Origin of the sequence: Photorhabdus luminescens subsp. luminescens (genome assembly GCF_001083805.1) — a bacterium.
GTDB lineage: Bacteria > Pseudomonadota > Gammaproteobacteria > Enterobacterales > Enterobacteriaceae > Photorhabdus > Photorhabdus luminescens.
Map to the genome: position 1 here is coordinate 288,357 of NZ_JXSK01000003.1, position 53,071 is coordinate 341,427.

General features: G+C 45.1%; 76 protein-coding genes and 1 tRNA gene (1 of these 77 running past the window's edge). 44 read left to right on the forward strand and 33 right to left on the reverse strand.

All coding sequences use genetic code 11. From position 1 onward, the window contains the following. Positions 1-836, forward strand: the 3' portion of a protein-coding gene (locus TI10_RS09420) for a tyrosine-type recombinase/integrase (protein ID WP_049583365.1). The gene continues 430 nt to the left of window position 1, outside the view; only the last 836 of its 1,266 coding nucleotides appear in the window; its start codon lies beyond the left edge, outside the window; the stop codon is at positions 834-836. Positions 837-971: 135 nt separating this feature from the next. Here the strand turns inward: TI10_RS09420 and TI10_RS09430 are convergent, their stop codons facing one another. The 19 genes from TI10_RS09430 to TI10_RS09520 form a co-directional block, all read right to left on the reverse strand. Further along, complete coding sequence (locus tag TI10_RS09430) at positions 972-1,295, reverse strand: hypothetical protein (protein WP_049583059.1); 324 nt, start codon at positions 1,293-1,295, stop codon at positions 972-974. Positions 1,296-1,304: 9 nt separating this feature from the next. Beyond that, positions 1,305-1,529 carry a hypothetical protein gene (locus TI10_RS09435; RefSeq protein WP_049583060.1) on the reverse strand — a complete coding sequence of 75 codons (225 nt, stop codon included), beginning with the start codon at positions 1,527-1,529 and terminating at the stop codon, positions 1,305-1,307. After that, positions 1,519-1,824, reverse strand: a complete 306-nt coding sequence (locus tag TI10_RS09440; RefSeq protein WP_049583061.1) for a DUF551 domain-containing protein — start codon at positions 1,822-1,824, stop codon at positions 1,519-1,521. The genes TI10_RS09435 and TI10_RS09440 overlap by 11 nt, the downstream gene beginning before the upstream one ends. After that, the gene (locus TI10_RS09445) at positions 1,808-2,083 is read right to left on the reverse strand and encodes a hypothetical protein (protein ID WP_049583062.1); all 276 of its coding nucleotides are present in this window, start codon (positions 2,081-2,083) and stop codon (positions 1,808-1,810) included. The genes TI10_RS09440 and TI10_RS09445 overlap by 17 nt, the downstream gene beginning before the upstream one ends. Then, positions 2,080-2,301 carry a hypothetical protein gene (locus TI10_RS09450; RefSeq protein WP_049583063.1) on the reverse strand — a complete coding sequence of 74 codons (222 nt, stop codon included), beginning with the start codon at positions 2,299-2,301 and terminating at the stop codon, positions 2,080-2,082. Before TI10_RS09450 ends, TI10_RS09445 begins: the two co-directional genes overlap by 4 nt. Continuing rightward, on the reverse strand, positions 2,298-2,873 hold the full coding sequence (locus tag TI10_RS23160; protein WP_053093436.1) for a beta clamp domain-containing protein: 576 nt from the start codon (positions 2,871-2,873) through the stop codon (positions 2,298-2,300). The genes TI10_RS09450 and TI10_RS23160 overlap by 4 nt, the downstream gene beginning before the upstream one ends. Positions 2,874-2,885: 12 nt before the next feature. Beyond that, a complete protein-coding gene (locus TI10_RS09460; protein WP_049583065.1) occupies positions 2,886-3,485 on the reverse strand; it encodes a hypothetical protein in 600 nt (199 codons plus the stop codon). Between the two features lie 145 nt (positions 3,486-3,630). Continuing rightward, positions 3,631-3,819, reverse strand: a complete 189-nt coding sequence (locus tag TI10_RS09465; protein WP_049583066.1) for a hypothetical protein — start codon at positions 3,817-3,819, stop codon at positions 3,631-3,633. Between the two features lie 211 nt (positions 3,820-4,030). Continuing rightward, positions 4,031-4,765 carry a Rha family transcriptional regulator gene (locus tag TI10_RS23635; protein ID WP_162202250.1) on the reverse strand — a complete coding sequence of 245 codons (735 nt, stop codon included), beginning with the start codon at positions 4,763-4,765 and terminating at the stop codon, positions 4,031-4,033. A gap of 2 nt (positions 4,766-4,767) precedes the next feature. Then, positions 4,768-5,052 carry a hypothetical protein gene (locus TI10_RS09480; RefSeq protein ID WP_049583068.1) on the reverse strand — a complete coding sequence of 95 codons (285 nt, stop codon included), beginning with the start codon at positions 5,050-5,052 and terminating at the stop codon, positions 4,768-4,770. Beyond that, positions 5,052-5,339 carry an ANR family transcriptional regulator gene (locus tag TI10_RS09485; RefSeq protein ID WP_049583069.1) on the reverse strand — a complete coding sequence of 96 codons (288 nt, stop codon included), beginning with the start codon at positions 5,337-5,339 and terminating at the stop codon, positions 5,052-5,054. Before TI10_RS09485 ends, TI10_RS09480 begins: the two co-directional genes overlap by 1 nt. A gap of 13 nt (positions 5,340-5,352) precedes the next feature. Further along, complete coding sequence (locus tag TI10_RS09490; RefSeq protein WP_049583070.1) at positions 5,353-5,715, reverse strand: hypothetical protein; 363 nt, start codon at positions 5,713-5,715, stop codon at positions 5,353-5,355. 111 nt (positions 5,716-5,826) lie between these two features. Then, a complete protein-coding gene (locus TI10_RS24950; protein WP_155416471.1) occupies positions 5,827-5,988 on the reverse strand; it encodes a hypothetical protein in 162 nt (53 codons plus the stop codon). Between the two features lie 11 nt (positions 5,989-5,999). Next, positions 6,000-6,452, reverse strand: a complete 453-nt coding sequence (locus tag TI10_RS09495; protein WP_049583071.1) for a hypothetical protein — start codon at positions 6,450-6,452, stop codon at positions 6,000-6,002. 3 nt (positions 6,453-6,455) lie between these two features. Further along, entirely contained in the window at positions 6,456-6,887 is a 432-nt protein-coding gene (locus TI10_RS09500; RefSeq protein ID WP_049583072.1) for a hypothetical protein, read from the reverse strand. Next, positions 6,875-7,189, reverse strand: a complete 315-nt coding sequence (locus TI10_RS09505; RefSeq protein ID WP_049583073.1) for a hypothetical protein — start codon at positions 7,187-7,189, stop codon at positions 6,875-6,877. Before TI10_RS09505 ends, TI10_RS09500 begins: the two co-directional genes overlap by 13 nt. Before the next feature lie 3 nt (positions 7,190-7,192). Beyond that, positions 7,193-7,387, reverse strand: a complete 195-nt coding sequence (locus TI10_RS09510) for a hypothetical protein (RefSeq protein WP_049583074.1) — start codon at positions 7,385-7,387, stop codon at positions 7,193-7,195. Then, entirely contained in the window at positions 7,384-7,581 is a 198-nt protein-coding gene (locus TI10_RS09515) for a hypothetical protein (protein WP_049583075.1), read from the reverse strand. Before TI10_RS09515 ends, TI10_RS09510 begins: the two co-directional genes overlap by 4 nt. A gap of 351 nt (positions 7,582-7,932) precedes the next feature. Continuing rightward, positions 7,933-8,634 carry a helix-turn-helix domain-containing protein gene (locus TI10_RS09520; RefSeq protein ID WP_049583077.1) on the reverse strand — a complete coding sequence of 234 codons (702 nt, stop codon included), beginning with the start codon at positions 8,632-8,634 and terminating at the stop codon, positions 7,933-7,935. Positions 8,635-8,749: 115 nt separating this feature from the next. On the opposite strand from TI10_RS09520, the gene TI10_RS09525 reads away from it, so the two are divergent. The 8 genes from TI10_RS09525 to TI10_RS09560 all read left to right on the forward strand — a co-directional run bounded on the left by TI10_RS09525 (position 8,750) and on the right by TI10_RS09560 (position 14,709). Then, entirely contained in the window at positions 8,750-9,004 is a 255-nt protein-coding gene (locus TI10_RS09525; RefSeq protein WP_053093437.1) for a hypothetical protein, read from the forward strand. Next, positions 8,994-9,311 carry a hypothetical protein gene (locus tag TI10_RS09530; RefSeq protein WP_049583078.1) on the forward strand — a complete coding sequence of 106 codons (318 nt, stop codon included), beginning with the start codon at positions 8,994-8,996 and terminating at the stop codon, positions 9,309-9,311. The genes TI10_RS09525 and TI10_RS09530 overlap by 11 nt, the downstream gene beginning before the upstream one ends. A 261-nt stretch (positions 9,312-9,572) precedes the next feature. Continuing rightward, positions 9,573-10,316 (forward strand): hypothetical protein, encoded by a 744-nt coding sequence (locus tag TI10_RS09535; protein WP_244161557.1) that lies wholly within the window; start codon positions 9,573-9,575, stop codon positions 10,314-10,316. Between the two features lie 37 nt (positions 10,317-10,353). Continuing rightward, a complete protein-coding gene (locus TI10_RS09540) occupies positions 10,354-10,554 on the forward strand; it encodes a hypothetical protein (protein WP_049583080.1) in 201 nt (66 codons plus the stop codon). A gap of 9 nt (positions 10,555-10,563) precedes the next feature. Continuing rightward, entirely contained in the window at positions 10,564-12,111 is a 1,548-nt protein-coding gene (locus TI10_RS09545; protein WP_049583081.1) for a DEAD/DEAH box helicase, read from the forward strand. Then, entirely contained in the window at positions 12,108-13,082 is a 975-nt protein-coding gene (locus TI10_RS09550) for a DUF7146 domain-containing protein (RefSeq protein WP_049583082.1), read from the forward strand. The genes TI10_RS09545 and TI10_RS09550 overlap by 4 nt, the downstream gene beginning before the upstream one ends. Before the next feature lie 5 nt (positions 13,083-13,087). Continuing rightward, positions 13,088-13,948, forward strand: a complete 861-nt coding sequence (locus TI10_RS09555; protein WP_049583370.1) for a hypothetical protein — start codon at positions 13,088-13,090, stop codon at positions 13,946-13,948. After that, a complete protein-coding gene (locus TI10_RS09560) occupies positions 13,945-14,709 on the forward strand; it encodes an antitermination protein (RefSeq protein ID WP_049583083.1) in 765 nt (254 codons plus the stop codon). The genes TI10_RS09555 and TI10_RS09560 overlap by 4 nt, the downstream gene beginning before the upstream one ends. A 216-nt stretch (positions 14,710-14,925) precedes the next feature. Here the strand turns inward: TI10_RS09560 and TI10_RS09565 are convergent, their stop codons facing one another. The 3 genes from TI10_RS09565 to TI10_RS09575 form a co-directional block, all read right to left on the reverse strand. After that, positions 14,926-15,285, reverse strand: a complete 360-nt coding sequence (locus TI10_RS09565; RefSeq protein ID WP_046396441.1) for a helix-turn-helix domain-containing protein — start codon at positions 15,283-15,285, stop codon at positions 14,926-14,928. A gap of 65 nt (positions 15,286-15,350) precedes the next feature. Beyond that, entirely contained in the window at positions 15,351-15,611 is a 261-nt protein-coding gene (locus tag TI10_RS09570) for a type II toxin-antitoxin system RelE family toxin (RefSeq protein ID WP_049583084.1), read from the reverse strand. A 192-nt stretch (positions 15,612-15,803) separates the two neighbouring features. Next, on the reverse strand, positions 15,804-16,475 hold the full coding sequence (locus TI10_RS09575) for a DUF4145 domain-containing protein (protein ID WP_049583085.1): 672 nt from the start codon (positions 16,473-16,475) through the stop codon (positions 15,804-15,806). Here TI10_RS09575 and TI10_RS24955 point away from each other — a divergent pair. The 6 genes from TI10_RS24955 (at position 16,474) to TI10_RS24960 (ending at position 18,941) form a co-directional block, all read left to right on the forward strand. Then, positions 16,474-16,650, forward strand: a complete 177-nt coding sequence (locus tag TI10_RS24955) for a hypothetical protein (protein WP_155416472.1) — start codon at positions 16,474-16,476, stop codon at positions 16,648-16,650. The genes TI10_RS09575 and TI10_RS24955 overlap by 2 nt on opposite strands. A 110-nt stretch (positions 16,651-16,760) precedes the next feature. Beyond that, positions 16,761-17,096, forward strand: a complete 336-nt coding sequence (locus TI10_RS09580; RefSeq protein WP_049583086.1) for a phage holin, lambda family — start codon at positions 16,761-16,763, stop codon at positions 17,094-17,096. Next, a complete protein-coding gene (locus TI10_RS09585) occupies positions 17,083-17,508 on the forward strand; it encodes a lysozyme (RefSeq protein WP_049583087.1) in 426 nt (141 codons plus the stop codon). Before TI10_RS09580 ends, TI10_RS09585 begins: the two co-directional genes overlap by 14 nt. Before the next feature lie 97 nt (positions 17,509-17,605). Then, positions 17,606-18,055, forward strand: a complete 450-nt coding sequence (locus TI10_RS24420; protein ID WP_049583372.1) for a lysis protein — start codon at positions 17,606-17,608, stop codon at positions 18,053-18,055. A gap of 168 nt (positions 18,056-18,223) precedes the next feature. After that, positions 18,224-18,814, forward strand: coding sequence for a Rha family transcriptional regulator (locus TI10_RS09595; RefSeq protein WP_244161558.1), 591 nt, complete (start codon positions 18,224-18,226; stop codon positions 18,812-18,814). Further along, positions 18,792-18,941, forward strand: a complete 150-nt coding sequence (locus TI10_RS24960) for a hypothetical protein (protein ID WP_155416473.1) — start codon at positions 18,792-18,794, stop codon at positions 18,939-18,941. The genes TI10_RS09595 and TI10_RS24960 overlap by 23 nt, the downstream gene beginning before the upstream one ends. 205 nt (positions 18,942-19,146) lie before the next feature. Here TI10_RS24960 and TI10_RS09600 read toward each other — a convergent pair whose 3' ends face one another. Then, positions 19,147-19,647, reverse strand: a complete 501-nt coding sequence (locus TI10_RS09600) for a hypothetical protein (protein ID WP_049583088.1) — start codon at positions 19,645-19,647, stop codon at positions 19,147-19,149. A 324-nt stretch (positions 19,648-19,971) separates the two neighbouring features. Between TI10_RS09600 and TI10_RS23645 the strand changes: the two genes are divergently transcribed. The 29 genes from TI10_RS23645 to TI10_RS09745 all read left to right on the forward strand — a co-directional run bounded on the left by TI10_RS23645 (position 19,972) and on the right by TI10_RS09745 (position 42,410). Next, positions 19,972-20,634 carry a terminase small subunit gene (locus tag TI10_RS23645; protein ID WP_074525087.1) on the forward strand — a complete coding sequence of 221 codons (663 nt, stop codon included), beginning with the start codon at positions 19,972-19,974 and terminating at the stop codon, positions 20,632-20,634. Next, positions 20,588-22,108 (forward strand): phage terminase large subunit, encoded by a 1,521-nt coding sequence (gene terL / locus TI10_RS09615; RefSeq protein WP_080985015.1) that lies wholly within the window; start codon positions 20,588-20,590, stop codon positions 22,106-22,108. The genes TI10_RS23645 and terL overlap by 47 nt, the downstream gene beginning before the upstream one ends. Positions 22,109-22,325: 217 nt before the next feature. After that, positions 22,326-23,789 (forward strand): DUF1073 domain-containing protein, encoded by a 1,464-nt coding sequence (locus tag TI10_RS09620; protein WP_049583089.1) that lies wholly within the window; start codon positions 22,326-22,328, stop codon positions 23,787-23,789. A gap of 76 nt (positions 23,790-23,865) precedes the next feature. Further along, positions 23,866-24,399, forward strand: coding sequence for a phage head morphogenesis protein (locus TI10_RS09625; RefSeq protein WP_175445370.1), 534 nt, complete (start codon positions 23,866-23,868; stop codon positions 24,397-24,399). A 13-nt stretch (positions 24,400-24,412) separates the two neighbouring features. Further along, positions 24,413-24,523, forward strand: a tRNA-OTHER gene (locus TI10_RS24965). 59 nt (positions 24,524-24,582) lie between these two features. Next, a complete protein-coding gene (locus TI10_RS09630; RefSeq protein WP_049583090.1) occupies positions 24,583-25,839 on the forward strand; it encodes a DUF2213 domain-containing protein in 1,257 nt (418 codons plus the stop codon). Positions 25,840-25,849: 10 nt separating this feature from the next. Then, positions 25,850-26,350, forward strand: a complete 501-nt coding sequence (locus tag TI10_RS09635; protein WP_049583091.1) for a structural cement protein Gp24 — start codon at positions 25,850-25,852, stop codon at positions 26,348-26,350. 10 nt (positions 26,351-26,360) lie between these two features. Next, positions 26,361-27,308, forward strand: coding sequence for a DUF2184 domain-containing protein (locus TI10_RS09640; protein WP_049583092.1), 948 nt, complete (start codon positions 26,361-26,363; stop codon positions 27,306-27,308). Between the two features lie 37 nt (positions 27,309-27,345). Beyond that, positions 27,346-27,762, forward strand: a complete 417-nt coding sequence (locus TI10_RS09645; RefSeq protein WP_074525088.1) for an STY1053 family phage-associated protein — start codon at positions 27,346-27,348, stop codon at positions 27,760-27,762. Next, entirely contained in the window at positions 27,731-28,141 is a 411-nt protein-coding gene (locus TI10_RS09650; RefSeq protein ID WP_049583094.1) for a DUF4054 domain-containing protein, read from the forward strand. The genes TI10_RS09645 and TI10_RS09650 overlap by 32 nt, the downstream gene beginning before the upstream one ends. Further along, the gene (locus tag TI10_RS09655; protein ID WP_049583095.1) at positions 28,138-28,656 is read left to right on the forward strand and encodes a hypothetical protein; all 519 of its coding nucleotides are present in this window, start codon (positions 28,138-28,140) and stop codon (positions 28,654-28,656) included. The genes TI10_RS09650 and TI10_RS09655 overlap by 4 nt, the downstream gene beginning before the upstream one ends. Further along, entirely contained in the window at positions 28,643-29,029 is a 387-nt protein-coding gene (locus TI10_RS09660) for a hypothetical protein (RefSeq protein ID WP_049583096.1), read from the forward strand. The genes TI10_RS09655 and TI10_RS09660 overlap by 14 nt, the downstream gene beginning before the upstream one ends. Next, positions 29,007-29,567: a phage neck terminator protein gene (locus TI10_RS09665; protein WP_049583097.1), complete on the forward strand. Its 561-nt coding sequence runs from the start codon at positions 29,007-29,009 to the stop codon at positions 29,565-29,567. The genes TI10_RS09660 and TI10_RS09665 overlap by 23 nt, the downstream gene beginning before the upstream one ends. A 3-nt stretch (positions 29,568-29,570) precedes the next feature. Continuing rightward, a complete protein-coding gene (locus TI10_RS09670; protein ID WP_175445369.1) occupies positions 29,571-31,034 on the forward strand; it encodes a DUF3383 domain-containing protein in 1,464 nt (487 codons plus the stop codon). A 9-nt stretch (positions 31,035-31,043) separates the two neighbouring features. Further along, positions 31,044-31,484, forward strand: coding sequence for a DUF3277 family protein (locus TI10_RS09675; protein ID WP_049583099.1), 441 nt, complete (start codon positions 31,044-31,046; stop codon positions 31,482-31,484). Beyond that, a complete protein-coding gene (locus TI10_RS09680) occupies positions 31,484-31,909 on the forward strand; it encodes a phage tail assembly chaperone (protein ID WP_049583100.1) in 426 nt (141 codons plus the stop codon). The genes TI10_RS09675 and TI10_RS09680 overlap by 1 nt, the downstream gene beginning before the upstream one ends. A 35-nt stretch (positions 31,910-31,944) precedes the next feature. Next, positions 31,945-32,097, forward strand: coding sequence for a DUF6889 family protein (locus TI10_RS09685; RefSeq protein WP_049583101.1), 153 nt, complete (start codon positions 31,945-31,947; stop codon positions 32,095-32,097). Further along, positions 32,087-34,090 carry a hypothetical protein gene (locus TI10_RS09690; protein ID WP_049583102.1) on the forward strand — a complete coding sequence of 668 codons (2,004 nt, stop codon included), beginning with the start codon at positions 32,087-32,089 and terminating at the stop codon, positions 34,088-34,090. The genes TI10_RS09685 and TI10_RS09690 overlap by 11 nt, the downstream gene beginning before the upstream one ends. Next, positions 34,090-34,713, forward strand: a complete 624-nt coding sequence (locus TI10_RS09695; RefSeq protein ID WP_049583103.1) for a phage baseplate protein — start codon at positions 34,090-34,092, stop codon at positions 34,711-34,713. The genes TI10_RS09690 and TI10_RS09695 overlap by 1 nt, the downstream gene beginning before the upstream one ends. Beyond that, a complete protein-coding gene (locus TI10_RS09700; RefSeq protein ID WP_049583104.1) occupies positions 34,703-35,005 on the forward strand; it encodes a phage baseplate plug family protein in 303 nt (100 codons plus the stop codon). Before TI10_RS09695 ends, TI10_RS09700 begins: the two co-directional genes overlap by 11 nt. Before the next feature lie 9 nt (positions 35,006-35,014). After that, complete coding sequence (locus TI10_RS09705; protein WP_049583105.1) at positions 35,015-36,109, forward strand: baseplate hub protein; 1,095 nt, start codon at positions 35,015-35,017, stop codon at positions 36,107-36,109. A 28-nt stretch (positions 36,110-36,137) separates the two neighbouring features. Then, positions 36,138-36,479, forward strand: coding sequence for a hypothetical protein (locus TI10_RS09710; protein ID WP_049583106.1), 342 nt, complete (start codon positions 36,138-36,140; stop codon positions 36,477-36,479). A gap of 459 nt (positions 36,480-36,938) precedes the next feature. Further along, the gene (locus TI10_RS09715; RefSeq protein WP_049583107.1) at positions 36,939-37,508 is read left to right on the forward strand and encodes a DUF2335 domain-containing protein; all 570 of its coding nucleotides are present in this window, start codon (positions 36,939-36,941) and stop codon (positions 37,506-37,508) included. A gap of 81 nt (positions 37,509-37,589) precedes the next feature. After that, positions 37,590-38,348, forward strand: coding sequence for a phage baseplate assembly protein V (locus TI10_RS09720; RefSeq protein ID WP_049583108.1), 759 nt, complete (start codon positions 37,590-37,592; stop codon positions 38,346-38,348). Further along, complete coding sequence (locus TI10_RS09725) at positions 38,345-38,698, forward strand: hypothetical protein (RefSeq protein WP_049583109.1); 354 nt, start codon at positions 38,345-38,347, stop codon at positions 38,696-38,698. The genes TI10_RS09720 and TI10_RS09725 overlap by 4 nt, the downstream gene beginning before the upstream one ends. Beyond that, a complete protein-coding gene (locus TI10_RS09730) occupies positions 38,698-39,882 on the forward strand; it encodes a baseplate J/gp47 family protein (RefSeq protein ID WP_049583110.1) in 1,185 nt (394 codons plus the stop codon). The genes TI10_RS09725 and TI10_RS09730 overlap by 1 nt, the downstream gene beginning before the upstream one ends. 2 nt (positions 39,883-39,884) lie before the next feature. Next, positions 39,885-40,541 (forward strand): DUF2612 domain-containing protein, encoded by a 657-nt coding sequence (locus tag TI10_RS09735; protein ID WP_049583111.1) that lies wholly within the window; start codon positions 39,885-39,887, stop codon positions 40,539-40,541. Between the two features lie 10 nt (positions 40,542-40,551). Further along, positions 40,552-41,784 carry a phage tail protein gene (locus tag TI10_RS25905; protein ID WP_049583112.1) on the forward strand — a complete coding sequence of 411 codons (1,233 nt, stop codon included), beginning with the start codon at positions 40,552-40,554 and terminating at the stop codon, positions 41,782-41,784. Continuing rightward, the gene (locus TI10_RS09745; RefSeq protein WP_049583113.1) at positions 41,784-42,410 is read left to right on the forward strand and encodes a tail fiber assembly protein; all 627 of its coding nucleotides are present in this window, start codon (positions 41,784-41,786) and stop codon (positions 42,408-42,410) included. Before TI10_RS25905 ends, TI10_RS09745 begins: the two co-directional genes overlap by 1 nt. 261 nt (positions 42,411-42,671) lie before the next feature. Here TI10_RS09745 and TI10_RS09750 read toward each other — a convergent pair whose 3' ends face one another. The 10 genes from TI10_RS09750 to TI10_RS09795 are packed head-to-tail and all read right to left on the reverse strand — an operon-like array spanning position 42,672 to position 53,007. Next, entirely contained in the window at positions 42,672-43,583 is a 912-nt protein-coding gene (locus tag TI10_RS09750) for a condensation domain-containing protein (protein ID WP_049583114.1), read from the reverse strand. Then, positions 43,580-44,464, reverse strand: a complete 885-nt coding sequence (locus tag TI10_RS09755) for a phosphopantetheine-binding protein (RefSeq protein ID WP_075262244.1) — start codon at positions 44,462-44,464, stop codon at positions 43,580-43,582. Before TI10_RS09755 ends, TI10_RS09750 begins: the two co-directional genes overlap by 4 nt. Then, positions 44,409-45,494 carry an AMP-binding protein gene (locus tag TI10_RS09760; protein WP_049583116.1) on the reverse strand — a complete coding sequence of 362 codons (1,086 nt, stop codon included), beginning with the start codon at positions 45,492-45,494 and terminating at the stop codon, positions 44,409-44,411. The genes TI10_RS09755 and TI10_RS09760 overlap by 56 nt, the downstream gene beginning before the upstream one ends. Positions 45,495-45,503: 9 nt before the next feature. After that, a complete protein-coding gene (locus TI10_RS09765) occupies positions 45,504-46,739 on the reverse strand; it encodes a cytochrome P450 (RefSeq protein WP_049583117.1) in 1,236 nt (411 codons plus the stop codon). Next, entirely contained in the window at positions 46,736-48,259 is a 1,524-nt protein-coding gene (locus tag TI10_RS09770) for an MbtH family NRPS accessory protein (RefSeq protein WP_049583118.1), read from the reverse strand. Before TI10_RS09770 ends, TI10_RS09765 begins: the two co-directional genes overlap by 4 nt. Beyond that, positions 48,252-49,022 (reverse strand): thioesterase II family protein, encoded by a 771-nt coding sequence (locus tag TI10_RS09775; RefSeq protein WP_049583119.1) that lies wholly within the window; start codon positions 49,020-49,022, stop codon positions 48,252-48,254. Before TI10_RS09775 ends, TI10_RS09770 begins: the two co-directional genes overlap by 8 nt. Further along, positions 49,019-49,198 carry an MbtH family NRPS accessory protein gene (locus TI10_RS09780; protein WP_049583120.1) on the reverse strand — a complete coding sequence of 60 codons (180 nt, stop codon included), beginning with the start codon at positions 49,196-49,198 and terminating at the stop codon, positions 49,019-49,021. The genes TI10_RS09775 and TI10_RS09780 overlap by 4 nt, the downstream gene beginning before the upstream one ends. After that, positions 49,195-50,841 carry an ATP-binding cassette domain-containing protein gene (locus tag TI10_RS09785; protein WP_049583121.1) on the reverse strand — a complete coding sequence of 549 codons (1,647 nt, stop codon included), beginning with the start codon at positions 50,839-50,841 and terminating at the stop codon, positions 49,195-49,197. The genes TI10_RS09780 and TI10_RS09785 overlap by 4 nt, the downstream gene beginning before the upstream one ends. After that, positions 50,838-52,592: an ABC transporter ATP-binding protein gene (locus TI10_RS09790; protein ID WP_049583122.1), complete on the reverse strand. Its 1,755-nt coding sequence runs from the start codon at positions 52,590-52,592 to the stop codon at positions 50,838-50,840. Before TI10_RS09790 ends, TI10_RS09785 begins: the two co-directional genes overlap by 4 nt. A gap of 1 nt (position 52,593) precedes the next feature. Then, positions 52,594-53,007, reverse strand: coding sequence for a condensation domain-containing protein (locus tag TI10_RS09795; RefSeq protein WP_049583123.1), 414 nt, complete (start codon positions 53,005-53,007; stop codon positions 52,594-52,596). Between the last annotated feature and the right edge of the window lie 64 nt (positions 53,008-53,071).

Here is a 53,071-nt window from a genome sequence, read left to right on the forward strand (position 1 = left end):
TTCATGTCTGGCTTACTTTAATTGAAGACGTAGCCAAACAGCTTCCATCAATTGGAACGCGTATATTGACCTATTCTAAAACCGCTCACCGATGGGCTGTTCGGCGAGGAATGACACATACAACCCCTTTGTCTGATGTAGCATCAAGTGACCTAAGAGGGAAGGTTGTTGATATCGATACAGACATTGATATCGATGTTGACACGGGAGAAAGGGCATTAAGTGAAGAGGAACTGGTGATTCTTTTTCGTATTATCAATTCCCCTAAATATAACCCGCGCAACGCATTAATAATAAAATTATGTCTGTTATTTGGGTGTCGTATTGGTGAATTACTGAAAGCTAAAGTTAATGATTTTGATTATGAGAAAAATATCTGGACTGTCCCTCCCGTAAACCATAAAACAGGGAGAAAATCCAAAAAACCTATTGTCAGACCGATTATTCCCGAAGCTAAAGAATTAATTGAACAGGCAAAGAAATTAAATCACGGGAGTGAATATTTGTTTACTGTATTTGATGGCAAACCCTTCAATAAAGGATCACATGCGAACATCATTGATGTTCTCAATAAAAAGATGGCACCTCACTTTGATCCTTACACTTCCTGGTCAATCCACGACTTACGCCGGACAATGCGCACCGGGGTTTCTGAATTAACGCCGCCTCACGTCGCTGAAACGATGATAGGTCATAAACTGCCGGGAGTGTGGCAGGTGTACGATAAGCACACCTACCTGAATGAACAGAGAGAGGCATATTCTCGCTGGTGGGAAAAGCTGACTAAAATTGTTTCCCGTTCTCCCAGTCAAGAATATCCTGCCACAAAAAATTAAGTTGGTCGGATTTAAACTTGGGCCTCGGGAAGCCTTCCCGCTTTTGCTTCCCGTTGCTCGCCCATAACCTTATCGTGTGTGGTGTTACACCGTACCGATCAGCGAGTTCTTTTGTTTTGATGTATGGCGATTGATTCATTTTTCATTTCCTCTTTGATAACCGTTCTCCAAAATTATTCGTGCCACTGTTGCCGGAGTTGTTTTGTCTGACCAGACCAAATCATCAATCAAGAAATTCAGTTCAGCAGCAAGTACGGCTTCTAAGTCTTTGGGCCAATACTCATACACAATATCGCTGTAATAAGAATCCTCGATGACTTTAAGTGTCACCAACACTATTTCTTCTGATGTTCTGGCGGCTTTTCTGTAACCGGCATTCCAGACAGCATCAGTGATATAGGATGGATCACCCCAGGCCGAGGCTATTACCTGAGTTAAGTGGAATGAATTATTGATCATACTTTTTCCTCACTGAACTAAAAATGTGATAGTTTGCACAACGTCAACAGAGTACGTTCCTTCATCTTCGCCACCGATGAGTATTGTGAAGTTCAAGGGCCATTCATGATCACATCCGCCGTGGGAATGCCAAAAATCTTCTGCCGCATCTTCAGCGATACTGTCCGGGGCAAAATATGGCGTGTGGCTTTTATACCTGCCTTTGACTCCCTCAACTGTGTATTCAAAGTACATTACTCACCTCCTCTGGTGATTCAGGTAATTCCATCCAGTGAGTTACATTAGATCTGTTTTCTTCAAAATCCCCGACACGGTGATTAAACCGATCGCAAGTAACAAATCCTTGGGCATCAGTTACTAAAAGGGTGTTGCTCCCAATCCTCTCACCAGGTAGCGCATCCTCAATCGATATCCACTCAGGGGTTACTCTGTCACCCAGTGAGATAATTACTGGCCTGCCGCCGAGAATGTTGGTATTGATGGAAAAAGTTGGTTCTTTGCCATCGGCATATTCAACAACAAATGTCATTTTTCCCACTTGTGAACTCCTTTTTTATTTCTTTATTACGTGATTTGCGGTGTTTCCTGGCTTTCTTCACTGGCGTTAACTTTACTCTGGCTACTTGCGGCGCTGGTGGCAGAGGAGGGCAAACGCCCTCGTGAATGTAAAAATTACGTTTCATGCGATGAATGGTACGCTGTGTATAGTCCCTGCCATCGTCGATATGGAATGCCGTTCTGACCAGTTCATCATCGGTATCTGTTATCGGGTGATGTTCTTCCGTCACTGCTCGCTCTCCCTGAAAAGGATTTTGTATGCCCGCAATACGTGCGTTGTTTTGCCTGTGATGACGGTTTTCTTTAATAGAAAGCCGACAGACGAAGCGCGAACAGATGTCATAAACAGGGCGGCATCGACACAACGGTTATGTTTGCGGCGTTCAGTTATAAAGCTGGTCACAATGATTTTTGAAACCATACCTTCATCAAGATATTTGATTTTCATAATTCCCACCCCCTCATTTCCCGCTCTATTACTTCGAAAATATCCTCTGGGCAGGGCATGACTATAAAAACAGGGTTGCCGTAATACTTGTTCGTCAGCGGGCAGAACCGAAAGCGGCAAGCTGTCTTCATGCCGGATGGCTCCATTATCATCGTTCCCACCCCATCAAACATCTGAGAGGGGTAGGACAGATACTCGGTGCGAAAGAACGGCATAACATCCTGCTTCTCTGTTGGGATGATTTTGTCAAAATCAGGAAAACGACCATTCAGTATTTTCAGATTATTAAAGCCAAACAGGCGACCATCTTCATCGTAGTGAAATGCCTTGCTACCTCCCTCTAAGTCTATCTTTGTGTTTTCAGCGGCTTCTGGAATATCGCCATCAAACCGAATAATCAGGTCAATCTCAGTGTCAATGTTGTGCTCCATACGAACGGCAACATGCCCGTTAGCAGCCTCAATATATTTAGGTGATATATGTACCCCGGTTAATCCGGGGTATTTTTCCGCCCGTTCTTCTTTGGCCACACAGACCAGTGCGGCACGTAATAAATTGGTATCAATAATCATGTGAGTCTCCTGTCAATGAAAGACGGGCATAGAGTCAAACTCGCCAGACTCTGCCGATTTGATTAATTCATCATGCAAGATAGAAAGCCCCTCGCGCCCTTTCTCAGATAGCCAATTGCCGTTCTCTGGCTGCATATTGATAAAATCCATGTACATTCTGACCGCCATATCCGCCCCGTCTTCGCTACCGGACCGCTCAAAGGCGAACCCCTCAATATGGGTTGCTAACATCACGCGCTCTACTAATGGGTAGACCGTGATTGCAGATACACCATTAACGTAAATCGCCGCGGTATCGGTGCCGCCTTTGTCGTTATCAACTTCACGAGTACCGTTTCTGTCTATTTGCTCTCGCACAAACGAGGCTGACACAATCCACCGCCACAACATCAACCGTTGATCGCTGGTCGGCGCATGGAAGCCTGCTTTCCAGCCCTGAGAAATAGCTGCTATCAATTCAAAGCCCAGTAATAAATCATGGTCATATTGACCCGCGTCCAACGATACCAATGCCTCCGCATAGCTCATGGTTTTGCTGTTCGCTGCCTCAGTGATGACAATGACGCCATATTTGCCGTAATCAAATGATGTTTCGGGGTGATATTTGTTCATTATTTATCTTCCCATTCTATAACCTGAAACAGTCCCATTTTGGGGTGATACCCTTTCGTTTTTCATTTCTGTTTCCTTATATTTGGCGTAAACACGTTAAGCCTATTTATGCCAATTGATTGTGAATAATTAAATGTCATATTATTTAATGAAGGTAATGCCGAATACCTCTAGCTAATTCATTTTCCATCGAACAGAGTAATTTATTCCTTAGCTGGATAATGACTTCTTTTTCCTCATTTACAATGTCCAAACTTTCTCCTGTTGTATATTCAACATGGCATTTATTTAAGTCTTCATCAAACGAGATAATAATTTCTAATCGTGCCGCCATTATTCACCCCTCCTTTTATCAGAAGATAAAAAACGGTGCCAATTCCATATCCAGAACTTAAATACCATCACATTGTATGAAGCAAGCTGTTTATATGTTTTTAATCCAAGTTCAGATAGTACGCGCTTTCTGACTTGATATACCCATAAGTTGCGGTAATGAAAAAAAACTATGACCGGTAAAAGCAGTATAAGAAATAAAGCTTCCATGATTAATCCTCCCATCCGATAACCTGAAATAAGCCCATTTTTGGGTGATACCATTTGGATTTACGTTGTTCGGCTTCACCCATCATCAGACGGAAAGCGTTCATGAAGTCCTCTTTAAATACGATTTTCATCGGACGAGGTTGTCCGTCTGGTGTCATGATAGTAATGCTGTCCGTTGGTACGTTGTACTGTTCAGCTAAGGTACGGCACTTGGCATTGGTCAATCCTGATTCAGTCGCAGCCAGAGAGAACCCAATCCAGCCCGTGGGAATAGCGCCTTGCTTGATTTGCTCAATGGTTTCATGAACCTGTTCAACTTTTTCTTCAACCTGGTTAAGGCGGCGTTCCTGTTCCACTTGCGCTAAGGCGTAAGCGAGGTTAAGTTCAGCCTGGGATTTTGGTTTTGTGGCGCCAGACTCCAGAGCAAACCAGCGATCAATGATGGCGGCCCGACGTCTTACGTCATATCCGGTGATCAGGATTTCGGTATTCCGGCGATCAAGGAGAATTTCACTGATAAAGCCACGCTCATCAATAACAACAGTAATCCCCGAAGTAAACATAACTTGTTGATTTCTATGATTCCTCAAAAATGAGGAATCAAATTCAATGCTATAAACGGCTTTCAGAATTTCCCGGATGTCACGAATAACGTTATCGTGACGCTTGTCTGTTAGCTCAGCAATTTCACGGCTGCTCATCATTGGCTGATTGCTGGTGGTGGTTACATTGGTCATTTTCATACCCCTTGCTTTTTCATTGCCTTAAGTAAGGCTTTCTTGAATTTCTTTTCTTGGCACAGGTCCAGGTACATAATCATTAGCGTTTTGTTTAACCAGATTTCATCAGTGTCGGGATCACGCCTGACACTATCGGGATAAATTGCGAGGTACTCTTTCACTGCATCCAGTGACAGGAACTCTTCCGGTGTTAATTTGCGTGCCTGTCTGCGATTGTGGGTTACTCTGGATTCCCGACTGACAGAAGTCACACCGGCTGTATGGGGTTTGTTTTGACAGCCCATTACAATCCCTCCACTTTATTAATGTGAGCCTTTAGAGCATCAGCGAGTTGTTTCGCTTCTCTCTCTTTTTTGCGACGTTGTTTGTTATCTGCTTGCCATTGTTCATAACGCTCTTGTAATGAATGACGTTTTAAATTCAGTTCAACGCGATATTCAGCCCATTCACGGTTAACTTGGTGCTTTGCATGTTCAGCGACTTTATTCCAGAGAGCTGCCGCAATTTCATATTTTTCATCTTTCTCACTTTGAATAGCTCTCTGTGAGAAATTAAAATGGGTAATATTCACTGTGAGTCCTTATTTACTGAAAGGTATATTCTGGTGAAAATCCACCGTGTTTAGCCCTTTCTGCAATTAACTTAATAAGCGCACTCATAAAGTCATCGCCTTCCTTTGTTAACTTCCAGTGTTTTGACAGATAATCGGTATAGCTATTTAAAATATAGTTATCAGCTTTCTCTCGCTTATATTCGTCATAAACAGGCGCTTCAAAAAACACATGTAAAGCTTTCTTTAATATCTCCTCTGATAATTCAACAGTACACATAGAACCATCATGAAGACTAACAGCAATGCAATGACTGTTGGTCTTTTTCACCATTGCATCGAGTTTTGCCGCGATTAAACGATTTCTGTAACGTTCAATTAATGTTTGATTACTCATAAATACAATCCTGTTTTTAGGCTGAGACCATCCTCAGCCATTAAGCTGTAATTAAAAGTTAACTGATTATTGCATTGTTAATTCAGCATGCACGGTTGTTATTTTTAGATGTTATTTTTTTACCCCCGTCAATCTGAATTCAACATTAACTTCATCAAATATACCTTTTAATAATTCGACTTCGCATTTTGCTTCATTGTCATTATCGGCTTCAACCCAGAGTGTTGTCGCTTGACTGTTAATTGAGAGATAGATAATTTCAACTTCGTACATTTTTACAACTCCTAAGATATGGCTTGCCTATTTTTGGCAGCGGCATTAATAAATTCTTTTTTTAATCGTTCGGCTTCAACGAAAGCGCCAATGTATTTTCTGCGCAATACCTCTATTTCCTTTCTACGCTTAAGCAATAATCTTATTCGCCTGACCGCTCTTTTATGACACTGGATATACTCAGGTAGTAATTCTCCTACTGTCCAGTTCACTACATTGTTTTCGCCAATTATTGGTCGGGCTGGGTAGTTGGTATCTCGTCCGGCCCGGCTAAATACTTTCTGCGTCATAATATGCGCCAATTTATTAATGGCATTACTACGACTAAAGCGTCTGTAAGAACGTCCATGACGACTAACAACATAGACGGGTAGCTCATGTATGCTGAATGCATCATCAATACCATTATCACTAATAAGCTCATCGGTATCAAAGCGGGAATAATCGATTTTCTCCAGTTTCATAATTTAAGCTCCTTCCAATATTCTTATTTCTTGTGCAAGATCGTTTGCTAGTTTGTGAGCAAGATCTGTTAATGTTGCTGTGCCTGTATCGGCTTTATCAGTAACAGCTTTACTGACGGGCACCATTAATGCTTCAAGGTGTTCAGATTTATCTAATAAATCTTTAAACTTTATTTTGCTGACATTAATTTGATTGTTTGTTATTTCAGGTTCCTTTTTGCCTTTAATCTTTTTTATCTGTTTCTCCATTGCTTCTATTTCTTTTAGCAGTCCAAAAACCAGATCTTGTATTGCACCGATGGCATAAGATTCATCACATTCTTTCTTATATGATTCTTGCCATATGTGGAGAAGGGCCTCTATCTGCTTTGTCTTTACCTCTGTATGTGAGAAAGAGGTCTCTAAATCAAACATAGCGGTCTCTAAATCAAACATAATCGCCTCTCTTTATTTATTGTTGTTATGCTCGCAATGTCAATTAAATTGGTAAGTTGTTTAATTACTTCCAATAGTAAAAGACTGTCCGGCCTGCCTTTGTTTTTCGATGAGGTATCAAGTTCATCGTAAATATCTTTAAGCTTAACTAATTCATTAAAGAAATTATCATTGTCAGCAAGATTTGGCTGGCTATTAACCACGGCAACAAATTGATCATGGAGTGCAATGTAGCTTTCCCAAATAATTTTAGCTGGAGTTACATTGACAGCCCGTGGTGAAAACAATGTTGTATTAAGCATGTTTCACCTCGTTTTTAGTGCTTCACTGGCAACTGAATGAATAACATCTATAATTTCACGGCTCAGCATTTCCTCTTCTTTATTTCTGGTCAGGTAACCTGCTGCCGCTGCTAATGCTTCTATTTTTCCGAGTGCATCTTCTGCCGCCAAATTAATGTAAGGACGATTGCGCAACTCTTCTGTAGTTTTGCTATTCACTCTTCACCTCCGCTATTTAAAGCCTCTTTAAGGGAGCGATTAATTTCATGGTTAATATCACACGCAAGAGCAATTAGATCGGTTAGGGTACTTGAACACTCTTCTTTAGCAGCAATATCTATAATGACTTCATAGAGCGATATAGCTAAACCAGGGCGGTATTTTGCATCGTCTAAAGTAATTGGTTTACGCATTGCGTACCTCGTTATTATTAATTTGACCTATCCATATGATGGAATATCCAGCTAATAATTTTTATAGCCAATTTTTATCTTGCTGATAATTTCTATCCGCACATTTAACTTTAACAAGTGATTTCTGTTCAAAGTTAGAATGTTTTGTCTCTGCAAAAATAAAAATTTTCATAATTTACTCTTACTCTTAGGTAGACCGCCGTAGCTTTTTCTATCATGAGATATTTAATGATACTTTGGTTTCCACAATGAATGTAACTATAGTATCTTTTTGTGTCAAGTGTTTTTGATACTTTAGATTCCATTAGAAGTAAAAAAAACCGGCTTTCGCCGGCTACTATTGTTTTTTAACTAAAAAATATCCCATCTAGCATCTACCACAACACCAATAATTTCTATGCTGTTGTCCATCTTTATCATGTGATAGCTTGGATTTAAAGGCTTGAGATATTCCCTTCCTATATCTACAACATATTTTTTGAATGTTACTTCGTTGGTTTTTTTCACTTCAGCTATAACATAGCACCCTGGGTATGGATCTTTTTCTGGATTAATTAATATGCTCATACCTTCAGGGAAAGTAATGCCGGAAGGGGAAGTCATGGAGTCTCCTTTAACGTCTAGCCAATACCCCTTTTCTCCCGCATATTTTATTGAGTCGTGCCAGTTTTCTATATCAAACACACTGTAATCATCACCACTACGAGCAAAGGAACCAGCTTGCACCCAGTTGATTTTTGGGTATTTATATCTGTATTCTGGTTGCCTTGCTGAGTATATATTTTCTCGTGATAAATCGGCGTTATTTATAGTTGAGTGTATTGTTGGCTCACCTAAATCATACTGAAAGTCTTTTCCTGTTTGTAACCAAATTGGATCTACTTTTAACACTTTAGCTATTTTAAATAACGTATTTGCATTAAATGTTTTTGTTAAACCTTGTTCAGCTTTACTTATTGCTACCCTTGTTACTTTTGCTTTTTCTGCCAACTCCTGTTGGGTTAACTTGGCTTTCTTTCTGCTTTTAATCAATCTCTCTGCAAAATCGTTCATATACCCCCCCCTTCTGTCATAAATCGATGGAAACTAAAGTAGCATTTTAATTTGATACTTTGGAGTCTACATGATAGATTAATTTGATACTATAGTTACATTTCGGGTGGTTGAGATGACATTATATGAAATATTAAAAAATATTTATAAAACAAATGCAGCTATCGGTCACGCATTCCCAAAAAAAGGTAAGCCCAGAAGCAGTCAAGGTGTTGGTAAATGGAAAAAACGCGGTGTACCGGATGATGTAGCAATCCTATGTCATATCAATCCTGATGTCCCGTATATACATGAACCGCTGAAAAATAACTTCGTGCATTTTGATCTGCCTAAAGTATTTCCGCTATCGGAAGATGAACATGTTTCCTAACGTTCAAGTATCAATGCCATCTCAATATTTTCCTGATGACGGCAAGTGGATACAGGAGATGTTACTGAATCTTGATCCGGCTACACGGGCAAAAATCACGGTTAAGTATGCCGAGGTTTATCAAATCGCATGGGATGAAGAACCGGTTTCATATCGGAAAGATAACGCAGCGAGGCGGGCGGCAAACATCAGGCTCAGGGAGTTTGTCAGGAAATATGCAAGAGCGAGTCAGGGTTATACCGAGAAGCCGCTTAGGGCACCGAAAGCACGGCCAGAGAACCAGCCCCAATCGGAGGTGGCAGGATGATCACAGTGGTATCAGGCAGTACGGAAAAGGCTGTGTCTTCTGGCTGTGGGATCGGTGGTGAGGGGATCACTAGGGCTAGCCATGAAAAAACAGCCAAATGAGAATGATTATCAAAGTGGGTAAAAAACCTCAAAAAAACCCAAAAAAGTGGCAGTCAGGAAAAAGTATTAAATAAGTACCCCCTTATTTTTTTTAGGACAAATGAGAATGATTATCAAAAACGAAAAAGCAGAAAAGATCATCCAAAAACATCGTGCTCTTGTGAGCTGGAAGCCTGCACGGGCCATTGCTGAATTAGTCGCTGCTGGCATGTCAGAGTCTGAGGCCGCCGCGATGGTCAAGGCCAATGCGCCAGCCCGGAAAACACATAAACCCCACAAACCTCATAAGCCCCACAACAGCCATGCAAAGCCAGTGGATCTGGAAGCGCTGAGCACTCACTACCTCGTGGTGGGTGATTATGACCTGCTGAGTCTCAAGCATCAGGACGCATTGATTGCCGCTATCCGAAACGGAAAAGGCAAAAGCTCATGGCATGATGAACCAATGGCGGTAACGCTGTTCGGGTTAGTTAAAGCCTATCCGATTATCACGACAGCCGAGGTGAATAAATTCCTCTGCCGTGACGCATTTATCGACAGCATTCCGTTGTTCATTGACGGGGAGATGTTTGAGGGTGAAGTCATGCCATCAGCGAATAACGACAGCGTGAAGGGGGTATTTCGCGCCGTTAAGCAACTGAAAAAAATCACTGACCATCTGGTGGATACCGGCGAATTAACCTTCAAAAAATACCTTGACCGGGTACCGACTGACGAAGACGTCAAACGTGCGGTGGGTATCGTTGCGCCTGTCATCGTTAATCCCTATTTCCACCAAATTGACTATGAGCGCCAATACAACGATATGCCTGCACGTGAGCATGCTGAGGACAGTAAGCGGATTATCAATGAATGGAAAAAAGAACTGAAAATCAAAGGAAGCAAGAAACCGGTGGAACTTTAGCGAGCCATACACCGGTTCTTGCAAAGGAGACGAAATAATGAACATCACATCTCAAAGAGATTATGTCACTAATACCGACTTATTCGCAACCTTATGCGGCACTCAGCAATTGATTGATGTTGCTATCACGCTGATTAGGGAGGGTCGAAATCTTGAGGCCGAAAGCCTATTGCGAAGGGTGAATACGGCTTCTTCGTCTGCTATCGAACACCACAAGACGGCATTATTGCGTAAATAAGGGGTATTCATGTTGACGATAACACCCAATACGACCCAGAGCCGCGCTTTGTCCATGTTGCGTCAGAACTGGAAACAACACAGTACCTTCATGGTGTATGCGCCCACAGGCAGCGGTAAAACAGGCTTATCGGCATTCATCACAGACGGATTTGTTTCTCGCGGTATGCGGGTGATGTTTGTCGCGCCTTACCTGACTCTGGTTCGTCAGACTGCCACCCGGTTTATTCAGTACGGACTGCCGGAAGAAGAAATTGGCTACGTGTGGCGGGATTACCAGCCTCACGACCCGGACAGACTGATTCAAATTGCCTCGGCTGACACGTTAATCCGCCGTGACTTCCCGGACAACATCGATCTGTTGATCATTGACGAAGCCCATTTACGCCGTAAAAAGTTGCTTGAAGTCATTCAGTATCTGGCAGAGAACACCGGTGTAAAAGTGATTGGCCTGTCAGGAACGCCGTTTTCCCCCTTTCTGGGAAACTACTATCAACAGCTCTTGAAACCCACAACAATGAAAGAGCTTATCGCTAAAGGCGAACTCAGTTCCTATGAATTTTATGCCCCCACCAAGCCGGACCTGAAAGGCGTAAAAGTAACTTCCAGTGATGACTTTGGGCAGGATTACAAAGAGGACCAGCTAGCCGAAATCATGGGGGATTCAACGCTGGTGGGCGATATCGTCAAAAATTGGCTGGTGAATGGTAATGATGAACCCACGATTTGCTTTTGCGTCAACGTGGCCCACGCCAATTTTATCACGGTTGAATTTAACAAAGCCGGTGTCAATGCCGAGGTCATCATTGCTGAGACACCCCCGGAAGAAAGACAAATCATCATCCATCGGTTTGAACAGGGCGCAACAAAGATCCTGGTGAGTGTTAGTACGCTGATAGCGGGATTTGACAGTGACGTCCGGTGCATTATCTACGCCCGCCCGACTAAATCAGAGATTAGATGGACCCAATGCCTTGGCAGAGGCTTAAGGACTGCGCCCGGTAAAGAAACCTGTCTTATCTTCGATCACTCCGGCACGGTTCACCGCCTCGGTTACCCGGATGATATCGAATATGACGAGCTGCCATCCAAAAACGACGGGATGAAAGAGGCCTCTCGTCGCACTGACAGCGACAAAGCTGAAAAACTCCCGAAAGAATGCCCCAATTGCCACTTTATGAAGCCGGCAGGCGTCTATGTTTGCCCCAAGTGTGGATTTAAGCCCTTAAGCGGTGAAGATGTGGAAGTGGATCGCTCGCGTGGGCTGAAAAAACTTAGTGGTAAGGACCGAGTTTACAGCAAGGCAGAACGTCAAAGCTGGTGGTCCCAAATCAAGTATTACCAGCGCCAGCGAGCCAACCAAGGGAAGCCCATTTCTGATGGCTGGTGTGCCCATACCTTTAGAGACAAATTCAGTGAGTACCCCAATGGCTTAAACGACCACCCGGTAGAGATCACGCCAGAAGTGAACAACTTCATCAAATGGAAACTGATTGCTTATGCAAAAAGCCAGGAGAAAAAACAACTCAGTTCAGCCACGCAGGGAGGTAGTTTATGAAAACAACGGATGCCGTTATCGGAAAATGGTCGATAGTTTTTGAGCATTACGGTTTGCCCCCCATCACAGGGAAAAAGCACTACAAAGGCAAGTGTCCTATTTGCGGACAGAAAGGTAAGTATCGTTGTGATGATCAAGATGGACGAGGAACTTTTATTTGTGTCTGTAATACCGGTGACGGCTGGAAATTACTTTCACTGACGCAAAAAAAAGACTTCGGAACGCTCGCAAAAGAAGTGGATGAAATTATTGGCAATACGTATGCCTATCAGCCCGAAAGCGCTCAAGACTCCATCAATAAAGATGACCGGTCACTATTTCGTGACAGGGTGATTAGGAAGTATGCCACGCTGGTGAATCTGCGCGGAACGTCAGCCGAAAGTTATTTACGCAACCGGGGGATTCACTGTTTACCCGTCGAACAAATCAGGTATTGCCATCATCAACCCGTAGGAATGAAAGCGTTTCAGGCCATGTATTCTCTGGCGACGGATGATAGAGGTGCGCTTTGTTACCTGCACCGGACGCTATTAGAGGGTGATAAAAAAGCCAATATGGATATCGCCAAAAAAACGTATTCCCTACAGTCTGATGATTATTTAAAGCACACCGGCTCTGTGGCTATCCGCATGTTTCCCGTTTCATCAACGCTGGGGATCACAGAAGGCATAGAAACCGCTCTCTCATGCAAACAGATATACGGTTGCAACACCTGGCCGACTATGAATGCGGGATTTATGGGGAAATTCCGGGTACCGAGAGGGGTTAAACACTTAATTATTTTCGCTGATATGGACCTGTATTCAGCGACCGGACACGCGGCCGCTTTTGAGTGTGCCAGAGGCAATCTCATTGCCAAAAACGATTTAGAAACGGTCAGTATTCGCTGGCCTGATCATGGTGATTTCAATGACGTACTTGTTAACGGTGATGAAGTGCGTGAACTGTCTTTTAAGAAGTGGGCGGAATAATGAAGATGACTGATAACTTAAAACATAAAACGCTATTTGCCATTCCTGAACCAAGCTACAGTACGGCACTGGCAACTGTGAAACCGTTACCGGTTCAGCGCAAGATTACCGGAAACAAACAGGTGGATGCTTACCTGTGGGTATTGGAAGTTATTAAAACCAACGAGTCCGCACATCTTGACGCCGCCGAGGAAGCGTTGAAGAAACTAAAAATCACCCCGAAAGAGGCACAGAAAAAATATTCCGATTACCTGATGAAGTCAGGAGTGCATGCCTTTCAGATTGCGTTTGGCACGATAAGTATGGACAACCCACAAGGCTATATTGACCGGGCGAAAGAGCAGATCAAGGAGGCGGTTAAGGTCAGGGCTTCTTTTGCAAGCTATGAGGCTGCGCTGGAACTGACCGAACCAGAAAAATTAATGCTGGTGGGGGAGCTGGCAGAAATTTATGAACCTTTCTACTACTGGAACGAGAAAGAGCAAGCAGAGGGGTGTATGTATGGTGATCGCGTTAATGAAACGGATAAATTACGCAAGGCGACGGCCAAGGGTTTCACTGAACAACTCCCAGAGCCGCATACCTTGTCTGATGTTATTCGTGAGTTCCTTTATTGGGATTGGTTGTATCAGATGCGCAATGTGGCGGCTAAAGAACTTGATCCCGGTGGATACGGCATTGATGAGAGAAATTATATCTATGACCGGGAAGATTATCTTGAGGGGCGTTTGGCAGTCATCCCGGCTATGAACCGTCAGGAAGCGATAGACGTTTGTAAGTGGGTACTGTCCGAAGAGCGATTCCATGACCGCTCAGAACTGACCGACAAGATTATCCTGAATCTGGTGGGGGAATGTGCCGCATGAAATTAGAATCAGCACTAAAACATTTCAGCCCGAAAGGACTGGCAATCAATCATTCGTCTAAATGCACGTCAACAGACCGGATCACCGGTACTGATATCATGGCGGCATTAGGCATGGCCGAGTCTAAGGCTGAATTTGGAATGGCGGCGTTCTTCGGCAAACACGGCGTCAGCAATGAAGATACCATACGAACCGTTGAGCAACTGACTTTGTATGCCAGACGTCAGGTACCCAAACTTATTACCAAAGCGAGTGGGCGCCAGTTAGGAAAATGCTTGGTGATTTTAGCGAAAATAGCCTTTGAGGAATATTCCCGGTCAGCCGCCACAACCAGCACATGCTCACACTGCAATGGGCGTGGGCTAATATCCGTTCAGCGTGATGTGATTAAGTATGCGGGATATAAGGATGTGATAGAGCAACGCGTAGAAACTGAGCGTGTAGATGAACTTTGCTCTCCTTGTAACGGCAAAGGGATTGTATCCAGTCGTTGCCGTTGTAATGGTACCGGGAAAGTCGTTGATCGTGAAGCAACCAAAGCCACGGGTGCGCCAGTGATTAAAATCTGTGAGCGCTGTTCTGGTCGTGGTTATAGCCGGGTGCCATCCTCAGTCGCATATACAGCAATTAAGGCTCTCCTGCCAGAGCTAACCCAATCAAGCTGGTCACGTAATTGGAAGCCATTCTATGAAAAGCTGGTGGCGAAATGTGATATCGAGGAAAGCAGAGCTGCATCTGAATTTAGCAAAGTAACGCGATAAAAAAGAGAGGGCTTGCGTTTTGCATAAACTTGGCGTAATCTCTCCAAATAGTGGGGAATTGTAGCTATGCTCACTAACGAATATTCAGACCCGCCTAGGTGCGGGTTTTTCTATTTCTACCAGTAGCAAACTCAAGGTTTACAACTAGATGGCTGTGCATAGCATGGCTTTTTGTCTTTCGGCCAAAGTAAACGACCCCTGAGCGGGGCCGTTGGATTATGGAATTAGCTGTTCTGGAGTGCAGTTGTATAGTGCGGCCAGTTTTTCTCGTGTGCGCTTCTGTGGTCGATCTGAAGCCTCCCACTGAGACACGGTTGATTGAGCCGTGTTGAGTTTTTCAGCTACCTCATGCTGAGACAGCCCACGATAGATGCGCCAGGCTGCCAGAATAGAAACATCCTGATCAACCATAATGGACACGACGCCGTTAGGCACGGTCACATCATCATATTTTGACGGCGTGTATGGCACATCCTCCCAATCTTCCTTTGTGCTGAGAAGTTTTTCATATTCAGCTACTGGCAGAACAACATATTGAGGTTTTCCTGCTTCATCATTTATGTATTGCATTTTCATGTATTCATCCGTGTGGCCAAGAGTCGCGGTGAATTTAATAATGAGGAAATGGCGGGTTGCCCCGCCTAGTACGTTGTCGATGTTCTCCGTTTGACTGCCATTATCGAGCAGATGACCGGCTCGCCGTCAGTGATTTCAAAGATTATCCTGTATTCACCAACCCGTAGTCTGTATTGGCTATCAAGGTCATGAAGCTTCTTGATGTCCAACGTCACTGCGGGGAAAGTTTCAAGTTGGTTAACCTTCTCATTGATAGCTTTTCGGTATCGGGTATCGATTGAAAGCAACTGTTTTCGTGCCTTCCTCGTCCATTGAACCGTAACCATCGTTTCCTCATTTGTTAAAGAGCCTATCCGTTTGGGATGATTAGATAATACGATTTTAATCGCATTCTGTCAATAAAATGCGATTAAAATACGATATTATTTTCAGGGCTGCGCAATGCGTGGCCTTTTTACTTTATACGACGCTGATCACCCGGAACTGAATCCGGGCTTTATTCGCTGATTGGGTGATTATTATGATGTGTGCTTATTGGCGGCAACCATAGCTGGCAATGTGAATGCGTAAAGTAAAAATGTTTCCACAAAATTAAGAAGCTCTCTCGTTTCGGACTCACTGAACTCTTCATCTGAGTGCACAGAAGCATTTCCATCTAGTCTGATGATTTTTGCCCATTGAGCCATCTCGTTCGTTATTTTGCCGCTATCTTTAAGCTTAAAGATTTGCGCCGAAAGATTATTGGCGTTTATGCCATCGGCAACACCTAGAACTTTAGTTGAAATATCCAATGCCTTCCTTGCAAGCATGACAGATGTAGAGAATCTTCTCCGCATGAAATTATCTTTCGCTTCAAAATAGACATTTGAAATATTCGGCGGAACATGCTCTGGAGCAAGAGGGATATTAGGTTCTGGGTATGTGTTTACAACCTCTCCATAGGTGTCATCGTTCGGGGAAAAAACAATATCCATATTGTAGTTACCTGCGCGTAACAGGTACCCGCCGCCTCTGACTGTATTTTCATCTGGATCAACCTCAGCAACGGTGACGCCGTTACAGCTTCGGCATAAAAAAACCATCCCTAATAATCGTTTTTGACTAAGGGTAAATTCTGACATGCACTCAAGTATAGGGTTTTCCCTGAGGCAGTGAGGGCATATAACATCTTGTAAGGAAACCGTTGGCATGAATAATTTAACTCCGGTAGTTAATGAAATTAATATTGCGCTCCAGCATTCAAAGCGTCCTGAGGTTACGCTGTTCCACTATTATCAGACAGCCTCAGAGGCTATGAAGAGTACTATCGTATTATCAATGATAGGGAAGCTTATAGAGCAGCAAAAGCGACTAAACAAAATATAAGATACGTATGAAATCTACCATTTATCACTACGCATAGGCCACGACTATTCGCGGCCTTTTTCTTTTCACGCCCGTTTAACGGGGACCTAATCCCCAGCGGGGGTGGAAATATGAAACTCATGGACAAGCAGCCTGACATCTGGATGCAGCTATGGCTATGGCTGCTATCAGTCAAAGAACAAGGTTTAGGTGCGGCACTGGCGGCCACAATGGCTTACCTCAGAGGTCGCTATAACGGAGGTAAGTTCTGGAAGACAATTATTGACGCAATGATGTGTGCGTTAATTGCATGGTTCATTCGTGACTTACTCGTCTTTCTAAATTTAAGCACGGACTTAGCCTACATCGGCAGTGTCATTATTGGTTATCTGGGAACTGACTTTTTCGGCCAGTTAATGCGTGGAACTTTGAATCGTAAAGCGGGAGTATCTGATGCAAATCAGTGAGAAAGGTTTGAAAGCGCTGAAGAGTTATGAAGGTTGCAGTTTAACTGCGTATCGTTGTCCAGGCGGAATATGGACAATCGGCTACGGCCACACGTTAGGCGTCAAGCCCGGTAACGTAACCACAGAGGCCCAAGCCGAGCAGTTCTTACTTGATGATTTGGCCCCGGTTTACATCACGATTGAGCATAACGTTAAAGTGAAACTGACACAGGGCCAGTTTGACGCGCTTTGCTCGTTTATCTTCAATTGTGGCGCTGGCGCTCTCGTCCGTTCTACTTTGCTTAAGAAGCTCAACGCTGGTGATTATAAGGGTGCGGCGGGTGAGTTCATGAGATGGAATATGGCTGGTGGACGTGTATTACCGGGGCTAGACGCTCGCAGGGCATCGGAAAAAACGATGTTTTTATCATGAGCCTCCGAACAAAGGGTATGAATATGAATGATACATTATTTGCTCTGATGTGTGCATTGATTGGCTGGTCATGGTTTCTGTTGTTGGTATTACTGCTATGAAATTCAACACGCAGTATTACACGCTTATTGCACTGATTATTGTTTCACTCACAGCTTATTACTATCACTCTGCATTACAGAAAGAGCGGCATGTAACAAAGCAACAGCAGTCAGAAATCCAGCAACTCACAGACGCTATCGATTACCAAAACTCTCACATCACAATGTTGAATGAATTGGATATTAAGCATACAAAGGAACTTGCTCATGCGAAATCTGAAATTGATGGCCTTCGTGATGATGTTGCCGCTGGTCGTCGCCGGTTGCGCATCGCGGCCACCTGTAGTCAGGGTGAAGCCAGGTCCTCCGGCAGCGTGGGCCATGCAGCCACCCCACGACTTAACCCGGCAGTTGAACAAGATTATTTCGATCTCCGAAGAATGATTGTTGAGAACGAGCAGCAAACTAAGTACTTGCAGGACTACATCAAAACCCAGTGTCAGTAACAGCCCAGTCAATCTGGGTCTTTTTATATCCGAATTTCACCGCGCACCGCAGCGCAATTCACACCGAACCGTTTAGAAATGAGCCTTTGAGGGTACCAGCTATGGCTGGCGAGCCTCGGTGGGCTGGTTTCCTATGCGGCAAAGGCTTATCTCTAAAGGTATACGCAAATGAACGCATTAACTTTTAAAACACATTCGTCTGTAACCGAAGCTCCAACAATGACCAGTCTTGAAATGGTGGATTACATCAATGCTGAAAGAAAAGCCAAGGCGGAAGCGGAGGGAATGGGTTTTCCGTGCAAAAAATACAGGAAGCTTGAGCATCGTAGTTTTATGAAAAAAGTACCAAAAGTTCTTGGGGAGGCAAGTGAAAAATTTTTTTCAGTTGATACTTTCATAAATGGCACGGGTGGGGAAGTTGAAAGAGATATTTATCGATTCCCAAAGCGTGAATCCTGTTTGATGGCAATGAGCTACAGCTACGAGTTACAGGCTCAAGTATTCGATCACATGACTGAACTTGAGGTTAAATCTGGATTTGGGTTTACCATCCAGCAACTGCAACACATGCTTGTTCTGGCAAAAAGGGCATCTGATGAAGATTCATCTGACGCAGGGCGCAGGCTTAGAAAAAGACAAGATGATTTAGTTACCCTCAATAAAGCTGAAAAGCTGATCGGTGATATCAGTCAGATGGCTCTCGGTTTGGTTGGGGGAGGCGCAAAGGAGGTTGCACATGAACCCCGAACAATTTATTGAGAAGAACGTACAAGCCGAGTTAGTTAAGCTCGGCTTTTCTTCATCAGCGAGCAATTCGACACAAATGACGATGATTAAGTGGAAAGACTGGCGGAAAGAGCCTATTGTCATTAACAATTTAGTTTGATATTTGCATGAATCAACAATAGACATATCTCTACGGTTGCTAACCAATGAAGAGTAACTCATTCAGAGCATTCTGCTGACAGAGTGCTCGATAGTAGTTATTCAATCTTGAGCGGTATTTAAAATGCCGGGGATTTATCAGACACAAAAGTAGAAAGTTCTGATTATGCAACTATTTCTGACATGGAAACAGTTGCAATAAGGATTTAACGGCGCTTATCTATGGTTAGCTCTAAAGGAAATTGATATTGAGAATGGCATTTATGACAAATAAGGTACGACACGCCAAAATCGGACGTCTTATATTGAAGTATCGACTTCATGTTAGAGTTATAGCAGTTAGTACAAAGATAATGCGCCTGCTGATTAGAGTCACTAGAAACCTTGAGTCGGTAAACCACGGTCGTTTTCATGGGGTGAAAAAGCTCATAATTAAGCTTTTCACGTTTCCATTGATCACGGTTGTTGGCTTCTTGTTCAAGTTCAATGATTCGGTTCTTTGCAGCCATCAGAAGTTCTTGAAGTGATATCTGTTGTTGCTGAACATCTCCGAGCTTATCCAGTAAATCATAAGTTTTTTCTTTTACTTCATAATCTATATGCATTTTCTGGATATCGCGAACAGCACCAACGGCCTTGCTGATAGCACCACTTGTACTGGATAGAGCGCCTGTAATTCTGGCTAAAAAACCTTTTTCTTCGGACATTTTAAAATAACTCACTCAATTGTAGGGGTGAATTAATTTTAGATGATTTCTCGTTGTAGGGGTACAACGGAACCACCTCGCCTGATGTGGTGAAAAGCAGGCATTTAACGAGACGAGGTTAATGATGGAAAATTAAAATATGAAAGACTTTGAATTTTATTGCTGGATAACTCCGATAATCATAGGGTTCTTGTTCATGCTCCAAATCACATGGGGCAATTTTCTGTACGGCTTAATGTGCTGGGGTCTATCCGCTGCGTGGGCGTGGTGGAGAATCAGATAACAGTCACTTCGGCGGCCTTTTTTATGTCTAAAGGAAATGAAATGGCACAAAAGAAAGTCACGCTCACAGATGAGCAAAAGATTCTTTTCGATGCCTTAACGAAATTACAACAGAAATTCACATTAGGTATCTTAAAGGGACTGAATCAAACAGATGCTTATCGCAAGGCAGGCGGCAAGGCAAAGACAGAGGACACAGCAAGGTCTTGTGCCAGTGAAATCCTAACAAATCCTAACGTCAAAGCTTTTCTCGACGCAATGAACGCCGAAGCGATTTCTGATGCTGTTATGAGCCGTCAGGAAGCTTTGGAAAGATTATCAGCAATGGGTCGTGTCTCTATCTATGACATAGCGGAATTCCGTAACTGTCTGATGGGTGAAGACAAGGATGGTGAGCCAGTCTTTCAGGCTGTATGGCAATTTAAAGATTCAGCACTACAGGACCCCGCAGCACTCAGCGCCATCTCAGAACTGACAACTGGCAAAGACGGCATCAAGTTAAAGCTGCATGATCCGAAAGCCGCTATCAAGCAACTCGGTGAACTACAGGGTTGGGAAGCGCCGAAGAAAACAGAAGTCACTGGCGCTGGTGGTGGACCGGTACAGATAGCCGACTTAACTGATGAGCAACTGGATGAGAGATTAAAGGAGATGGGCTATGGCCGTCGCTCATCACAACTCGATGAGAAACTTACAAACTCTTGAGGCATATCGGCGTCGAGCAATAGAACAAGCAAGATCATCGCTGATGGACTTTACACTCTATACAAATCCGCGATACGAAACCGGCTGGTTTAACGAGCTGTTATGTCTTGAACTCGATCAGTTCCTGAAAGATGTTGAAAATGGCAGGATGCCGCGCTTAATGATATTTGCCCCGCCGCGTTCTGGAAAGAGCGAACTGGCTTCACGAAGACTGCCAGCGTATGTATTAGGCAAGCACCAGAACTGGCACATTATCTCGTGTTCATACTCGTCTGATTTAGCTAATCGTATGTCACGAGATACGCAACGCATTATTGATACAGAAAAATATCAAGATGTGTTTCCGAACACGCGACTTAACGGAACGAACATCAGAACACTGGCTGGTGGGGCAATTCGTACTGCTGAGCTATGGGAAGTGCTGGACGCAAAAGGCCAGTTACACGGTGGTTCTTATCGTGCGGCGGGGGTGAATGGCGGTATCACAGGTCAGGGGATGAACATCGGCATTATTGATGACCCGGCTAAAGATTATAAAACAGCATCATCTCCGGTTTACCAAGAGGCGGTGATGGACTGGTATGACACGACGTTCTTTACTCGCGCTGACCCGAAATTGAATGGCATTGTAATTATCCTCACACGCTGGCATCAAAATGACCTTGCAGGGCAACTTCTTAAGCTAGCGGAGGAAGGCGGCGAAAAGTGGCGTGTTGTCAGTTTTCCGATGGAAGCCGAGAAGGAAGAAATTCACGAGCTGAACGGCAAAACATACCACTTAAGAAAGCCCGGTGAAATTCTGTTTCCTGAGCGCATGCCGCGTGATTTTGTTGATAAATGTAAACAACGGGGTTCGCTGGTCTGGAATGCGCTCTATCAACAACGCCCCACAGCAAAAGGCGGCGGCTTAATCAAGTCAGAGTGGTTTGGTGAGTACAAAGTCCTTCCCCCTATTCGTTGGAGCACGGTCTATGGAGATACGGCTCAAAAAATCAAAGAAGCCAATGACTATTCTGCTTTTGAATTATGGGGACTTGGTGAAGACGGAAAAATATATCTTATTGACATGATCCGGGGAAAGTGGGAGTCCAAGGAACTTAAACGTCGCGCGGTGGCGTTTTGGGTGAAATGTAAAGCCAGAAAAGATTGTGGTTCTTTGATTTCAATGAAGATAGAAGATAAAGCCTCTGGCACTGGGCTGATTCAGGAAATCCAGACAGAGGCTCTATGCCCGGTGATACCCATTCAGAGAGATAAGGACAAGTTCACACGGTTGATGGATGTTCAGGGATATATCGAATCTGGATACATCTATCTCCCCGCTGAGGCTGAATGGATAAACGATTTTCTAACTGAGATGGAAGCCGTTACATCCGATTTTAACACCCACGATGACCAGCTCGATCCGATGATGGACGCCATTTCTGATATGAAAGCGGGTGATCTCAACGTGTGGGAAGCATTAGGGCGATAACACCAAAAAATAACGGTTTCACACCAAAATAACGCCGAAATGATTTTGGTGTTTTTATTAACAATTCAGTAACAAATAAAAGCGCCTGATTTGGCAAGAAAGATTGAGGGTTTTATCCATTTGGATAGCAAATTTGAGTGAACCCAAAAACCCCAGTGCGCCTAAGAGCCATTATGTTAAAAAGTGCCGAATTTTAACAAATTTCAGTGAGGGAGCAATGACCCGTAAAAACCGCCGTAACGGCGCAAAGCCCGTTAGGACTGCTGACGGGTACAACAACTTTAATGCAAAACTGGGTGGGTACACATCGAACATTCAATCGAATGGCACATACATTCCCGGTTATATCTCCCGCAACAGAGTACAGATTGAGTTTGCCTATCGCAGTTCGTTTCTTGTGGGCGCCGGTGTCGATGCGATGGCAGACGATATGACCCGAAAAGGGATCACTATCAGCTCACGGATGAAACCGGATGCAAAAGGTCAGCTTGAAACATTTTGGGAAGATATCGGGATTTGGGATGAGCTCAATAACACTTTAAAATGGTCTCGTTTGTACGGAGGGGCGTTGCTGGTGGTGCTGATTGACGGTCAAGATATGTCTACACCGCTCAATCCTGAAACTATCAATGAAGGGCAGTTTAAGGGCGTCATGTGTCTTGACCGCTGGATGGTTAAACCAACAGACAGCGACTTAGTAAAAGAGTACGGCCCCTATTTCGGAAAACCAAAGTTCTATAACGTGACCATCAATCAACAGGGAATTCCGCCCTGGAAAATCCACTATTCCCGCGTTATTCGTATGGAAGGCGACACACTGCCATTTCAGCAAGCACAAACAGAAAACGGTTGGGGAATGTCGGTTGTAGAGCGCATTTTCGAGCGTGTTCAGGCTTTCGATACGGCGACGGTAGGTACTACGCAACTGATACACAAAGCTCACCTGAGAACATATAGCATCGATGGTTTGCGAAAGATTCTCGCAATGGGCGAGGGAAGTCCGGCATATACGGGACTGATGAAACACATGGATATGATCCGTGAGTTCCAAACTATTGAGGGGATGACCCTGATGGATGCGCTGGACACATTCCAGACGCATAGCTATTCGTTCGCTGGGATTGCTGATGTGATTCTGCGGTTTGCTGAACAGGTATCAGGTGCTACAGGTATCCCGTTAGTGCGGTTATTTGGTCAATCTCCATCAGGGTTTAGCACCGGCGCCGCCGACTTAGAAAACTATTACAGCCGGGTTAACACCCTACAAGAGCGCCGCTTACGTCGTCCGCTTCGCTGGTTGTTGGATATTTCACACAGGTCGTTATTCGGTGAACCACTTCCCAACGACTTCACGTTTGAATTCAATAAATTATGGGAAATGTCGGATACCGACAGGGCCACGATGGCGAACAATGTAGCGTCTGCTATAGGAACGCTGGTGGATCGGCAGATTCTACCGGTACATGCGGCGATGTCTGATTTACGTAATATGGCGGATGTCATTGGCATTGGAGGTTCAATCACAGATGAAGACATTGAAGAAGCAAAAACGCAGTGGGCGGAGTCTGAATCTGAAACCAGCCCTCCGCCGACGTTCGGAAATACAGTATCGGAAAAGCCTACAAGCGATAGCTCATCAGGTGGGCGAAATCGTAACCGGTTACGATGGTTCTCAAGCTAGTGCTGATACCGTTTCTGGTCATCTTATCGATTACTCGCAGGTTCTTGACGATTGGATTGCCTCCGTTGCACACAAAATGTTCCTTCAAGTTGAGTGTGAAGAATGGCGCCAGTGGCGTTCTGTGTCTCAGCAAATATCCGAAGGACTGCGCGACGTAGTAGGGAATACCCCTGTCGGTCAGGTAGCCCAGGACGTTGTTTATCGTCAGATTCAACTGATGAAATCCTTGCCTCTGGAAGCTGCCGAACGTGTTAAAGAGATTCAGGATAGAGCGATACAGGCAGTTATCAACGGTGAGAGACCGGACGAGCTTTATAAAATGATTATGCAATCCAGCGAGGTTGCGGCGGGTCGCGCACGAATGATTGCGCGTACTGAAATCGGGAGAGCGACAACGGCCCTTACACAAGCCCGCGCATTATCGGTAGGTTCGGAAGGTTATTGGTGGCGCATTGAGGGAGCCGGTACACGTCCCTCCCATAAAGAGATGCGCGATAAGTTCGTGCGCTGGGAAGATCCCCCCACTCTGGACGGTATGACAGGCCATGCAGGATGTCTACCGAATTGCAAATGCTGGCCGGAAGTTCACATACCCCCGCCGAGAAGCTAGAATTACAATATCTGGTGTCGTTAGGATAATGGTAGTCTCGGGACAGGGTTAGCAGCCTTCGGGTCATAAACGTTAAATGCTATGCGGCCTACTGTACGGGTTCGATTCCCGTGCGGCACCACCATTCACATCAACTCAGTCTCAGTGCTGGGTTTTTTAATGCCTGAAATTAGCAGGTAACACATGAAATATTTTTTTATTACCAAGCTTGGAGAAACGCGCTATCTCCAAGCCGATGGCTCTTTGCTGTGTAAAGACGTACCGATAGCCCGCACTGGTACTCAAACTTACCTGCCCGAAGAAATAGATTTACAGCCGGACGCCAGCGGCTTAGTGACGGTTTATCGCACCGAAGATGAAGTTTTCTCACCCGAAACGATGGCGTCATTCGAGGGGGTAGCGGTCACACTGGATCATCCCGAAGATGATAAAGGAAACATTGTTTTCGTTAATCCTTCCAACTTCTCAGAACTGGCTCACGGCCATATTCAAAATGTGCGACGCGGCACTGGCGATAAGTCCGATCTGCTGGTTGCTGACGTGCTGGTTAAGCGTCAGGAGGCTATCGACGCTATTAATGCCGGAGTGACTGACGTCAGTTGCGGCTACGACGCGCAATACAAGCAAATAGCACCCGGCAAGGGTAAGCAATATCAAATCACAGGAAACCATCTCGCCATTGTTGAGAAAGGCCGGGCAGGTGGCCGCTGTGCAATCGGGGATTCAGCCCCAAATTTTAAATTCAAAAAGGAGAAGCCTGTTATGGCATGGCTTAAAAGATTGGCTACGGCCGTCCAAACCAAAGACGACGACGCGTTAGCGAAACTCATCGATGAAGCGCCAGAGCTTCCCTCTGACGGGATGTCTTCGATTCCGGGTGCAACAATCAATATCAATGTACCTTCTCAAGCAACAGCGTTACCGCCTGCGGAGCGCACTACTACGGACACTGATCCCGATGCTAAAGATAAGCCAACAGGTGATAACGATATGCCGGAGTGGGCGCAAAAATTCATGGATTCGGTATCAACTCGCTTGGATGCATTAGAAGGGAAAACGGCGGATAGCAACCCTGATGACGAAGATGAAGACGCGAAAGTAACCGGCGATGCTGCATATCGCCGAAATATCATTGCTGATGCGGAAATCATTTGTCCGGGCTTCAAACCCACAGGGGATAAGTCCCTCAAGCGACAGGTACTCAATCATGCAATGCGCACGGGTGACAGCCTGAAATCATTTGGCATCAGTGATTTTTCAAAAACACCAAAGGCAACCGTTGATGCGGTATTTAACGCCGCGGTAGAAATTAACCGGCAAAAGAACCGACTCAATCCCACGGCTTTTCAAACTGTTGATCACTCGACATCTGGATCAAAGCACGCTACACCGGCGCAACTGAATGAGTTGTACGCCAACGTCTGGAAACGTAACAAATAAGGTAAATACAATGGGTGGAATTTCTTATCTTGACCGGATGCCACTAGGTATTCCGGGTTCTGTCACTCGTCCTCGTGACTTGACTATTCAGCCGGAAACCTTCGATCCCAATAAATTGTTCAGCGGATACGGGCTGGTGGGTAAATATTCAAACGGAAAATTTGTCCCGCTCGAAGACGGCGATACGGTGGACAAAGTGAAAGGTATTCTCGTTCGTCCCTATCCTATCCAGTCACAGGCAGATCTGGCTTATCTCGGTATTAAAGTAGGGTCCGCTGCCGACAATCTGAAACGGGGTTATATCTGCGTGTCGGTGGGGGCATCAGCCGTCAGTGCCGGTAAAGGCAATCCGGTTTATGTACGTGTTGCCGGGGCTACAGCCGATAGCCCGTTGGGGTCATTTATGCTGACGCCGGATGCCACAGCGAAACATACACCTGCGTTGCCGGGTGCCGAAGTGATGGGGCCGGGCGACGCTAACGGCAACATTGAAATTGCATACAACATTTAAGGAATAATGAATGTTTACTATCGACAGAGCGACAGTTGATTCAACAGGCGCGTATCTTATCGGTGAGCTGGAACGTAGAGACCAGACACTGAACATGCCTCTTGTGTCAGTCAAGTGGTCACGTGATATGCCGCTTCGTACCGACGTTTCTATTGCGGATGAAGTGTCTTCATACACAAATACATCGCTGGCGGCTTCTGGTGGTTCAAATCCTAACGGTAAGAACTGGATCAGCAAAACGTCAACAGCTAATGCGGGCCCAAGCCTGAATATTGAGCGTACAGCTCAAGCGTTGGAATTATGGGGAATGGAAGTTGGCTATACCGTAACCGAATTGGCTTCGGCTATGCAAGTTGGGCGCCCGATCGACAGTCAAAAGCATGACGCGATGAAGCTAAAATACAACATGGACGTTGACGAGCAGGTATACATCGGTGATGCGGAAAAAGGTATGTGCGGATTACTGAACCTCCCTCAGGTTATCCCGCGTGCCGCCGCCGCCGCGTGGACGGCTACGACAGACCCGGACGTTATTGTTCAGGACTTTAATATCGTTCTTACGGACGCCTGGGTGTCTTCCGGTTACGCAATTTGTCCGGGTAAAGTGGGTTTAGCGCCGGAATTGTTTGGGTTATTGTCGAGCAAAAAAGTGTCTTCGGCAGGAAATATCTCCGTACTGGAATACGTGAAAATCAACTGTATTTCATTCCAGGAGAACGGCGAACCGCTGGAAATCGTCTCGATGAAATGGGCGTCTAAACGCGGTGCTCGTGGAGCGCACAGGATGGTCGCTTATACACAAGAAGAGAGATATATTCGCTTCCCATTGGTGCCACTGTTAAACACTCCGCTGGAATGGCGCGGCTTGTGGCAACTGACAACTTATTACGGTCGTCTGGGTCAGGTCGAAACGCCATATGCAAACACCATTGCGTATTTGGACATCCCGGCATCTTGATTAATGGCAGGGAGCCCCTGCCTTTATGGTGATTGACATGAAATATCTTGTATCGAAAAAGGCGATCTTAAATTTCGCAGATGGTGCTCAAGTAGAACTTCAACCGGGAATTAACAGCTTTCCCGATGAAGTTATTAAGCACTGGGCATTTTCAGCCCATGCTCAACCTATTGATGAAAATGAATTGAAACAGGAGGACTTAACTAGTGCTTCTGTTTCATTAGAAGCTGAGATTGAGAAATTGGTTGCTGAGAATGAAGACCTTAAGTCTCAGATAGAAGTGAAAGACGTGACCATTTCCGAACTGAATAAGGTCTTAGAGGAAATGAAGACTCAGATAGCAGTGAAATCTGACGAAATCCAGACTCGTTCTAATCCCGAAGATGTTGTTACTAATACGGAAAAGAGAGGGAGGGCTGGCAATGACAAAAAACAGTCTTCTTCCGACAGTTGATAAATTCCGCACCGACTTTCCCGAATTTTCAGACAAAACCCACTATCCCGACACCGCAATCAATTTCTATCTCAGCCAAGCCGATAAGCTGCTCGACCAAGACATACACGGTGATCAGTTCGTCTATCTCTGTGAGCTGTTCACAGCGCATTACGTCGAACTGAGAGGGAAGGCTATTGCGGGCGTGTCCATCAGCGGCAGTGTAAATACGGCGGCTGGTGGGGTGGCGACGTCAAAATCGGTTGATAAAGTCAGTGTCAGCTATGACGTATCGGGAATCCTTAATCCCGATGCGGGCTTTTGGAACAACACGAGCTATGGACGCGAGTTCTTCTGGTGGTGGTCCATGTTCGGCGCCGGGGGGAGGCAACTACTATGAAAAGTGGTCTGACTGTCAAAGCGGACAATGCGGCGGCAGTGCTGGAATCTCTCAAAAAGCTATCAGGTATGGATGTGCTGGTGGGTATCCCGGCAGAAAATGCTACGCGGGAAGACGGAGAAAAGTTGAACAATGCTGAAATTGGCTATCTGCAATCAACAGGGGCAACAGTAAAACTGGGTGGAAAAACGGTAACCCTCATTCCGCGTCCGTTCCTTGAACTCGGTATCGATGACACTAAAGACCGCACAGCCTCGCATTTAAAAGCAGCGGCAGAGCTTGCGCTTGAAAGTAAGCAGGACGCCGCTATCAGTGAGCTGGAAAAAGCGGGACAAATTGCGCGTGATGGGGCAAAGAAAGTCATTGGTGACGGAGATCGACTGGCCCCCATCTCTGATGCGACAAAAGAGGCCCGACGCCGGCAGGGAATACCGGGTGATAAGCCGCTGTATTTTCACGGTTACTTGTTGCGTTCTATCAACTATGTTGTGAGGAATAAAAATGCCGTTTCTTGATGTCACTGATGTGTTATTTGATCCCGATTTCTGCGATACGTCACTGAAATATACCCGGCGCACCGTCGTTGTCGATGATGATGGATTCGCTACTTCGGAAAAGTCTACTCAACGTTTTGCCGGAGTGGTGACCGTTGATAGCTCTCTTGAGGCCCAAATAAGGATGTCCGGGCAAGTTGTTAACGGCCGAATTCTGATTATCACAACAGCCCGGCTGATTGCAGGCGAAACCGATAAAACGGGCGATGTGGTCACGTATCAAAACCGGGATTATTTAGTCAAATCTGTTGACCCTTACACTGCCTATGGTGCCGGTTTTGTTCAGGCCCATTGCGAGTTGTTGCCGTTCGATGGGGGAATTCCTATTGAATAACAGTACACAACCGGGCTGGCTTACACCTGTATCGGCCCCGGATTATGATCGTGATGTAGAACGAAAGCTATCGCGCTGGATAAGTTCAGTTAGTGGTTTACCGGGGAAAATGATGTTTCCGAAATGGCAACCCAACGACGAAACGCGAGTCTTTCCGAGTCACGATGCTAACTGGTGCGCATTCGGGATCTCGTCGATAGTTTCCGATGATAATCCCGCTTTCATTAATCAGACTGATGAAAGCACCGATTTATGGCGCCATGAAAAAATCGAATGCTTGGTTTCCTTTTACGGTCCATCAGGGCAGCACTACTGCACACAATTTCGTGACGGGATCACAGTCAGTCAGAACAATGCTGAGTTAAATCAATTTGGTCTGTCACTCAGCAACTACGGCCGTATCTTTTCTTTACCGGAACTCATCAACAATCAGTGGGTGCGTCGTTATGACGTGACGATCACCTTACGGCGAAAAGTGGTGCGTGAATACGGTGTTAAATCGTTAGTGGACGCGCCGGTTAAATTCTTTGGAGATTAAATTATGCAGGGTTTACCTGTTTCTAATATCGTCAATGTCACGATAAACATGGCCCCGCGTGCCGCGCAATCCCGCAACTTTGGGTCACTACTGATTGTGGGCGCCAGTCATGTGATTGATACCCATGAGCGGCTACGCTTGTATTCCGATATTGATGGCGTCGGGGCGGATTTCGGTCTGGATACACCAGAGTATCAGGCGGCAGCGCTTTATTATTCCCAGTCACCCCGTCCGGTTGATTTATATATTGGCCGGTGGGTAAAAGATCAGGCATTTGCCGCTTTAAGAGGCGCGATACTGACTAAGCAACAGCAAGCCCTTAACAAATTTACTGCCGTCACCGATGGCTCTTTTAAATTGACGATTAACGGTAAAGAAGCGGTATATAGCGGCATTGATTTGAGTAAAGAGACCAATCTTAATGGTGTGGCTCAACGGGTAGCGGAAAAGTTGCGAGAGTGCTCAGTGACGTGGGACACTTCACGTTTTATTGTGACGTTGCAAGCATCGGGTACGGTGGGTTATGTCTCAACAGCCACTACCGGCACTTATATTGGTGACCTGTTAAAACTAGACAGAGAATCTGGTGCTACTGCTATCGAACCTGCTAAAGCAGAAACGATTGCTGAGGCCGTGGCAACATTGGGATCGGTATCCGGTGGCTGGTATGGACTGGTTGTCGCTGATGATACGCTGACGGATGAAAATATTCTGTCTGTTGCTGACTATATCGAGTCTGCGTCTGTGTCTCGTATCTATGGACATACAGCACAGAAAACAGACGCATTAGACGCTGATATTGATACGGATATCGGCTCAAAATTGAAAGCAGGCAACTATCAGCGCACGCTCTGGCAATATTCATCCGGTAAACCCTATACCGTGGCTTCTCTGTTGGGCCGGATGTTTACGGTCAATTTCAACGGTAATAACACCACCATTACCCTGAAATTTAAACAGGAACCCGCTGTAACAGCGGAAAACCTCACTGCAACCCAAGCCAGCGCCTTGAAGAAGAAAAACGGCAATGTTTTTGTTAACTACAACAACGACACGGCCATTATTCAAGAGGGGGTTATGGCGAACGGGGATTTTATTGATGAGCGTCACGGTCTGGACTGGTTACAGAACTACGTTCAGAACAACCTTTATAACCTGCTTTACACCAGTACTGGCAAGATCCCCCAAACTGACGCAGGCGTTACGCGTTTACTGACCAATGTTGAGCAATCCCTTGATCAGGCGGTAACAAACGGGCTGGTGGCTCCCGGTGTCTGGAACGGCGGACCGATTGGACAGATCCAACCGGGCGATACCTTAACCAAAGGGTATTACGTCTACGCGCCGGCCATTGCGACGCAGGCACAGGCTGACAGGGAAGCTCGAAAAGCGCCAGTTATTCAGTGCGCTATCAAATTAGCGGGTGCTGTTCACTACGCTGATGTCATTATTAATGTAAACAGATAAGGGTTGAAAATGGCGACCTATTCATTTATGGATGTTTCGGCATCTCTGACGGGGCCGACTGGGGTTATTGATGTGGGTTACGGTTCGGCGACATCAGAAGAAGGGATCACTGTCACAATGACCGAAGCCAAGAACACCATGACAATTGGCGCGGATGGTGAAGGGATGCACTCTTTGCACGCGGGCAAATCCGGTTCTATCACAGTGAACTTACTGAAAACATCCCCGACGAATAAAAAACTGTCACTGGCTTATAACGCGCAATCCCTGTCATCAAGCACGTGGGGTAATAACGTGATTGTGATTCGTAATAATGTATCCGGTGAAATTACCACCGCGAGAGGCTGTGCCTTTCAGAAGCAACCGGATTACACCAATGCTAAAGATGGCGGTACCGTCGCGTGGGTGTTTGATTGTATCAAGATAGACCAAGTGTTAGGAGAGTTCTGATGGAATTTGAAATCAATGGTATTCAATACCGTACAGCCAAATTGAGTGTGTTCGATCAGCTGAAGGTGTCACGTAAGTTGTTACCCGTTCTTGCCGGATTAGTCTCTGATATTCGCGCCGTACAGACGATGGCCCAAGACAAAAATATGGAAGGGGCATTAGAGAAGGCGCTGCCTAAAATTGCGCAGGCGGTTAGCGACTTAAGCGACGAAGATTGCAACGCGATCCTTTACCCCTGCCTGTCTGTTGTATCACGACAACACGGCAAGGGATGGACGCCCGTATTCTCGCAGGGAGTCTTGCATTTCGATGACATAGACTTGCCAACATTGTTGCAATTAGTCGCGAGGGTGATCGGGGATTCATTGGGAAATTTTTTGCACGCACTCCCCGCCGCAGAGACGCCCTTCCCGCCAGCGGCCTAGTACTTGACACCTTGCCGGACGGTGAAGAGTTCATTATGCGGCCTATAAAAAAAGGTATGACGACAATGGGCGAGATCAAGAGCGGAAGGATTGATTTAGCCGATATCGCATTAATGAATGATTACCTCGATTTAGAAGACGATAACGAGGCCCGCATAGCACGCTGGAGAGAAACACATGAGCGGTAATGTTGACACAATTAAAGACTACCTTATTAGCCTTGGCTTTGATGTAGACGAAAAAGGTCGGGGTAAATTTGATGCCGTGTTAAAAGGCGTTACTGCCAACGTGTTAAAAGTCGGCGCGGCTGTTGAAGGGGCAGCCTTAACTATCGTCGGTTTTACCACTAAAATTGCAGCGGGCTTAGATAAGCTTTACTGGCAGTCACAGAGAACCGGCGCCACAGTTGCCGGCATTAAAGCCTTGGGTTACGCCGTGCAACAGATGGGAGGCAGCGCCGAAGCCGCACAGGGTGCGCTTGAAAACATGGCGCGGTTTATGCGCAATAATCCCGGTGCAGAAGGCTGGCTTAATCGTCTTGGCGTTCAGACGCGTGACTCATCCGGCCAGATGAGGGATGCTGCCAGCATACTGGCAGGCGTCGGCCAGAAACTTAGCGCTATGCCGTATTATCGCGCTAATCAATATGCCCAGATGCTCGGCATTGATGAAAACACACTCATGGCTATGCGCCGTGGGTTAGCGGGGTTTACTGCTGATTACCAGATGATGTTGCAGAAGACCGGGTTCAATGCCGATAAAGCTGCTCAGCAAGCGAATAAATTCACCACCTCGCTACACGGCTTTAACGCACTGCTCGGTATTCTTCGGGATAAAATTGGCTCAAATTTGGCTAATGGTTTAGCAGGTTCTTTCGATTCCTTACGTCAGCGCATTCTTGATAACTTCCCTAAAATCGAAGCCACACTCACTAAAATCATCAAAGGTATTTTATGGTTTGCTGACGTGTTTAGCAGGATGGTTTATCGAGTCGTTCAGGGCGTCGGGGAGATCATCAACTGGTGGAAAGGGCTGGATGAAAGCAGCAAGATGCTGATTGCGATGTTCGGCGCGATTGTTGTGGCATGGCGTTTATTGAACAGCGCCTTTTTAATGTCACCTATCGGTATGATCACCGTGTTAATCGGTGCGCTTCTCCTGCTCTATGACGATTACAAGACATGGAAAGAAGGCGGCAAAAGTCTAATTGACTGGAGCCAGTGGGAAAAAGATATCGACCGCGCTGTCAATGCATTTAAGACTATTGGGAAGTGGATCAAGAAAGGTGTTGACGGTATCGGCGGCTGGAAAAATGCGTTCTTAATTCTGGGTGGAGTCGTAGCGACAACGTGGGCCGTAAAGATGCTGGCGGGATTCGCGAAAGTGTCTGCGGCGTTAACCCCACTGATGGCCCGACTTGCTCCACTGTTAGGACTAGTAGCGTATGGTGGATATCTGTACAGTGACTGGGACAACATCAAACAAAATGTAGAATCCTCGTGGGACTACAATACTCGTCAGATAAAACGCGGGATCGGGGATTTCGGCAAATGGTTAGGTATAGATAACGACTGGGCCAATAAGCATCAGGGCGGCTTACCCAATCCCGTCACGGCTGATATCCCCGGTATGCCCGGTGCGCCTACCCCGCCCCCATCACCTGAATTTAAAGAGATGGGCCTACGCAACAATAATCCCGGCAATTTGAATTTTGTCGGTCAGCGAGGTGCGACATTAGAAAGCCCAGGCGGACGTTTTGCAAGATTTGAAACCGCGTTTGATGGCTTGCGAGCACTTTCACGCCAGTTAACGCTGTACGCAAGCCGTGGCCTTACAACGATACGCGATATCATCACGACATACGCGCCGCCGAGTGAAAACGATACTGAGGCGTACATTGCTGGCATGTCAAAGTGGTTGGGTGTCGATCAGAACGCCCAGTTAAATTTACGGGACCCACAAATGTTAACTGCGATGATGAACGGCATCATTCATCACGAGAATGGTCGCAACCCGTACAACAGTGAGCTTATCAGCAAAGCCGCGATTGCAGGTAGTAGCAGCGTTCAGCAAACCACGAACATTACTGTGCATGGGGCGACTGACGCGAAAGCCACGGCGGATGAAATCGCGAGTCGGCAAAGTGGCGTAAATGCCCGTCTGATACAACAGGTGAACTAATGGATATCTTATCCGCCCTCTTTCAGCAACAAACCCGGTCCTTTGGTACCGAAAGTATGTTACTGGTGCCGAGCGTCGTTATCGCTGAAAAGCACACGGATGCACTGGAAATCACCGAGCATCCGGTTGAAATCGGTGCTGCGGTCAGTGACCATGCCTACAAAAAGCCATCAGAAATCACGATGGAGTTAGGTTTTGCTGGTGGGGGCTCGCTTCTCGATTTTGTTGATACGTCAAAAATTGGCTTAAGTATGGGACTTAGCCCGAAAGAGACCTATCAGAAAATACTGGATCTCCAAGAATTACGCGAACCCTTCAATGTCATTACCGGCAAACGTACATACGAAAACATGTTGATCAAAGCAATTGAAGTCACCACGGACCGACACAGTGAAAACGTGTTGTTATGCACATTGACATTGCGCGAAGTGATTATTACCTCGACACAGAAAGTACAGGTTGCTCAAAAAGAGGTCATGAAAACCGGGGTGTCTACGTCAGCCGTGGAGAATTCGGGTACAAAAACATTAAAGCCAGTCAACGAGTCTGTTTTATCAGAAATAAAAGAGGGTGCCGTTAATGCATTTAAGAGTTACATAAAAGGGGGCGCTAATGGTAGCTGAAATCCCACTGACTGCGAGCAATCAATTTTTTGCAATAAAGCTGGGTGATATTAACGTTAAGATGCGCCTGATTTACAGAGACAGTGCCGGTTGGGTAATGGATATTCAGGATAAATCGGGAGTTGACTTACTGACTGGGGCGCCGTTAATACCCGGTGTTAATCTGCTAGAGCAATATCCGTATCTGGGGATCAACGGCATGTTAGTTATCGCCAACGATGCAGACAGTGAAGAGTACCCGACAAGCACAAATCTTGGGTTATCCAGCCATTTATATTTTGTACAACAATAAGGTAAAGATATGAGTCAGAACTGGTTACGTCATTTTGAATTAATGTTGTTAGATGATCAGGGTAAAGGAATCGTCCTGTCAGATTTTAAAGTGACCTTTAATATTGAGTGGTTCAATATTAGCAATCCACGTGTTGCGACATTAAAGATTTACAATCTGTCTAAAGATACCAGCAATAAGATAATGGGTAGTGAGTTTTCGAAGATAAAGTTAATCGTTGGGTATGATGGAATAACGCCGACTGTTCCCGAAAGTGAAGTTGGTAAAGCTCGCCCCGTTGAACCGGGAACTACCGGACAGCGAGACGGCAAAAATTATGGTGAAATCTTCAGCGGAGATATCCGGTTTACGGTAACAGGTCGTGATAATCCCACCGATACCTATACGCTCATTCAGGCGTGTGACGGTAACGAAGCCTTTATTCATGCTTTTGTTAATCAAACGGTAGCGGCGGGATATAACCTGAATGATATCTATAACCTTGCTTTACGTAGTCTGGAACCTTACGGTATTACCGCAGGGGCAAAACCCAAAATGCCGGATACTGTTTTTCCTCGTGGAAAAGCGTTTTTTGAAAAAACACGATATGTATTAGACAATATCGCGCAGCAATGCAATGCAAAATGGCAATTTGTAGACGGTAAAGTGGAGATGATTTCTGAGGAAATGGCCGTGCACGATGTTGTGGTGTTAAACAGCCGGACCGGGCTGATTGGTATGCCGCAACAAACTATCGGCGCGGGTGTTAACGTCAGGTGTTTGATTAACCCGAATATCCGGGTAAATGGGTTAATTCAGTTAGATGAGGGTTCGGTATATCGAACCGCGTTGCCTAATGACGTTGTAAATAAATCGGGTGATGAGCAACAAGATCATAAACAGCAACGGGAAGGTAAACTCGTAGAAAAAAACGATAACGGGAACCTTTACGTCAGCGGAGTGCCTAACCCTCCAGCGAGCATTGCTACCGATGGTGTATATATCGTCAGAGGCATTATGTATACTGGGGATACAAGAGGCAATGCGTGGTATCAAGAGATGATGTGTGAGGCACGCGGGGCGGCTGATCTTAAGACTAAATCGGCGCAAGAAAAGGGCTTGTGATCCATAGGAGAGTGCAATCGTGCGAAATATGTTTCTAACAATACTGTTATCATCTTTATTTACCATCGGTTCCGCGCATGCAGCCATTCAGTGCGGGACGTACAAAATGACGATGAATGATAATGAAGGGATGACTAGAATTAATGGGGAAATGGTGACTTCCCAGAAGGTGACTTATTTAAAAGAAAATGGTGATGATGCAAACGCTAAGTGGGACATGGGCCTCATGCCTGCCCGCGACGGCAACATGTACGGCTTCCAGTTTATCAAGCGCAACGGTAAAGCATGGCTGAATGTCCAATTGCTCCAAAACGCTATGGACGCACCGAAAATTATTGGTTCGTTTCCTTGTAAGAAGGTGGCGGATTAAACTTGTCATATGCAGACCAGGGATGGCTTACTGTAAAATTATTTGATGTCTAACATTTTTTACAATTTGATGTCAAGATGGTGCTACGAGTTCAAATTTAGCATTGAACTTCTTTGAACTTGCATTCATCTTCCCAAATAAGACCTTAAAACGATATCTATAAATTTCTTCATATTGGATTGATAACCGCGGTTGTAAGCTATACACTTTGTATTGACTCGTATTGACTTTGTGCACGAACTGTCTAGTCTGGCATTTAAATAATTTTCGGGAGGTGTAACATGAATGCTGCAATACGTCGTTACATGAGGGCGATGGGAAGCGTTATAGACATTATGCCTTCAACCGATTATCGTAAGCTTGTGCCTGTCAGCTATGATAGGCAGCGGTTAAGATCTGACATGCTGAACATATCTAGGGATATGAATAATTCAATTATAACTGTTGGTGAATCGGTAAATGTCCAAAAACTCAGAAAAGCCTCTGAACAGTCTCGACGCAAATAGTGATGAACCGTCGCTCGATGCAACAAATAAGCATCAGGAAGACGAGGAAAATAAAGAGATATCCCAAGATAAAGCTACCGCTCTCATTGAAAAAGCACTAGCATCTGATCCGGTTGTTTTGGAAAGGATGCTAGACCATCCTAAATTGTCTGCTGTAATACAACATAAAATATCTACATTCCAAGGACCTCTACCACCACCAGAGCTCTTAAAGGAATACGAAAATACCTTACCTGGTGCCGCTGAGAGAATCTTTGCTCTAACAGAAAAGGAGCAAAATCACAGACATGAGATTGATAATAAGGTTGTGAGTGGAGGCATCTCAAAGGATAAGAGGGGCCAATGGATGGGGTATTCACTGGCGATACTCTTTTTGGTTGCTGTTGTTTATTTTGCAGAAAAAGGCAATACCATACTGGCGGGTATATTGGGTGTGGTAGATATAGTAAGCTTGGTTGCGGTGTTTGTTCTAGGGCGTTATTTCAAGCGGTCGTCTGATGATGAGGACAATGATGATGACTAATACCTTATAGCCTTTCTATAATTTTCTTTAGTATTTCACATAAACCTGCCTTGCGCGGGTTTTTTTTATGGAGTTTCCCCCATGCCAGTATCAACCGAATCCAGAACCGGCGATTTATCCGAAACCCTGAAAGCCATCAATCATTCGCTTTCTTCTCAGCTTAGAGTAGCGATACCGGGCATTATTCAATCCTTTAATGCCGAAGCAGTAACGTGCGTTGTTCAGCCTGCGATTAAAAGTGGCACAACTGATAAAGACGATAAAAAAACATCAGTATCCTTACCCTTGCTTGTAGATGTGCCTGTTATATTCCCAAGAGGTGGTGGCGTGACATTAACCTTCCCGGTAAAAGCGGGTGATGAATGCCTGGTGGTATTCGCCGATCGCTGCATTGATTTCTGGTGGCAATCGGGAGGCGTACAAGAACCGGCAGATGAACGCCAGCACAGTTTATCCGATACTTTTGCAATTGTTGGTCCACAATCTCAGGCAAAGAAAATTTCAGGGGTTAGCACAAACACCGCGCAGCTAAGAAGTGATGATGGCGCGGCGTATATCGAACTCGATCCCAACAGCCATAACATCACGGTGATTACACCGGCAAAACTTACCGCCACAGCTAACGGCGGTACTGAAATCACTTCACCTGAAATCACTCTGAACGGCAACGTCACCATTAACGGCAACTTATCGCAGGGGATGGGGGCTGGTGGCGGAACTGCAACGATGCAAGGTCCGGTCACCGTGAATAACGATGTGACAGCAGCAGGGATTAGCCTGAAAAACCATGTCCATAGTGGCGTGCAATCGGGTGGCAGTAAGACGGGGAAACCTCAATGAGATACAGAAGAGAAGATCCGGACGGAGATTACAGTTTCGGCCAGGGGGATAATACGTTTCTGATTAATTCCCCGGAAGCGGTTGCGCTGGCAGTAAAAACCCGGCTGGCACTATGGCGCGGTGAATGGTTCTTAGATATGAAGGAAGGTACGCCATACGTACAGTCCGTGCTTGGAAAACAACGATCAGATGTTTATATCCTTGCCGTTCGTGACCGAATCTTAAAAACCCAATGTGTTAAATCCATTCTTTCGTTTGATACTCGCAATGACGGCACGACACGCCGCCTTACATTTACAGCAACAATTGATACCATCTACGGGCAAGCAACGGTAACAAGCGAGGCATAATGTTAAATCTTGACACTTTGGGGCTGGCCGCAACAGTGACAGCTTCGGGCATCGGTGCGCCTGATTACCAGACAATTCTCAGTAAGCTCTCAGAATATTTCCGTCAAATCTATGGCACTGACGCTTATTTAGATCCAGACAGCAAAGACGGCCAGATGATAGCGATTTATGCCCTCGCGATACACGATGCGAATAATGCTGTCATGGCGGCTTATAACTCATTCAGTCCAGCATCAGCTACCGGTGCAGCACTATCTAACAATGTAAGAATCAATGGGATAACCCGGCATAAATCCACATATTCGACTGTAGACGTTAAGTTAATCGGTACCGTTGGTACTGTTGTAAAAAACGGCATAGTGCGAGATATCAACGGCTATAGCTGGAGTTTACCGGGTACTGTATCCATTGGCATTCACGGTTTTGTCATTGCTACCGCTACCTGCCAGACAAAGGGCAATGTCACCGCGTTAGTCGGGGATGTTTCGATTATCGGCACCCCTACTCAGGGCTGGCAGAGTGTAACAAATCCATCAGTAGCGACACCCGGACAGCCGATTGAGTCGGATACTGCCCTGCGCGAACGGCAACGAAAATCCGTCGCGTTACCTTCAAGGACTGTACTTGACGGGATTCAAGGCGCCATCAGCTTAATACCCGGCGTTGTTCGGCGGCGTGGGTTTGAGAACGATACTAACATTACAGATAATAACGGCATTCCACCGCATTCTATAGCAATGATCGTTGATGGTGGTGACGCTAAGTTAATTGCTCAAACAATAGAAACGAAGAAAGGTCCAGGTGCGGGAACTTTTGGTGATACTGAAATCAAAGTAGCCGATACCTACGGTATTTTGCATCCGATTCACTTTTCACGCCCTAAAGATGTTCCGGTCTTCGTTGAAATAACACTTACCGCGTTTGAGGGTTATACAACGCTGGTTGGCGATAGAATTCGTTCAGCTATTGCAAGTTATATCGACGCTCAATTAATCGGTGATAATATTTATTTAAGCCGTTTATTTTCTCCTGCTAATTTACGTGACGAAGAGGGCTTAACTTATGACATTTTCGAAATCCAAATAGGCCGGTCAGCGGATGATGTATCACCGAGTAATTTAATTGTGACATTTGATGAAGCCGTTACGTGTAAACCGGAACATATTAAGTTAATCGCGAGGTGAAGATGAGAGATTATTTATCACTGATTACCCCGCAACACAGAACTGCAAATAAATTTGTTACTCACATTGATTTAATTACCCGTCCACTGTCTGATATTTCAAATGCTGCTCAACTCCTGAATAGTCAATTTTCTATTGATGAGGCCGTAGGGGTTCAGCTTGATGCTGTCGGTGAATGGATTGGGCTTTCTCGTTATGTCAAAACGCCCATCGTCGGTGTGTATTTTGCTCTTGATATTGATGGAGTTGGATTTGATGAGGGGAGTTGGAAGCGGCAATATGATTCTGATTCGGGTTTTACTGAACTTGATGATGAAACTTACCGAACCATACTACGCTCAAAAATAAGAGCCAATCACTGGGACGGTACAAATGAAATGCTGGCTGAAATTTATCAGGGTGTTATTCCTGATGAGTCAGTATTAATATTTTTCGTTGATAACCAAGACATGAGTATGGATGTATATGTGACCGGTGGGGTTGTGCCGGAAGTTGTCAAAGCAGTCATTCAGCAAGGATATTTAAATATTAAACCCGGAGCGGTCAGAGTTAATAATTATACCAACTCGGAAAATCGAGGGGTTATTTTCGGTTTTGATTCAGACAGTAAATATATCGCCGGATTCGATATAGGCGGATGGCCCATTTTATTAAATTAAGGTAAATATAATGGCTAAAAATGAATTTCTAACCTTTGGTATAGCCGAGGGCGCTAATGTATTGTCGAATGAAGAATATGCGGCATTAGCGGCGAGGGTGAACGGATTTAGTTCCGGTGTTGCTAAATCTCGTGAATTAAATAAAGCATGGCGTCAGTCATCTATTATTACACATATTCTTGCTGATTTTATTGCGAAAGAATCGGGTAATGATGTTCTGGATAACGGGAATATCGATGCTCTGAAAAGTAATTTGGCATTAGCAATTAAAAATGCGCTGCCAGAAATGCGTGATGCTTCTCTAACAGAAAAAGGCATCACTCAGTTAACAGACAAAACAGGCAACAGTAATACCCTTGCAGCCACTCAGAAGTTAGTTTCTGATGTCAACGACAACGCCAACAGCAAACTCGCAAAATCCCAAAACGGCGCAGACATTCCCGATAAAAATGCGTTTGTGAAAAACCTCGGCTTGTCGGAAACCGTGGCACAAGCTCGAAATGCCGTACCGAGCAGCCGGAAAGTGAACGGCAAGGCGCTGACCGGGGATATCAGTTTGAGTGCGGGGGATGTGGGGGCTTTGCCAGCGCTTAAGTCTATCGACAAGATACCTGACTGGGGATATAACGGCCCTTTTAGAGGGAGCCGCACAGTGGACTACGCGCGCGGGATTAGCGTCGGCGATAATGACTACGGGCAAATCTGGGTTGATAGCTCTGGGCGGCTGTATGGCCGATTTTCAAATTCAACGAGTAAAGAAATCCTGGGCGGTGAATGCGCCTATACAAGTGATATTGCAGTCCCTGTCGGCGTCCCCGTTCCGTACCCCCATCGATACACGCCAGCCGGTTATCTTACGTGCAACGGTCAATCATTCGATAAGTCTTTATATCCAAAGCTAGCAGAAGCTTATCCTGATGGCAAAGTACCTGATTTAAGAGGCGAGTTTATCCGGGGATGGGATGATAGCCGAGGGGTAGATCCGGGGCGAGTGTGCGGGTCGTGGCAGGGTGACGCACTTCAAAATATTACCGGGTCACTCGGTATGTATAAAGGTGTTGAAGTTCCGCGTGCAAGCGGGGCTTTTACAGCGATATTTCGAAATGAAACGGTGTCAGGTCACGTGGGTGGAACATTCAACAGCAGTGGAGATTGGAATTTCGACGCATCACGAGTCGCGCGTACTGCAAACGAAACCCGCCCCCGCAACGTCGCATTTAACTACATAGTGAGAGCAGCATAATGACAGAACAGAAATACTCTTTAGAACATGAAACCGCCGTATTGGGTAAAGATGGATTAGCGATTCAAGCCGGCTGGATAAAGGTTTATCACTCGAATCAAATCACACGAGAATTCACAAACTCTGATATTGAGTATGTCATGCTCGGTGTCAGCTTATCAGCCGGTGCTTATCCCGATGCGCCACAACTTCCCGATTCTCACGATAAGGCCGTCTGTCGCAGTGAAGACGGTAAGTGCTGGGAAATCTTGCCCGATTATCGCGGAAAAATCGCTTACGACACGTTAACTCGCGCTCCGACTGAGATAACAGAAATCGGTGAACTGCCGGATACGCTAACCTTCAAGAAGCCTCCCACAGACTTCGATACGTGGAACGGCAAAGAGTGGGTAGTTGATAAAGACCTTCTCAAGTCTCATCAAATCAACGAAGCAAAACAGAAGCAAGCAGCACTGTTACAGCAAGCAAATGAAACACTCTCATTGCTACAAGACTCTGTTGATTTAGAAGTCGCTACAGACTCAGAGAAAGCCGCTTTGCTGGAATGGAAGAAATACAGAGTATTGCTGACTCGTGTAGATGTTGATCAGGCTCCGAATGTGGAGTGGCCGGAGGTGCCGAAGTAATTGTTGACTCATGACTTTAAATGCGTTTAGCATTAACTGACTACTGTACAAGTAGCTTAGAAATGCTGATTTTTGAATAGCGTGTACACTGCCGCACAGGCAGAACGGAGCCGGAGTTAGTCCGGCTTCATAATCTACCCTCCCTCTTCCTTTTCCTCTTAATGATGTACTACGCTTCATACCTAAGTGCTTTTTCGGTTTGTACATATGTGTGTACATTCTGGTATTTTTTATTGGTTAATTTTTATTTAATTAATTGTTTTATATTAATATTTTAATTATTAGAGTATTCTTTAACGGAATGCCCCAATCTGATACATTTTTTAGCAATTGCTCTACTATTCTTTCCGGCAAGACCAGCACTGCTTTCTTATAATCAGTATCCTGATATCTATCCGTTTTTTCTTTAGCTGAATATTGACTAAAAAACCGTTTCGCCTTGTCGTTACTGAGCGCTTCACGCTCAAGTCTGACAAACTCTGACAATGGTGCTGGTTGCTTCAATAAAACAGACTCGCCAGCTAAATTGGCTTGATACAATCTCAAAAGTTCAAGGATAAAAACAGACTCACTCCAACCATCAAGGATCGCATGATGAAAGGCATAAGCTAACCTAAATTGTCCGTCATTCAATGCCGCCGCATGTACCCTCATTAAAGGAGCTATTTCAGGATCAAATGGTCGGCTTAACTCAACCATCACTTGTTCATGACGTGCAATCAACTGTTCATCATCAAGATTTGTGTAGTTTTCCACTATAAGTGGCAATGATGATGGTGATTCAACCAATTGCATCACTTCACTAAAAGAGGCCAAATCAAATCTTGTTCTGAGCACCGGGTGCCTTTTGACCATTGCCTGAAGCGTGTCGTAAAATATTTTTTCATCCAGTGGCAAGTTAACATCCCGAGCAATAACATCAAGGTAGATCGCTTTACCACTGTATAATCCCTCAAACAGCATCCCTAGCTGTAATCTCGTCGCCGGATAAGCGGTTTCGATATCAGCAGGCAACCTCTGCTTATCTGTTTCATTTATCAGAGGGTTCTCATTCTGCTGACTGAGAGCTTCTCTTGTTTGTGCCAAACCGCGGCAAACCCCACGCAACGTCGGATTGCGAAATAACGTACCCAGATCAATCATCAAGCCCTGTTTCTCGGCCTCTGCAATCACCTGGATCGCCAGAATCGAATCCCCCCCAAGGAGAAAAAATCCGCTTCAGGCACTGCGTCAAACGGACCCAATACTTGTTGCCAAATATTTACGAGCAGTGCTTCATCCTCCGTCAGTCCATTATCTGTCTGTTTTGAGAGTACTAAATCTTTACACATCCCCCTAAGCGTCGAGGTACGAAATAAGGTAGAGAGTGTCAGATTGAGTCCTCGTTTTTCGGCTTCAGCGATAACCTGAATAGCCAATAACGAATCGCCCCCCAACGCAAAAAAATCAGCGTCAGGCACAACGTCAAATGGCCCCAGAATTTGTTGCCAGATCTCTGCCACCAGCGCTTCTGTTATGGAGAGTTCACCGGATACCTCCCCTTCTAATCTCTCAACCTCTTTCCAGCCCATCAAAAATCGACGATCCACTTTGCCACTGCTTGTTAAAGGTAGCTGTTCATGATGAATAAACCGATTAGGCCACATATAGCTGGGTAACAACGTTTGAACACGAGTGATAATAGTTTGCTCAACGTCAGTGCTTTTACGAGTTGTATGATCAGTGTGAGTTGTATAGTGGGCGACCAATTGTTCAACATGGCGATCACTGTCAATGTTCAGCACAACACAAACAGCGCTCACATCCTGGCAGCTTTTTATTGCATGCTCTACTTCTGTCAACTCAACTCGATGACCCCGCACTTTGAGCTGATCATCAAACCTGCCTACAAACTCAATCAGTCCATCGTTCGACAATACTCCTTCATCACCGGTAGCAAACATTCTGGCTCCTGGTTGGGTGGAGAAAGGATCAGGTAAAAAACACAGGCTGGTTAGTTCAGGTTGGTATAAATACCCTCGTGCGACAGACTGCCCCCCCAATATAGATTTCACCACGCTCACCTGACCTGACAGGTCTCAACATCTCATCCAATAAGTACATTTCCGCATTGACGATAGGTTTACCTAAGGGAGATTTTATTGCATCAACACTTAATGATGACATAGGGTAACTACTCACCAAAGTCGTTCCTTCAGTCGGGCCATATACGTTATTAAATAAAAAGGGTTTGCCCAGTTTCTGCTTCCTGGACAAATACTTAAACGCATGAGTGACTGACATTGCATCGCCACCAACAAGCAATTGAGGTACGCTATCCAGAGCCTCTTCGCGATAATCTACCAATACGTGAAACAAAGCAGGCGTCAATAGCAATATCGTAATACCATGCTCAACAAGGCATTTCGGCAGCTCATCAATGGCTTGATATGAGGGAGAAGCCAATACCAATGTCGCCCCATTAGTCAATGCTCCCCATATTTCAAAGGCAGAAGCATCAAAGGCCGCAGGTGCTAACTGCAATATTTTTTCATTGGTTCCGAAATGAACGTACTGCTGTTTTTGGCTAACGAGGTTGGCAGCGCTATGATGAGTCACTCCCACTCCTTTGGGGCGTCCTGTACTTCCCGAAGTATAGATAACGTAAGCTAGCTGTTGATTGGTAACTTGTGGCAGGATTTTTGGCACTACAGATTGGATTTCATCGATATAAATAGTGACAACATTTTCAATGACCATTGAATCTTTCATCATGGTTCGAGTCAACACCAACCTTGCACGCGAGTCCGTTATCATATAACGAAGTCGCTCAATCGGATAATCGGGTGGTAGTGCTAAATAAGCAGCACCAACTTTAAGCACCGCCAACATCGCTATGATCATGTCAGAAGAGCGCTCAATATAGATTCCAACTACATCTTCAGCCCCGATACCTGATTCCATTAGTCGATAGGCAAGTTGGGTAGCACGATCTTGCACACTTTGGTATGTCATTTCTACATGATGTGCACTAATGGCGATCTTGTGAGGAGCATTCTCAACCATCCCATCAAATTGCTCATGCAACACTATGAGTTCTTCCATTATTTATTCCTATGAATAATGTGCAGCAGTCAATTTGACTGGCAAGCGATGATAACCAGATAGAAAAGTCGAATAGATAGGGCTGGGTTCTCCACTCAAAGAGATCTCATCGACAAACTCCACAAGCGCCTCCAGCAGTGCAGTAATTTCTATTCTAGCAAGTGCGGCACCAAGGCAAAAATGAGCCCCATATGAAAAAGAAGTATGTCGATTATCACTCCGATTCAGATCAAGCTGATTGGGTTTAGTAAAAACAGTTTCATCGAAGTTAGCAGACCGATTCCAAACAATAACAACATCACCAGCCCTAATCTGCTGACGACCTAATTCAACATCTACCGTTGAAGTCCGACCACCATGTAAAGCAGGAGTGGTCCATCGCAACAACTCCTCTACTGCCTTACTAATTTCTACTTCACCACGTCTCAATTGAGTCCAGCATTCTGGATATTCAGCAAATGCTTTTATGATTCCTATCAATGCCAACCGAGTTGTTTCATCGCCACCCAGTAACACGCTATAACAATTGAAGACTAGTTCTTCTTCTGTTAGTGCTAGGGAGTTTTGAGTCATTGCTATCAGGTCACTTACAAGATCATCTTCCAATGGCTCGATTTTGCGAGCCTGAATACATTTATAGAAATACATCAACAATTCATTTCTGGCGAGGCGGGTATCTACTTTATCAACTGACAAAGAGTTCGAAGCCAGTGCTGCACTTGCATTAACAAATAGTTTTGCTCGATCCGATTCTGGAATTTTTAAAATATCACATATGGCCGCTAACGGAATATGTGGTGCTACATCAGTGGCAAAGTCACATTGCCCGGATGCTACTGCATTACGTACAAGCTCACGCATCGCATTTTTGATTCTTTTCTGTACCGACATCAGGTTTTTGGGGCTAAAAGATTTTAACAACTCTTTACGGATTTGACGGTGTCTATCCCCATCAGACACTGCAAGCATGCGACCACCCGCTGTGTCTCCACCATGTAACAGTGTAGCCATGACATTTCCACGAACAGAGGTAAAGGTTTGACTATCACGGTAAACCTGCATAGTTAACTCATGGGTGCTGACAACCCAAAATCCTAATTGACCATTGACCGCTGAATGCCAAGCGACAGGTGACTCATTACGTAATTGCCGCCAGATGTTATCTATATCAGGACGTAAATGAGTCAGGGGGTCAGTGAGATTTATGTTATCCGGCACTTTAGCTACATTTGAAATAAGGTTCATATCTCCCCCAATTCATGCGCATCAAGAATTTTAACTTCTTCACTGTCCATAAATCGAACATGAAAACGTAAACACTGCCCCATACGCTGATAAATATCCAGAAATGCCTTGTGGTTATCCACTTTGCCCAACACCATGTTAATTTCATTGGTTTGTGAGCCTCCCGGCAAAGTAGTTCCTGTCCACACATATGAGCGATATGACGATACGCCATCAAGAGAGCGAAGTTCATCTTCCCCATTGATTCCGAGAATTTCACATGGACGTGTTGGTGCGATATGGCAGATATTGAAATAGACGTACTCAGGATTGAACACAGGGAGATCAATCATTTTTCCCAACGCTAATCGTGCAGCCATTTCAAGCAGACTAATATTGAGGCTGATTTTGGCCATCTCGTTGATACCCCCGCCCACTCGACCATTCACTTCAATGATCCTGGGTCCTTGCTCGGTCAACTTCAGTTCGGTATGGGTGATCCCCTGATTAACACCTAACACTTTGATAGCATTTGATGTTAATGCATAGATTTGATTCTGTTCACTATCACTTAAGACTGATGGCCAAATATGACCATATTCACGAAAAGGGGGACTTAATGGCATCTTGCCGGTCACATTTATATGCTTAATCTCTCCGTTAACCACTAGGCTTTCAACCGAGACATAGTCGCCAAAAGGCAACGATGGCCGCCCTTGAAGGAACTCCTCCAATACCAGTGAACAACCACCATCAAATCCAATCTGTTTATTTGAAAGCAGTTTTTCTACAAGGCTCTTTCCTGTTTGCGGATCTTCAATAAGATAAGTATCGATGCTACCACCACCATAGGCCGGTTTTAGTACTGCGGGAAGGCAAACCTGTTCAACAGCTTGTTCCCAATCTGACACGGTGTTAATGAGGTAAAATCTTATCGACTCAATGCCAGCCTCTTGTAAAGCTACTCGCTGCTTATATTTGTCAGTAAGTCGATAGACCGTTTCGAGATTGTGAAAAGGCAAATTCAAGTGTTTTGCCAGAGTAGCTGTAAGACGTAAGGCACGCTCACTAAATGTCACAATCCCCGCAGGATTAAGGTGAGCAAGTTCTGATAACGCCCTTTCAATATCAGAACCATTAACTACGCGACCAAATCGTGAGAAGTAGGATATGCGCTCTCTTGTGTGTACGTTTGCGTTGATAACAAATACAAATGGTGCAATCTCATTCAATTCAGTGACAATGTCTTTGGGAAGGGCTGCGCCTTCATCATAAATCACTATCAAGGGTTGATTATCAAAGGATTGTGGGCCATTACGTAGAGAAGTCGGGCGCATATCAGTCCAAACTTCTTCAATCCATTTTTTACATGCTTCTTGTGTCCCACTAAAGCCGGTCGCTCGCCATCCGATAGCAACAGGCCATTCAGAATGAACACAGGCATATTGCTCTTCATCATTTATTACAACCAAATATTCATCCATCAAACCTTCAAAATCGGATGAATACTTCATTTGTGTTTGGGTATTTTCATTACTCATTAGTGCAGACTTCCTTTTTTAAGCAAGCTTGACGGATACACAAATAAATGTCGTAAAGCTGATCTCGATAATAGAAGTGATCTCCAGGGAACATGACTAATTGGCAAGAATCATGTGTCAGTGATTGCCACTCTTGTAAATGATATGGACTCACCCACGGGTCACGATCACCGCCGATGGTTAAAATAGGACAATGTACCTTGCCACTAGCTTGTTTGTGCTCAGCCACCAACAAATAATCAGCACGCAACACAGGCAACATGAGATCAATCATATCCTCATGAAGCAGTTCCTTATCTTCATTTCCTATATTGGTTTTTAGCTCTTCAATCCAGGCTTCCCGGCTCATGCCGAGTATCTCTTTTGGCACCATACCATTTAAATGTGGTGGACGTGCTGCTGATAAAACCAAATATTCAACAGTTCGGTTAGCTTGTTCTAAAAGTAATGCTAATTCATGACATAACAATGCTCCCATACTATGACCAATAAGAAGAAGAGGGCCCTGTGTATGCAGCAATACATCTTTTGCCGCTGTAGCCGCCAAATCTCTTATACATAAAGGGAGTGGTTCAATACTTCGAGAGCCTCGCCCCGGATACTGTAGCACCAGCACTCGATAACCATCAGCCAACAGTTGCTGGGCCCAGTCGGTCATAGAATAAGCACTGCCGCCGCCAAAAGGCGCAATCACAACGGTCATTGTCGTTTGCTCTTGATCGCAGTAATTCCATAGTCCTGGCGTCAGTTGAACACGTTTCATTCCAACGCTTCTCCGGAAGCTTTTAATTTGGGATCAATCCAATATTCAGCTATCCAATCCAAGCATTCTTGTTCTGATCCCGAAAAACCCACATTTTGCCACCCTAACGGTAATGTCCGCCCTTCTGGCCAAATGGAGTGCTTACCCACGTTGTTACATACCACCCTGTAATTCATGATGCTTCACTCCGCCGTTTGATAGTCACCACTTGATCCGCCTGAGCAAGCAGATCAATATTTTGCGACGCTACAATCCAGATTCCCTGCCACTTTTTAGGCAATACTGACCATATGGCTCGGGCTGTATCAGCATCCAGAGATGAATCACAGTCATCGACGACATAAACTTCGGCTGAATGGCATAACATTCGTGCTAATGTCAAACGTTGACGCTGGCCTCCTGATAACTGCCTAACACCACCAGAACCCAGCACAGTATCAAGCCCTTCAGGAAGATCAGATGAACCCGGTTTCAGATATACTGCCGTTAACGCCTGTTCCATGATTTCATCACTGACGGAGTCGTTACCCAGTGCTAAGTTATCTCGTACAGTACCGCCAACGAAGCCAGCACCTTGACGGGCATAAGTAACTTTGGGGCTTTGCCACCAATGGGCATCTCCACAAACTTCTTTGTTATTCCAAAGCACACTTCCTGATAAGTGCCGTTCCAGCGCTAGCAGGCCACGAAGCATACAACTTTTACCGGAACCGACTTCTCCATTAACGACAATGAGTTGATTAGCTGTAGTTGTAAATGAAATAGGTTGTGTATCGTTATTACAACAAAGTTCCCTCACCGTCAGTGATTTCAGCACATCATCAGCAATAAGGACTTCTCCAGCGGGCAGCTCTGTCTGTAATAGTGGCTGAATTCGTTCGTAGCAGACATCGGCATTTTTATAGTTGGCCAAGGCACGACCAAAAAAGAAGATCTGCTCACTGACCCAACCGATATAAGTCAAAAACAGAGCCAATTGACCAATAGTGAAATCACCACTGACAATTCGGGTACTGACAACAATCAAGACAATAGATGTACCTAGCATCACAATGTTACGAAATAGCCCCGACAGCAGATCAGTGAACATTTGATGCTTTGCCTGCACCGCCCGACGATGTTCAAAACTAGCTGAAAGTCGCTCAATATGCAGATCCAACTTTCCACTAAGGCGAAGGTCACGGATTCCTGCCAGTATGTCAGTGATACGACCCGCAATTTGGCCTTGATATTGACGTTTCTCTTCCTGTAATGCTCCGACCTTATGCTTGAGAGCTACGCCCAGCCACAAACCACCAACCATCGGTAAAAGCGCTAAGGTCGTCACAATGTCGGTACTCAGCAACACAACAAGCGCTATCAACAATAGTACCGCCCGGTAGAAGAAGTCCGCTGTCCAGCCAAGAAAAGAGGCTACTTCATCGCTGTCATTACGAATACGATTGAGCATATCCCCTTGAGAAAGACGCAGGTCCGCGCCAGAGTGGCTGCAATTTATCCCCTCCAAAATGCGTTGTTTAAGATATGCGCTGACCTTAAAAATAAGTGTAAAATCAATCTGTAAGCCAAAAATCAGTATCACGGAGCGTAATACCATTGTGCCTACCGCCAATGCCAATAGCCACCAAACCGCTGAGCCTGCTGGATTGATAACAGCACTATCAAGAAGCTGGCTGATAGCAAAACCAACGACCAAAGGTAAGCCATGGATCAGCGTCCATATAACCATGCTGGTGAAGTAAAGAAAGGAAAATCTTCGCGCTAAACTCAATAAAGCAGGCAACATTTTTGATGGGAAAAAGTGGATTAACCCCGTCATGATATAAGTTCCCTATTTTTTGTTAACGTTTTGATCTCTGCTCGATGAAGGACTTTCTCGACACGGCCTTCACTCATGATAATGACTTGGTCAGCTGTGGATAATGTATGTAGGCGATGGGCAACGATGATCACAGTACGATTAGCGCTAATTTTTTCTAGTAATCTCATCCAGCTCTGCTCAGTACGAGGATCTAATAACGAGGTACCTTCATCTATAATGATTAATTGTGCGTCTTGAAGCATGGTTCTTACTCCGGCAATCATTTGGACTTCCCCTTCTGATAATGAACGCCCCCCGACACCCACCAAAGTATCCAGCCCCTCTGGTAACGCTTTCGCCCATTTATGGATCTCTAACTCTTCGAGCGCACGCCAAATTGCATCATCTGAAATGCTGTTATCGAACAGGGTTAAGTTTTCACGTAGCGTTGCTGAAAATAGATGCGTCTTTTGGCTTAACACTGCCACACGACTGGCAAATTCATCAGGATGAATGGAAGTGACCTCAACACCAGCAAAGGTAACCCGTCCGCTATCAGGCTGAGCCAACCCACACATAAGATTGAGTAATGTGCTTTTACCTGCCCCCGTGCGCCCAACAATGCCTACTTTGCTTCCAGCGTCCACACTGAGGCTCACGTTATGCAAGACTTGTTTACCATGACCTTCATAGCGAAAATTAACCTGATCAAATTGAACTGACAGGGGGCCTTCTGGTAGCTGATTTTCTACACCATTGTGATTGACTTTCTCCTCACCTCGTAACATCTTGACTACCAGTGATAAGGTCGCCATCAATCGTTGTACCTGATCTACCTCTGAAGACATGTCTTCCATTGGCTCTCTGAGTCGGTCAACATAAAGATAGATCATGGTTAACGTACCAATACTGATACTGTTATGACCGAGTAATTGCAGTCCAAATCCAAAACCCAGACCAAAACTCAAAGCAAAAAATAGCTGGGTAATCGGCCAAAATATGCGCCCACTGACATAGGCTTTACGTTCCATTTTTAATAAGCCAGAAAGCATCTTCTGTAGTTGCAAAGCAGGCCAACGGCTCCTTCCCAATGAATGCAGATCATCTTTCGCGGCAAGAGCATCGCCGATAAAACCAAATATGTGGGCTTTCTCTTCGCGGGCTTTTTTCCATCGCACTACCGCTAGGTTAGTGAGTTTCATCAGAACATAAGCCACAACGAGAACCAACACGGTAATTGCAATACCTACTTCTGGGATAATAGAAAACAAAATCACCAAAGTGCCTAATGCTAATGCGATATTTCCTATAATCCGGAATCCGGATTCCGCAATAGTTTTTCCAATGATGTCTGCATTACCCTCAATCTTTTCAAGGAGCTTACCCTGAGCTTCACTTTCAATTTGCAGGATAGACCGATTGTGCACAACATGATGAAATAGCTGACGCCTAAGTGCATCGGCAATACCCCAACCTGCACTGGTACTGCAATAACTGGTAACCAGACCAGCGATAACACCGCCAAAAGAAATGATTGCGTATCCCAAAGCCAAGAGGACAAGTTCATAAACGAAAGTACCTGCGGTAGCTTTATCGATGTAATGACGGATCACAAATGGCCCTACTAAATCGCAAACAAGTGTGACAACTAATGCCAGGAAAGTGCCAATAATAGCTTTTTTCATTGGTCGGGCGCTCTGACAAAGCAACTTAAAACCTGTTAATGGGTTAGGAGAGTTCATACCTTGCATATTCGTTTGTATCTTCATATTAATTTTTATGAGTTATCCGTTCATTAAATTCAGATAGGACCGTTTTTATTTGCTCTTTTGGTATGACATCGCCTGCAAATTGAGCACGAATTTCCATCTGCCCATCATTCACACTGATGTTAAAACAAAGCAAATAATCCATCGGCGTTACCCGAGGCTTCCAGTAACCCGTTCCCTCTGTGGTGATATCAATAAAGATCGGATTATCTTTTTCCTTATCGGGCATATTCAGAAATAAAAGCTCTCCTTCAAAATCCAGTCTTAATTGTGGTCGAGGAATTGCCTTTAATTTTTCGGTGATTTGAGGATTAACAGAAAGATAGCGAAGTGCTTCAAAGCCGAACCCTCGAGTAGGTACCTCACATAACAGCCGCGCCATATCAGTTGCATGTTCATCAAAACTGCGTCCCATAGAAAAGGGCAGCAGAAACGGAAAACCACATGTAAACCAGCCGATAGTGCGTCCTAAATCAACT

Coding starts and splice junctions, on each gene's coding strand:
- TI10_RS09515 (WP_049583075.1), bottom strand. CDS start 7,581: ATGCGTAAACCAATTACTTTAGACGATGCAAAATACCGCCCTGGTTTA.
- TI10_RS09730 (WP_049583110.1), top strand. CDS start 38,698: ATGTTAAATCTTGACACTTTGGGGCTGGCCGCAACAGTGACAGCTTCG.
- TI10_RS09640 (WP_049583092.1), top strand. CDS start 26,361: ATGTTTACTATCGACAGAGCGACAGTTGATTCAACAGGCGCGTATCTT.
- TI10_RS09715 (WP_049583107.1), top strand. CDS start 36,939: ATGTCCAAAAACTCAGAAAAGCCTCTGAACAGTCTCGACGCAAATAGT.
- TI10_RS09450 (WP_049583063.1), bottom strand. CDS start 2,301: ATGAAAATCAAATATCTTGATGAAGGTATGGTTTCAAAAATCATTGTG.
- TI10_RS09710 (WP_049583106.1), top strand. CDS start 36,138: ATGTTTCTAACAATACTGTTATCATCTTTATTTACCATCGGTTCCGCG.
- TI10_RS09595 (WP_244161558.1), top strand. CDS start 18,224: ATGAACGCATTAACTTTTAAAACACATTCGTCTGTAACCGAAGCTCCA.
- TI10_RS09560 (WP_049583083.1), top strand. CDS start 13,945: ATGAAATTAGAATCAGCACTAAAACATTTCAGCCCGAAAGGACTGGCA.
- TI10_RS09795 (WP_049583123.1), bottom strand. CDS start 53,007: ATGGGACGCAGTTTTGATGAACATGCAACTGATATGGCGCGGCTGTTA.
- TI10_RS09505 (WP_049583073.1), bottom strand. CDS start 7,189: ATGCTTAATACAACATTGTTTTCACCACGGGCTGTCAATGTAACTCCA.
- TI10_RS23160 (WP_053093436.1), bottom strand. CDS start 2,873: ATGATTATTGATACCAATTTATTACGTGCCGCACTGGTCTGTGTGGCC.
- TI10_RS09760 (WP_049583116.1), bottom strand. CDS start 45,494: ATGGAAGAACTCATAGTGTTGCATGAGCAATTTGATGGGATGGTTGAG.
- TI10_RS09495 (WP_049583071.1), bottom strand. CDS start 6,452: ATGAAACTGGAGAAAATCGATTATTCCCGCTTTGATACCGATGAGCTT.
- TI10_RS09780 (WP_049583120.1), bottom strand. CDS start 49,198: ATGAATTACAGGGTGGTATGTAACAACGTGGGTAAGCACTCCATTTGG.
- TI10_RS09480 (WP_049583068.1), bottom strand. CDS start 5,052: ATGGGCTGTCAAAACAAACCCCATACAGCCGGTGTGACTTCTGTCAGT.
- TI10_RS09690 (WP_049583102.1), top strand. CDS start 32,087: ATGAGCGGTAATGTTGACACAATTAAAGACTACCTTATTAGCCTTGGC.
- TI10_RS24960 (WP_155416473.1), top strand. CDS start 18,792: ATGAACCCCGAACAATTTATTGAGAAGAACGTACAAGCCGAGTTAGTT.
- TI10_RS09635 (WP_049583091.1), top strand. CDS start 25,850: ATGGGTGGAATTTCTTATCTTGACCGGATGCCACTAGGTATTCCGGGT.
- TI10_RS09770 (WP_049583118.1), bottom strand. CDS start 48,259: ATGAGTAATGAAAATACCCAAACACAAATGAAGTATTCATCCGATTTT.
- TI10_RS09700 (WP_049583104.1), top strand. CDS start 34,703: ATGGTAGCTGAAATCCCACTGACTGCGAGCAATCAATTTTTTGCAATA.
- TI10_RS09490 (WP_049583070.1), bottom strand. CDS start 5,715: ATGAGTAATCAAACATTAATTGAACGTTACAGAAATCGTTTAATCGCG.
- TI10_RS09555 (WP_049583370.1), top strand. CDS start 13,088: ATGACTGATAACTTAAAACATAAAACGCTATTTGCCATTCCTGAACCA.
- TI10_RS09550 (WP_049583082.1), top strand. CDS start 12,108: ATGAAAACAACGGATGCCGTTATCGGAAAATGGTCGATAGTTTTTGAG.
- TI10_RS09580 (WP_049583086.1), top strand. CDS start 16,761: ATGAAACTCATGGACAAGCAGCCTGACATCTGGATGCAGCTATGGCTA.
- terL (WP_080985015.1), top strand. CDS start 20,588: ATGGCCGTCGCTCATCACAACTCGATGAGAAACTTACAAACTCTTGAG.
- TI10_RS09440 (WP_049583061.1), bottom strand. CDS start 1,824: ATGACATTTGTTGTTGAATATGCCGATGGCAAAGAACCAACTTTTTCC.
- TI10_RS09525 (WP_053093437.1), top strand. CDS start 8,750: ATGACATTATATGAAATATTAAAAAATATTTATAAAACAAATGCAGCT.
- TI10_RS09685 (WP_049583101.1), top strand. CDS start 31,945: ATGCGGCCTATAAAAAAAGGTATGACGACAATGGGCGAGATCAAGAGC.
- TI10_RS09460 (WP_049583065.1), bottom strand. CDS start 3,485: ATGAACAAATATCACCCCGAAACATCATTTGATTACGGCAAATATGGC.
- TI10_RS09725 (WP_049583109.1), top strand. CDS start 38,345: ATGAGATACAGAAGAGAAGATCCGGACGGAGATTACAGTTTCGGCCAG.
- TI10_RS09540 (WP_049583080.1), top strand. CDS start 10,354: ATGAACATCACATCTCAAAGAGATTATGTCACTAATACCGACTTATTC.
- TI10_RS09655 (WP_049583095.1), top strand. CDS start 28,138: ATGAAAAGTGGTCTGACTGTCAAAGCGGACAATGCGGCGGCAGTGCTG.
- TI10_RS24950 (WP_155416471.1), bottom strand. CDS start 5,988: ATGTACGAAGTTGAAATTATCTATCTCTCAATTAACAGTCAAGCGACA.
- TI10_RS09465 (WP_049583066.1), bottom strand. CDS start 3,819: ATGGCGGCACGATTAGAAATTATTATCTCGTTTGATGAAGACTTAAAT.
- TI10_RS09435 (WP_049583060.1), bottom strand. CDS start 1,529: ATGTACTTTGAATACACAGTTGAGGGAGTCAAAGGCAGGTATAAAAGC.
- TI10_RS09575 (WP_049583085.1), bottom strand. CDS start 16,475: ATGCCAACGGTTTCCTTACAAGATGTTATATGCCCTCACTGCCTCAGG.
- TI10_RS09745 (WP_049583113.1), top strand. CDS start 41,784: ATGACAGAACAGAAATACTCTTTAGAACATGAAACCGCCGTATTGGGT.
- TI10_RS09430 (WP_049583059.1), bottom strand. CDS start 1,295: ATGATCAATAATTCATTCCACTTAACTCAGGTAATAGCCTCGGCCTGG.
- TI10_RS23635 (WP_162202250.1), bottom strand. CDS start 4,765: ATGACCAATGTAACCACCACCAGCAATCAGCCAATGATGAGCAGCCGT.
- TI10_RS09570 (WP_049583084.1), bottom strand. CDS start 15,611: ATGGTTACGGTTCAATGGACGAGGAAGGCACGAAAACAGTTGCTTTCA.
- TI10_RS09680 (WP_049583100.1), top strand. CDS start 31,484: ATGGAATTTGAAATCAATGGTATTCAATACCGTACAGCCAAATTGAGT.
- TI10_RS09765 (WP_049583117.1), bottom strand. CDS start 46,739: ATGAACCTTATTTCAAATGTAGCTAAAGTGCCGGATAACATAAATCTC.
- TI10_RS09775 (WP_049583119.1), bottom strand. CDS start 49,022: ATGAAACGTGTTCAACTGACGCCAGGACTATGGAATTACTGCGATCAA.
- TI10_RS24955 (WP_155416472.1), top strand. CDS start 16,474: ATGAATAATTTAACTCCGGTAGTTAATGAAATTAATATTGCGCTCCAG.
- TI10_RS09650 (WP_049583094.1), top strand. CDS start 27,731: ATGACAAAAAACAGTCTTCTTCCGACAGTTGATAAATTCCGCACCGAC.
- TI10_RS09565 (WP_046396441.1), bottom strand. CDS start 15,285: ATGAAAATGCAATACATAAATGATGAAGCAGGAAAACCTCAATATGTT.
- TI10_RS09660 (WP_049583096.1), top strand. CDS start 28,643: ATGCCGTTTCTTGATGTCACTGATGTGTTATTTGATCCCGATTTCTGC.
- TI10_RS09675 (WP_049583099.1), top strand. CDS start 31,044: ATGGCGACCTATTCATTTATGGATGTTTCGGCATCTCTGACGGGGCCG.
- TI10_RS09645 (WP_074525088.1), top strand. CDS start 27,346: ATGAAATATCTTGTATCGAAAAAGGCGATCTTAAATTTCGCAGATGGT.
- TI10_RS09600 (WP_049583088.1), bottom strand. CDS start 19,647: ATGTCCGAAGAAAAAGGTTTTTTAGCCAGAATTACAGGCGCTCTATCC.
- TI10_RS09790 (WP_049583122.1), bottom strand. CDS start 52,592: ATGAAGATACAAACGAATATGCAAGGTATGAACTCTCCTAACCCATTA.
- TI10_RS23645 (WP_074525087.1), top strand. CDS start 19,972: ATGGCACAAAAGAAAGTCACGCTCACAGATGAGCAAAAGATTCTTTTC.
- TI10_RS09520 (WP_049583077.1), bottom strand. CDS start 8,634: ATGAACGATTTTGCAGAGAGATTGATTAAAAGCAGAAAGAAAGCCAAG.
- TI10_RS09705 (WP_049583105.1), top strand. CDS start 35,015: ATGAGTCAGAACTGGTTACGTCATTTTGAATTAATGTTGTTAGATGAT.
- TI10_RS09670 (WP_175445369.1), top strand. CDS start 29,571: ATGCAGGGTTTACCTGTTTCTAATATCGTCAATGTCACGATAAACATG.
- TI10_RS24420 (WP_049583372.1), top strand. CDS start 17,606: ATGAAATTCAACACGCAGTATTACACGCTTATTGCACTGATTATTGTT.
- TI10_RS09785 (WP_049583121.1), bottom strand. CDS start 50,841: ATGACGGGGTTAATCCACTTTTTCCCATCAAAAATGTTGCCTGCTTTA.
- TI10_RS09720 (WP_049583108.1), top strand. CDS start 37,590: ATGCCAGTATCAACCGAATCCAGAACCGGCGATTTATCCGAAACCCTG.
- TI10_RS09620 (WP_049583089.1), top strand. CDS start 22,326: ATGACCCGTAAAAACCGCCGTAACGGCGCAAAGCCCGTTAGGACTGCT.
- TI10_RS09665 (WP_049583097.1), top strand. CDS start 29,007: ATGGGGGAATTCCTATTGAATAACAGTACACAACCGGGCTGGCTTACA.
- TI10_RS09630 (WP_049583090.1), top strand. CDS start 24,583: ATGAAATATTTTTTTATTACCAAGCTTGGAGAAACGCGCTATCTCCAA.
- TI10_RS09500 (WP_049583072.1), bottom strand. CDS start 6,887: ATGTTTGATTTAGAGACCGCTATGTTTGATTTAGAGACCTCTTTCTCA.
- TI10_RS09695 (WP_049583103.1), top strand. CDS start 34,090: ATGGATATCTTATCCGCCCTCTTTCAGCAACAAACCCGGTCCTTTGGT.
- TI10_RS09585 (WP_049583087.1), top strand. CDS start 17,083: ATGCAAATCAGTGAGAAAGGTTTGAAAGCGCTGAAGAGTTATGAAGGT.
- TI10_RS09735 (WP_049583111.1), top strand. CDS start 39,885: ATGAGAGATTATTTATCACTGATTACCCCGCAACACAGAACTGCAAAT.
- TI10_RS09625 (WP_175445370.1), top strand. CDS start 23,866: ATGTTCCTTCAAGTTGAGTGTGAAGAATGGCGCCAGTGGCGTTCTGTG.
- TI10_RS25905 (WP_049583112.1), top strand. CDS start 40,552: ATGGCTAAAAATGAATTTCTAACCTTTGGTATAGCCGAGGGCGCTAAT.
- TI10_RS09530 (WP_049583078.1), top strand. CDS start 8,994: ATGTTTCCTAACGTTCAAGTATCAATGCCATCTCAATATTTTCCTGAT.
- TI10_RS09545 (WP_049583081.1), top strand. CDS start 10,564: ATGTTGACGATAACACCCAATACGACCCAGAGCCGCGCTTTGTCCATG.